The sequence below is a fragment of the Yersinia sp. Marseille-Q3913 genome (genome assembly GCF_963892745.1).
Taxonomy (GTDB): domain Bacteria; phylum Pseudomonadota; class Gammaproteobacteria; order Enterobacterales; family Enterobacteriaceae; genus Yersinia; species Yersinia bercovieri.
In genome coordinates this window covers 1-47,741 of sequence record NZ_CAWQAF010000025.1, presented here as the reverse complement: position 1 = coordinate 47,741, position 47,741 = coordinate 1, and the positions used below count along the sequence as shown (strand labels likewise).

The window sequence follows — 47,741 nt, the reverse complement described above, 5'->3', positions numbered from 1 at the left end:
CCGATGGTAGTGTGGGGTCTCCCCATGCGAGAGTAGGACACTGCCAGGCATCAAATCAAGCCGAGACCCCATGCCAAAAGCGTGGGGTTTTTGCTGCGTGTAAAAGTAAAAATGACTATCCTAACGGCTAGCAGGTGACCTGCCCCCAGAATTAGATACAACCTTCAGTTAGTAATGTCGGTTGGTTTTTCTTCATATTTCCCGTTTCGCCAGCCAGCTGCAAATTCAGCTGGAGTCTGGTAATTCAGCGATGAATGAGGACGGCACTCGTTATAATCCTGCCGCCAGTTATTAATGATTTTCCTGGCGTGAAAAATATCGCTGAACCAGTGCTCATTCAGGCATTCATCGCGAAAGCGTCCGTTAAAACTCTCAATAAATCCGTTCTGGGTCGGCTTGCCCGGCTGGATAAGCCGCAGCTCCACGCCATGCTCAAAGGCCCATGATCCAGTGCGCGGCAGGTAAATTCCGGCCCCTGAACGGTTCTTATCGTCGCCGGATAGCCGCGAAACAGCGCAATGCTGTCCAGAATACGCGTGACCTGCACGCCTGAAATCCCGAAAACGGCGGTAATCGTCAGGCACTCCTTCATGAAATCATCCACGCAGGTCAGGCACTTGATCCTGCGACCGGTGGCCAGTGCGTCCATGACTAAATCCATCGACCAGGACAGGTTCGGCGTATCCGGGCGCAGAAGCGGAAACCGCTCGGTCGCCAGCCCTTTACGACGTCGTCTGCGTTTTACGCTCAGGCCGTTAAGGTGGTAAATGCGGTATACCCGCTTGTGATTGACGTGAAAGCCCTCCCGACGCAGTAACTGCCAGATGCGCCGGTAACCAAAACGCCTGCGTTCAAGCGCCAGTTCAGTGATGCGCCCTGATAAATAAGCATCAGCAGCCGGACGCTGAGACTCATAGCGGCAGGTCGAAAGGGATAAACCTGTGAGTCTGCAGGCACGACGTTGCGACAGACCGGTCGCACCACACATCAACTCCACGGCTTCCCGCTTCTGGTCTGTCGTCAGTACTTTCGTCCGAGAGCCACTTGAAGCGCCTTCTTATCGAGCATTGCTTCGGCGAGCAGCTTCTTGAGTCGGGCGTTCTCCTCTTCAAGTAACTTAAGCCGCTTAACTTCCGGCACTTCTATGCCGCCAAACTTCTTGCGCCAGGTGTAGAAGGTGGCGTCTGAAATAGCATGCTTGCGGCAGAGCTCACGGGCTGAAACCTCGGCTTCAGCCTCGCCAAGAATACTGATGATCTGTTGGTCGGAAAAACGCTTCTTCATGGAGATGTCCTCATGTGGCTTATGAAGACATTACTAACATCGGGGTGTACTAATCAACGGGGAGCAGGTCACAGGGAATGAATATCGCGTACGCGACCTGTGGTCGCTAAAAAGACAAAACCCCACGAAAGAGTGGGGTTCAGTTTGTACTTAGCGAGCTACACGTCCCACTTTGGTGCCAGACCATCGGGGCTAACCAGACGTTCCCCCTGGTCCAACGTTGCGATCAGTGCCATATCCTTTGCGCTTAAACGCAACTTCTGTGCCAGTAAATTACTGGCCAAATTAGCCTCTTTGGTTGATGACGGGATAACGCTGTAGCCCAATTGCATCGCCCAGCTTAAAATGACTTGTGCGGGGGTTGCGCCATGTTGTTCAGCAATCACTTTGATGACCGGCTCTTCCAATGCTTTACCATAGGCTAGAGTCATGTAAGAGGTAATTGCAATGCCATTTTCCTTTGTAAATTCAACCACTTTTCTATTCTGTAATAGAGGCGATAGCTCGATCTGATTGGTCGCAATGGCCTCTGCGCCCACCGCCGCAATTGCCTGTTTCATTAGATCAATGGTGAAATTAGAAATCCCAATCTGACGCGTTAACCCCATCTCTTTGGCCTTCATTAGCTCAGCCATAAATTCAGCAACAGTTATTTCATCATTTGGTGATGGCCAGTGAATTAATGTTAAGTCCACATAGTCGGTTTTCAGCTTCTGTAAGCTCTCTTGCAAACTAGGAATCAATTTTCCTTGCGCTAAATTAGCAATCCAGATTTTGGTGGTGATAAATAGCTCATCACGTTTGATGCCACTTTGTGCGATAGCTTGGCCAATGGCAGCTTCATTTTCATAGATTTGTGCTGTATCAATAGCACGATAGCCCAATTTCAACGCTTGGCTAACGGAATCAATAACAACTTGATCTTGAAGGCGGAAAGTTCCCAGGCCGAATGCAGGTACGCTCATTACAATTCCTTTTTTTGCTGATAATGGTTTTATCTTTAGCTGTCATTGAGAATTATCTATCGACCATAACGCTCTGCATGATCAGCTCGATGAAAACTGAATGAATTATGGCAAGAGTGCTATCAACAAAAAATACGGTATTAGGCATAAAACTCTTGATTATAAATCAAGTATTGCTGTCGCCGAGGAGGTGAGGAGCTTTTGCCGTTTAGTTTGTGGGTTTTTTATCAATTCAAGGCTTATTAGTGCATTATGAATTACATAAATTGAATCTCTCCTTGTGCATCCTAATATCAAGTGATGTCGTGGGCAAAAGAGATTACTGAGTGGAACATCTGGGCGTATAATCAGTGGAGCATCGGCGGCAGTAACCTCAAAAGCCAACGTGATTTCGAATAAGGAATAGGCTATCAAAGTGCCGAAACGAACATATGCAATGCGGTATGTTGCAGGTCAACCGGTTGAACAGATTTTCCCCGGTTCAGCAACGCAGTTAGGGCAGGGGTTACCGCCAGGTGCACCCTTGCCTACCTCTGAATTCCTGCGTGTGATGGTGTGGAATATCTTTAAACAACAGCGGGCCGAGTGGTTATCTGTTCTCAAAGAATTCGGGCGCGATGCTCAGTTGATGTTACTGCAAGAAGCACAAACAACACCCGAGCTGGTGAGGTTCGCTACATCCCATTATCAGGCCGCAGATCAGGTTCCTGCCTTTGCGTTGCCTCAGCATCCCTCTGGCGTCATGACGTTAGCAGCTACTCACCCAGTTTACTGTTGCCCATTGCGTGAGCGTGAACCACTACTGCGCTTGTCTAAGTCGGCATTAGTCACCGTTTACCCAATTCATGATGGCCGCTTATTGATGGTAGTGAACATTCATGCCGTGAATTTCAGTCTTGGCGTCGATGTCTACAGTAAACAACTCGAGCCCATTGGTGAACAAATTGCGATGCATCGCGGTCCGGTTATTCTGGCGGGAGATTTCAACGCCTGGAGCCGTCAGCGGGTTAATGCTTTGCAGCGTTTTGCCCAAGATGCGGGTCTGGATGAGGTGAAGTTCCGCACTGATCTTCGCAGTCGTGCTTTTGGTCGGCCCCTTGATTTTGTGTTTTATCGCGGGCTAACGCTGGCTGATGCATCGGTACTCGTGACTCGAGCCTCCGATCACAACCCACTGCTGGTTGAATTCGAACCATAAAAAAAGCACCCCGAAGGGTGCTTTTTAACAGCTTTAATAGCGATTCTAGCTCTACGTATCCGGGGTCGATTTGCCGTCAACGAACAACGTCAATTTTAAGCCTGGCTGTAAATTATTAGCTTTGCTGACTACCGAATTCCATCGCATCACATCGTTGGTGTCTACACCGTGACGCTTGGCAATACTGGCAAAGGAATCACCTTTACGAACTTGATAGGTGATACTGTTGCTGGTTGTATTGCTTGCCAGTTGCAGGGTTTGCCCAACTTTTAAGGTGCTCTTGGCACGTAAGTTGTTCCAACTCTGCAAATCGCTGGTCTTGATATTCAACCGCTTGGCAATCGTAGATAAGGTATCGCCGGGGCGAACTTTATACTGCGAACTTGATGCTGATTTTGTGCTGTTCTGCGCCAGTTTGGTGGGTTGAACTGCGGCAATATCAGTATCTGCCAATGAATCTTTAAGCTGCTCAGCATGGGCTTTCGGCAACATTATATAACGAGGACCGTGTCCATCAGGTGCCGTTACATTGCGCTTATACCCAGAATTAAAGGATTTCAACTTTGTGAGTGACATCCCCGCCATCTCAGCCGCCTGAGTTAGCTGTATCTGCTGACCAACATCAACACGCGCCAATGCACGGTCTTTGTCGGGTTCAGGTAAGGTTATACCGTACTTTTTGCTGTTCTTGATTAAGTCACCCAAGGCCAGCATTTTTGGAACATAAATTGACGTTTCACGTGGAAGCGACAATGCCCAAAAGTTCGTCGGTTTACCCTTTGCCTTATTGGCCTTCACCGCTTGCATGACTCTGCCTTCACCGCTGTTATAAGCAGCAACTGTTAATAACCAGTCACCGTCAAACATCTTGTTCAGGCGCTCCATCATATCAAGCGCTGCTTTGGTAGAAGCAACCACATCTCTGCGGCCGTCATACCATTGGTTCTGTTTTAAGCCATAATTTCGACCTGTACTCGGCACTATCTGCCATAGCCCTGCGGCGTTGGCGGATGATGTCGCGTGAGGGTCAAAAGCGCTCTCCACTATGGGTAGCAGTACCAACTCCATCGGCATCTTACGTTTCTTAATCTGCTCGACTATCAGGTACATGTACGGCTCTGCCCGTAATGTTACATCGTGGAGATAGCTCTTATTTTTTAAGTATTTTTGCTTCTGTTCACGGATCCGGGAATTTTCCGGAACCTTCATCTTCAGCTCGTCGCTAATGAAGTTCCACAAATCTTGCTGCGCGAGACCACTTTCACTATCCAGCCATCGCGCGCTGCCCACTCGGGCGCTATTTGTGTACTCTCCTGCTTCACTCTCTTGACCTGCCGAAGACAAACTCTGTGCATGCTGTACGGGGGCCTTCACATCCGTCTTGGACGTCTGGCACCCAACAAGCAAGACTGAGGCGAGTAATATCGCTTTGGTCTTCATGTGTGTGTCAATGTAGTTGCTTAAAAGACGAGCAATCATACTTTGCTTCGACAAAAAACACAACTAAAAGCTCAGAAGCGGTCTTTCCGGGCACGTAATTCGGAAAAAACTGAGACAAGTGTGTCTGGTGGCGAGATTACGCCTATTTCTCTTTGTAAATCAACGTCATCACAGCGTAAAAAAACATTAATTTTACGCTCAAATTGCAATTTTACCGGTAGGCTGGGTAGGTTTTTTGCCCGTAATTGCATGATTTGTTGTTGATATGTAGCTATATCTTGATCTAACGGTAACAGTGAACGGGCAAACTTAAGATTTGCGAGAGTATATTCATGCGCGCTGCAAATTAAGGTTTCATCAGGGAGTTGCGCGAGCTGTTGAATTGACGTGTACATTTGCTCTGGCGTACCTTCGAATAACCTGCCGCAGCCAGCGGAGAATAGGGTGTCGCCACAGAAAAGATAAGGTTTGCTGTAGTATGCAATATGTCCGATGGTATGGCCGGGTACGGCAATTACGCGGTAGTTTTGCTCACCGATTGTCAGGTTATCACCCCCATTTACAATAATTGTTGCGCCTTTGTTCGCCGTTTCCTGTGGTCCATAGACCGGAATATCCGGGAAATGACGACGTAAATCAGCAACACCGCCGACGTGATCGTGATGGTGGTGGGTGAGTAAGATGGCCTGAGGTGTGAATCGGCCTTGGCTCAGGGCTGCCAGTACCGGGGCTGATTCACCGGGATCAACAATGACGCACTGTTTTTGTGGGTCTACCAATAGCCAAATGTAATTGTCTTGAAATGCCGGAATGCTGATAAGATTCATTGAGTACCTCTTTTGTCGATAACTGTTTGAAAGAAGATGATATCCCCGTTATCTTTCAAATTGCAGGTGTGTTGGCGACTCTGGTTCACCCGAGTTATTTGCTTGCCGCCTTCTCGCACCTTGAAATCTATTGGGTAGAAACATGAAACCAGCACAAACGCGCCGAAAGATTGATGCCCCCACATCCTGGGCTGAGTTACCTTGGGGGGAGTATTATCGCGCGGTAATTGAGCAGCAGTTGCAGCCTTGGTGGCCCAAATTCTTTGGTTTTCACTTACTGAAAATAGGCCATTTAAGTGCCGAAATTGCCAGCGATAAATGCGTTATCTCCCATCAGGTTAATGTGGGGGAAAGAGGCAAAAACATGCAGGTGTTCGCCAGCCCGTACCAGTTACCTTTCGCTGAAAAATCAGTGGATGCCTGTTTGCTATCCCACACTTTAGCTTATGCCGCTGATCCACACCGCATTTTACGTGAGGTGGATAGGGTGCTTATCGACGACGGCTGGCTGGTTATCAGTAACTTTAATCCAATGAGTATGCTGGGTGCAGGGAAGTTGATCCCCATATTACGCCAGCGGCAGCCCTATGTTAGCCGGATGTTTACCCAGATGCGTTTGCTGGATTGGCTGAGTCTGCTAAATTATGAAGTTATGCATTTGTCGCGCTGTCACGTTTTACCCTGGCATAAAGAAGGTGGGCGCTTTATTAGCACCCACTTGCCGGCATTAGGTTGCGTTAGCCTGATTGTCGCCCGTAAACGCACCATTCCACTGACGTTCAATCCGATGAAGTTCGGTGCGCGTAAACCTTGGTTCAGCCGCGCCGTTGGTGCGACCAAAAGCTATCGCGATCAGCCCTGATTTGGCGGCAACGTATTAATTAGGAATATAGCCGGTATCCTCTAACGTCGGTGAATTCGCGCCCTGGCGGGCCAGTTCATCGCAACGTTCGTTTTCCGGGTGGCCAGCATGGCCTTTTACCCACTCCCATTGCACGATATGGGTTTGGATCGCCAAATCCAGACGTTGCCATAAATCCACATTACGTACCGGTTTGCGATCGGTGGTTTTCCAGCCGCGCTTTTTCCAGTTGTGGATCCACTGAGTGATGCCCTGGCGCACATACTGGCTATCAGTGCTGAGTGTCACTTCACAAGGTGAGGTCAGAGCCTCAAGCGCGACGATGGCAGCCATCAGTTCCATGCGGTTGTTGGTCGTCAAATAGTAGCCAGCACTAAAGGTTCTTTCATGCTGCTTGTAACGCAAAATTGCGCCGTAACCACCGGGTCCCGGATTGCCAAGGCAAGATCCGTCGGTGAAAATCTCTACCTGCTTAGTCATCTCTGGTAGACTCTTCCTATCTGTTTAAACGTTAAGTCTGACATAAACGAGCGCTATGAGCACTGGCAATATGATCGTTACACCGACCAGACAGATTGTTCTGGATACTGAAACCACCGGTATGAATAAGCTGGGCGTTCATTATGAAGGCCATCGGATTATTGAGATCGGCGCAGTTGAAGTGATCAACCGCCGTCTGACCGGCAGAAACTTCCATGTGTATGTGAAACCCGATCGTCTGGTCGATCCAGAGGCATATGGTGTTCACGGTATTAGCGATGAGTTTTTGGCGGATAAGCCGACGTTTGCTGATATTTCGCCTGAATTTCTTGAGTTTATTCGTGGTGCAGAATTAATCATCCATAATGCGGCGTTTGATATCGGCTTTATGGATCATGAGTTCCGCATGTTGCAGCAGGATATTCCGAAAACGGAGACCTTCTGTACCATCACCGATAGCCTGTTAATGGCGCGCCGCCTGTTCCCCGGCAAGCGTAATAACCTCGATGCGCTGTGCGATCGCTACCTGATCGATAATACCAAGCGAACACTGCACGGCGCGCTACTTGATGCCGAAATTCTGTCAGAAGTCTATCTGGCGATGACTGGCGGTCAGACGTCGCTCACTTTCTCAATGGAAGGTGATCAGTCACAGAATGACTCTTCCGACGATATTCAGCGCATTACCCGCCCAGCATCTGGGCTGAAAATTATTTATGCCGCAGAGGATGAATTGGCGGCCCATGAGTCGCGCCTCGATTTAGTGATGAAAAAGGGGGGTAGCTGTCTGTGGCGGATGCCGCTTGAATCGGAAGGTAGCGCAAACGCAGAATAGAGCGACACCCGATGAAAAACTGCGCAACCAGCTTATTTTGCTAGAAAAAGTGTTGACGCCAGTACCTTCGATACGTAGTATTCGTCTCGTTCTTAACCGGAACAGCAGCGTGGTGCGGTAGTTCAGTCGGTTAGAATACCGGCCTGTCACGCCGGGGGTCGCGGGTTCGAGTCCCGTCCGCACCGCCAACATTCAGAAGCCCTGAGTTAGCAATAACTCAGGGCTTCGTTGTTTTTATCTCCTTAGTACTTGAAGCCGCGGGGCACTAAGCTTGTTAGTTGGCCTATCCATGGACCTCGCCTCTGTTTGCTGCCTACCTGCAACTCCAAGTTCTTCGGGAGAGATATCAATTTTTATTGGGTTATTTTTGCATTTCCTGCTTGTGCGGCGGTATTCACCCAGCCATCAAAGGTGGCCTGATGAGCCTGGATCCAGCCGTTCACATGGCGTTCGATATCGGCATCTGATGATTCACCGGCATGCATCCGCATGTTCTGAGCATTCACATCATTAATCGATAATTTCATAACAGAGAACAGCTTAGCGGCAGCAGGGTTGGCTTCAGCCCATTTTTTGTTGGCGACGATATGCATCACACTCGGTGGGTAACCATAGTTCGCACCGTTAGAAAGTTGGGTGTCGATAGTTTTATCTGGCAGGGAAGAGAACGGCACCTGCAACCACACCACATCGCGCCCCGGTACTAAGACATCACTGACCCAATAGGGTGTCCAGGTGTAATAAAGAATCGGTTTACCCTCTTTGTAGCGGGTGATGGTATCGGCAATCATGGCGGCATAGTTGCCCTGATTATGGGTCACAGTGTCGCTCATGCCGTAAGCTTTGATTTGATGATTAATCGGTGCTTCACAGCCCCAGCCTGGGTTGCAGCCGGTGAGATCGGCTTTGCCATCATTATTGGCATCAAACAACTTGGCGATTTTCGGATCTTTTAACTGCTCCATATTGGTGATGTGGTACTTATCGGCGGTTTTTTTGTCGATCAGGTAGCCCTGCGCCAACCCTTCAATGTAGTTACCCTGACGATAAAACTTGGCATCGCCACCGGCTGCGGCGTATTGGTCGTTATGTAGCGGCTCCCAGTTTACCGCCAGATAGGTAGCATCACCTGCGGCAATGGAAGCATAGGCGACATTGTAGTCAACCTCTTTGGTTGGCTGGACGTCATAACCGAGCTTCTCTAGCGCTTTATTGACCAACGAGGTCTGGAAGGTCTCTTCCGAAATGGTACTTTGCAGCGGTTGGACGCTAACGCCTTTACCCGGCAATTCTGCGGCGGATAACTGAGTGCTGATCAGAGTGGTGAGGGCTAACACCCAAATTCCTGTCTTACGCATAATATTCCCCTTATTCCCTTCGTCCTTGACGCTGCTGCTGTGTTAGCGGCGCTCGCGCACCCGAATCACTTACTTATGTAAGCTCATCGGGATTTACTCGCTTGCTGCCTTGCCGCAACGCCAATGACTTTGGGTATAATATTGAGTGTGATTATTTAAAGTTATTTGCTGTTACGAAATGGTTTGGTGAGTAGTCCAATCGGGCCGATGGCATACCAGCGACCAACACCTTTACTGCGGCGATCTCGGCCTAATGATTGGGTTAGGCGGTCAAGAATAATCGCCAGAATCACGATGCCCACTCCGCCGACAGCTGCCAGCCCCATATCCAGACGACCAATACCGCGCAGTACCATTTGACCTAAACCGCCGACGGCAATCATTGAGGCGATAACCACCATCGACAGCGCCAGCATCAGGGTCTGGTTCACACCCGCCATGATGGTTGGCATCGCCAGGGGTAACTGTACTTTGAACAGTAACTGGCGTGGGTTGGCACCAAAGGACTCTGCGGCTTCGATAAGATCTTCTGGCACCTGTTTGATGCCCAAAATGGTCAAGCGAACAATCGGCGGCAGCGCAAAGATAATGGTGACCACGACGCCCGGAACATTACCGATACCAAATAGCATGACGATGGGCACCAGATAGACGAAGGCTGGCGTGGTCTGCATGGCATCCAGCAGTGGCCGAATAATACGTGCGGCATTATTGCTACGCGCCAGCCATATCCCGAGTGGTAGCCCGATAAGGATGCAGAAGAATAGCGAGGTCAGAACCAGCGCCAGTGTCACCATGGCTTGTGACCACGCGCCGATAGCGCCGATGGCGATCAGTGAGACCAGTGTCGCCACGCCCATCCCTAAGGTGGAGAACTGCCAGGCGATCAGAGCGAAAACCAAAATCGCCACCGGTGCCGGCATACCCAATAGCAAGTGCTGGAAGCCGCTGAGAATAAAGTCGACCGGTACACGAATGCCCTGGAACAGTGGGCGGAAGTGCAGCACCACCCAGTCAATGCCGTGAGTGACCCATGAATCCAGTGGCAACCAGGTGGCGTGGAACGGGTCCATCAGACTGAAATGTTCAGGTGCCGCCGCCGGTGCGCTGTTCAACCAGTCGGTATTGGCCACTTGGCTCTGTGCCGCCTGAGCAGCAGCCTCGTGGCCGGCACTCCCTGCGGCATGGCTACCCTCGGCCATACTGGCTCCCCAAGGGTCAGCCGCGGCTGACAGGCTCTGAGGGGCGGTGTCAGTGACGGCAGGGGCAGTCGATGCCGCCGCATCCGTGGCCCACGGGTTACTGACGGTTTGATCGTTGATCTGGATTTGATCACTCATTTGGCGTCTCCTTATCTAGGGCCTGTAACAGCATGGCCTTGGAAATAATACCGATATAGCTGTTGTCTTCACCGACCACCGGCACCGCGCAGGGGGCTTGTGCAACCAGTGAAATCAGCTCACTGAGGGGCATGTCTGCGGGAACCGGTGCGGGATCAGCCAGCAAGGCACTATCCAACGACTGGTTTTCAGCCAACGCTTTTTTCAGTGAATCTATCGATACCACGCCAATAAACTTCTGCCCGCGCTCCAGCACATAGCCGTAATCGCGGTCTTCATCCTGAAGCAGTTTTAATGCTGAACGAGGGCCGAAACCCGGTGTTTTGCGGATCAAAGAGACTGGACGTCGGCGCGCAATATCTTTGGCGCTGAAGACGTGGCTAATATCAACGCCACGGAAGAAGGTGCGCACATAGTCATTGGCCGGATTGTTCAGTATCTCATCTGGGGTGCCGACCTGTACGACCACGCCGCCTTGCATAATGGCAATACGATCGCCAATGCGCATGGCCTCATCTAGATCATGGGAGATAAAGACGATGGTTCTTTGCTGTTTCGCCTGTAACTTGACCAACTCATCTTGCATCTCGGTGCGGATTAATGGGTCGAGGGCGGAAAAAGCCTCATCCATCAATAAGATGTCGGGGTTGTTGGCCATCGCGCGGGCTAAGCCGACACGTTGCCGCATCCCGCCGGAAAGCTCATCGGGATAAGAGTAGGCGTAGCTGTCTAGACTCACCTGACGCAAAGCTTCCATGGCTTTTTCGTGGCGCTCCTGTTGAGGGACGCCAGCCAACTCCATGCCGAATGCGGTATTATCAAGGACATTCAAGTGGGGCATTAATGCAAAGGATTGGAAGACCATACTGATCTTATTACGGCGAACAGTGCGCAGGGCGCTATCCGATATTTTGGCAATATCTTCGCCGTCGATCAGTACTTCACCACGAGTAGGTTCTATCAGACGATTGAGAAGGCGTACCAGGGTGGATTTACCGGAGCCGGATAATCCCATGATGACGAATATCTCGCCTTCTTCAATGGCCAGATTGGCATCTTTAACGCCAACGGACAAACCTGTTTTGGCAAATATCTGCTCTTTATTCTTGCCTGATTCAAGCAGTTTAAAAGCCCGTTCGGGATGCTCACCAAATATTTTATATAGATTCTTTACTTCGAGTTTAATTGCCATGCAGCTGGTATATCCCTCTGTCAATTTTGAATTATGTTTATTCGATCGATGTCATCCTGATGAAAAAATAGAGCGCCATATACCCTAACACAGTGAGAATCTGAGACAACCCTCAATATCCTTATAATCAAATGCGCAACGGTCACTGTTTCAATATATATCTTTTAGAATGATTGATTTACATGCGTTAATATTGTGCCTTTTTGGCTCTGATAAGCTGTCTAATATTGTCGGTGAGAGTAATGGCTAATTAGCCGATTATTGGTATAAATATTACGCATATATAGCTAATATTATTTAGTATCATTATTGATTATATCTTTCCTGAAAATTGACTCTCATTCAGCTCTGTAGATGTGTGGCTAGCAGGGCTAATAGGGTATTTTTGTTGGCCATGCGAGATGGGCTGATCCCCCCTAATGCTCTGGTCTGTCGCCAAATGTATCGCGAGATAATAATTTCAAATTCTGCTACTTATCCTGGCCGTTGAACAGGCAAAAATAGGGTGGGGTCGATGGGGGGTATTTAGGGTGAAATTGGAGGGTAATAGCAGAAAAAAAACAGGCAACCTCAACACGGCTGCCTGTTAGTCTTGATCCCCCTTTTTTTATGCTCTGACAAAGGGAGGAAGATAAAGAGTGAGAAAGCTTAAAAATCCCAATCTTCGTCTTCGGTATTGACCGCTTTGCCGATCACATAAGAGGAGCCAGAACCAGAGAAAAAATCGTGATTTTCATCTGCATTTGGCGATAATGCCGCCAAAATAGCCGGGTTGACCGCAGCCTGACTGGCGGGGAATAATGCTTCATAACCCAAATTCATTAATGCTTTATTGGCATTATAGTGTAGGAATTTTTTGACATCTTCTGTCCAGCCGACCTTATCATAAAGGTCTTCGGTGTAGCGCACTTCATTATCATATAAGTCTTGCAGCAAATCGAAGGCAAAATTCTTTATTTCCTGACGGCGACTATTATCGACTCTCTCTAGGCCTTTCTGGAATTTATAGCCGATGTAATAGCCATGCACTGCTTCATCACGAATAATCAACCGAATAAGATCAGCGGTGTTGGTTAATTTAGCTCTGCTAGACCAATACATCGGTAAATAGAATCCGGAATAGAATAGGAATGATTCCAATAATACACTGGCAATCTTCTTCTTCAGCGGGTCATCATTATGATAATGCTGAAGGATAATATCGGCTTTCTTTTGTAGCGGGCCATTTTCCTCACTCCAGCGATAGGCATCATCCACATCAGATGTCATGCAAAGTGTCGAAAAAATGGAGCTATAGGAGCGGGCATGTACCGCTTCCATAAAACTAATATTCGAAAATACCGCCTCCTCATGGGGGGTAATGGCGTCTTTAATGAGCGCTGGTGCTCCCAGCGTATTTTGAATGGTATCCAGCAGAGTCAACCCGGTGAAAACACGAATTGTCAGTTGCTGCTCATTGGGGGTCAGTGTTGCCCAAGAGGGAATATCATTGGACAGCGGGACTTTTTCCGGCAGCCAGAAATTAGCCGTCAAGCGGTTCCAGACTTCCAGATCTTTATCGTCTTCAATTTTATTCCAATTAATGGCGCTGATGCGTGTTATCGGTTTTACTGCGTTCATATAGTGACTTCCTTATTAACCCGATTTTATTCATTTACAGCGAGCAGGAAACACAACCTTCGACTTCCGTGCCTTCGAGCGCCATCTGACGCAGCCGAATGTAATAAATAGTTTTAATCCCTCTCTTCCAGGCATATATCTGTGCTCTGTTAATATCGCGGGTGGTGGCGGTATCGCGGAAGAAGAGTGTCAGTGATAGCCCCTGATCGACATGCTGAGTCGCCTCGGCGTAGGTATCGATGATTTTCTCCGGCCCTATCTGATAAGCATCTTGATAATACTCAAGGTTGTCGTTGGTCATATAAGGTGCGGGATAGTAGACGCGGCCAATCTTGCCCTCTTTGCGGATCTCAATCGGAGAGACAATTGGGTGAATGCTTGATGTTGAATGATTGATATATGAAATTGAGCCGGTAGGCGGCACGGCCTGTAAGTTCTGATTATAGATGCCGTGCTCCATCACGGATTGGCGCAGTGCGGCCCAATCTTGTTGGTCGGGAATTGTAATGCCCGCGTCGGCAAACAGCGCCTCTACCTTGGCGGTTTTAGGCTGCCAGCGCTGTTCGATATATTTAGTGAAATAGCGACCCGAAGCATAAGCTGACTCATCAAAGCCCTTAAAGTGGCAACCGCGCTCTATTGCCAGCAGGTTAGATGCCCGGATTGCATGGTACACCACGGTATAGAAGTAGATATTGGTGAAATCCAGCGCCTCTTCTGAGCCGTAAAAAATGCGCTCGCGCGCCAGATAACCGTGCAGATTCATCTGCCCGAGGCCAATAGCGTGGGACTCCTGATTGCCTTTTTCAATCGAGGGTACTGAGCGAATATTGCTCATGTCAGAGACTGCGGTTAATCCACGAATGGCGGTTTCAATGGATTTACCAAAGTCTGGTGAATCCATGGTGTGGGCGATATTCAGCGAACCCAAATTACAGGAGATATCTTTGCCAATATGACGATAGCTGAGGTCGTCGTTATATTCGGTAGGTGAATTAACCTGCAAGATCTCTGAGCACAGATTACTCATATTGATCCGGCCTTTGATTGGGTTGGCGCGATTCACCGTATCTTCAAACATCATATAGGGGTAGCCGGACTCAAATTGAATCTCTGCCAGGATCTGGAAGAACTCGCGTGCCTTGATCTTGCTTTTACGGATGCGTTTGTTATCAACCATTTCGCGGTATTTTTCGCTGATGCTGATCTCTGACATCGGCACACCGTAAACCTGCTCTACGTCATAAGGCGAAAATAGGTACATCTCCTCATTATTCTTCGCCAGCTCAAAGGTGATATCTGGGATAACCACCCCCAATGACAGGGTTTTAATGCGCACTTTTTCATCAGCATTTTCCCGTTTGGTATCGAGAAAACGCAAAATATCGGGATGATGGGCATGGAGATAGACGGCCCCCGCACCTTGTCGCGCCCCCAGTTGATTGGCGTAAGAGAAAGCATCTTCCAGCATTTTCATGATGGGAATGACACCGGAGGACTGATTTTCAATCCGCTTGATAGGCGCACCGACTTCACGAATATTGCTCAGCAGGAAAGCCACACCGCCGCCACGTTTAGATAATTGCAGCGCCGAATTTATCGAGCGACCAATGGACTCCATATTGTCTTCAATGCGCAACAAGAAGCAGGAGACCAGTTCACCGCGCTGCTTTTTGCCGCAATTGAGGAAGGTTGGGGTGGCGGGTTGGAAGCGGCCAGAGATTATCTCCTCGACCAACTCCCGCGCCAGTTGTGGGTTACCGGCCGCCAGTGTCAGCGCAACTATGCAAACGCGATCTTCATAGCGCTCCAGATAGCGCTTGCCATCAAAGGTTTTCAGGGTATAGCTGGTGTAATACTTAAACGCGCCAAGGAAAGTCGGGAAGCGGAATTTTTTGCTATAAGCTTGCTGGAATAGGCTCTTGATAAAGCTGAAGTCATACTGATCCAGTACCTCTTTCTCGTAATACTCTTCCTCAATCAGGTAGTTGAGTTTCTCCTGCAAATTATGGAAGAACACGGTGTTTTGATTGACGTGTTGCAAGAAATATTGCCGCGCTGCCAGTCGGTCTTTATCAAACTGGATATGCCCGTCAGCATCATAGAGGTTCAGCATCGCATTCAGTGAGTGATAATCGAGCTCACTGTTGGATGGATCAGTGATTTTCAGTTCTGTCGTTGCCAAAATTCAGTTACTCCCTTGCGCACGTTTGCTACATCTTCAGCTGTACCCAGTAGTTCAAAACGATACAGATAAGGCACCTGACATTTTTGGGAGATGATTTTCCCCGCCAGGCAGTAGGCGTCGCCAAAATTAGTGTTACCCGCGGCAATGACACCGCGAATCAGTGAACGGTTATGGGGATCATTGAGAAAACGAATGACCTGAATCGGCACTGTGCCTACCGGGCTGCCGCCGCCATAACTGGGTACTAACAAAATATAGGGTTGCTCAAGCCGTAATTTTTCCCGCGTTCCCGCAATGGGGATGCGTATCGCAGGGAGCTCGAGCTTCCCGATAAAACGGTGGGTGTTCTGTGAAGAACTGGAAAAATAGACCAGCGGGTTCATGCCATTGCCCTCATCAGGCACCGACAGCTTGAGCCAGTGCGCTTATTTTGTCGGGGCGAAAGCCAGACCAATGGTCATCACCGACAATAATCACCGGGACTTGCTGATAACCAAGGGATTTAACGTGATTTAATGCCTGCATATCTTCTGTTAAATCAATTACCTGATAAGCGATTCCCTGTTTATCCAAGGCACGGTAGGTCGCATTGCACTGGACACAATCGGGTTTACTGTAAATAATAATGCTCATGATTCGCATTTACCTTTTATCTTGAGGAAAGGCGGAATTAGCCAGGTTGTTCGTGTGTCGTGACGACCTGCCCCTGATTATCAACCACAGTTTCATTCCCGTAGATGATAGATAAATACTATATCTAGTGTTTATTTAATTCAACCACACCATATGTAGTTATTTCTGTCTATTCTATGAGCCACACAGAGACAAGGCCGTCAGCACGGGGCTGGCAGCAGAGTTTGGTAATAATGAGCAGGGTAAAAATATTTTTAACGCAGAAGGGGGGGAGATGGATCTGTTACTGGCGCAGGCTGACGGCTAACCGGTTAAATGCATTCATGATACTGATGGCAAAAGTTAAGTCAGAAATTTCGGCATCGGTAAAATGGGCCTTCAAGGCGTCGAAAATATGATCAGGTGTGCCGCTGGTGGTGATGTTAGTGACCGCTTCTGCCCAATCCAGTGCCGCCCGTTCAGCTTCACTGAAAGCATGACTCAACCGCCACCCAGCGATCGTATCCATTTTGGCGTTATCAAAGCCATTGGCCCGCAAAAATTTACCGTGCATATCCAGACAGAACGCACAGCCGTTAATTTGTGATACTCGCATAAAAATCAATTCGATCATTGCTTTTGGTAACGAACTTTTATCTAGGGTGAGGGAGGTGTTTACCAGTGCTTTGTAGGTGGCTGGAGAGAGTTCGGAAAAATAGAGGCGCTGCTTAACCATGATAGTTACCTGTGATGTTGATTGTAAAATATGGCGCTACTCTAGCAACACCATGGCCTATACTATAGGGCCATAAATTACTTATTTTAATGGGTCATGATGAAGGTGTTTTCGCGCCTGTTGAATTTGGATCGTCAACAAAACGAGCCGGTTTATCGCCAGATTTATCAACGTATTAAAGATGCGATTGTTCAGGGCGCACTGCTACCTGATACTCGGGTGCCCTCGGTTCGGGCGCTGGCCAGTGAAGTGGGGGTCGCGCGCGGGACCGTGGAAAACGCCTATGCCCAATTGATTGCCGAGGGCTTTTTACAAAGCCGTGGGCAGGGGGGAACTTACGTTTCAGCCCAGTTGCTTGATGCCCTTTTGCTGCCATTGAACAGTGTAGCCGAAGGTAGTCAACCCATTGCCGTCAACCCTGCATTATCGGCTAATCGTATGATGGCGCTGCCGTTTCAGTTGGGGCTACCAGCACTGGATGCCTTCCCGCGTGCGCAATGGGGGCGAATTATGGCTAAACAGCTGCATAGCCTGACCGCCGCATCACTTGGGCACCCTCCCGCCACCGGATTACCCGCCTTACGTGCATCAATTGCCCACTATTTGCAGCTCTCACGGGGATTTAGTTGCCAACCGGAACAAGTATTTATCTGTGCCGGTTATCAATCGCTACTGGATCTGGTGGTCAGTAGCTTACTGAAACCCGGCGATCGTGGCTGGCTGGAAGATCCCGGCTACCCAGCCACTCAACAGTTGATCCGCGATGCGGGATTGATTCCGCATCCAGTGAGGGTGGATGACGAAGGCATGGATGTGAGTGCCGCCACTCAGTGTTGCCCACAGGCGCGTTTTGCCATTATCACACCGGCACATCAAAGCCCATTAGGTGTGGCGCTCAGCTTAGTGCGGCGCATGGCGCTACTGGATTGGGCTGAGCAGCAGCAATCCTGGATCATTGAGGATGATTATGACAGTGAGTTCCGCTATCAGGGCCGACCACTGCCTCCGCTGAAAAGTATGGATAGGCAAGGGCGGGTACTCTATGCCGGAACATTTAGCAAAGTGATGTTTCCAGCACTGCGGCTGGCCTATTTGGTGGTGCCTCCCGCGCTGGTGGCGGTATTTAATCACCGTTGCCAATTGCGCACCTGCGCCTGCCCGCCATTGATACAGGCCAGTGTGGCGGAGTTTATGAATCAGGGGCATTTTTATCGCCACCTTAAACGGATGCGCCACCTCTATGCAGAGCGTCGCGAAATGTTATCCGTCAGTCTGATGCGGCAACTTGCGGGTATCGTTGAGGTTGAACGGCAGTCGGGCGGTATTCAATTACTGGCGCGGCTGGATAGCCGTTTTGTTGATCGGGTTGTTGCCGCAGAAGCTCAGCGTCAAGGGCTGGCGATTCAGGCACTATCAGATTGGGCGCTGGCAGAGAGAGTGGGAGGCAACCAAGAGAATGGCCTGCTGATGGGCTTTACTAATTTGACGTCAGTGACAGAAACCGATCAACTGGTAGCCCGGCTGGCAAAAATAGTGAGCGCTTTATCTGAGGGATAAAAGGTGTTGGCCCGAGGTGAGGGGCACCTGGGCCGCCGATAAACAAACGCAACTCAAACACAGTAGACACAGCAATGAGGGTGATGAGTTATCGGCATCAGCTTGATTTTAGCGGCGTGCCAGCAGCACACCCAGTACGATACCGACGGCGGCACCAATACCGACACCTTGCCATGGCTTATCGCGGATATAGCTATCTGCATTGTCGGCAACATCGCGGGCATGTTGCTTAAGGCTGGTCGAGCCACTGAACCGCGCTCGAGCATCACGTAAAACCCCCTCGGCATTTTGCCGCACCTTGGTCAGCTCCTCTTTGGTTTTCTCACCTGATGAGCGCAAGACATCGTCGAGAGTATCTGCCAGAAGGGTCACATCTTGATCGAGATTTCTTTCGATTTTTTCTGATTTCTTGAACATTTTGCTCTCCATTTGCCTGATGAACATTAAGCATAGACCATCAATCAGCCGATAAATGGGCTTCAGGAGTAATCCGAAGGTGGGTAGCATTTATGGCACAAATAATCATTACGATGACTTTGTACATTTGGTTACTTAGCGAAACCAATGACTCACGGAAAGAGAAAATTCATTCCTCTATGATTCTTCCCAACGGCCCCATCGGGGGCTTAGCGAAAAAAACTCTGAGGATTTGAAAATGAAAAAAATATTAGCGCTGATCGTTGCTGCAACTATGGGTCTGTCTTCTGTTGCTTTCGCTGCTGAAACGACCACAGCCGCTCCAGCTGCAACTGCAACCAGCACTACGGCGGCACCCGCTGTAGAGAAAGCGGCACCTGCTAAAGCAACTCAACATAAAAAACATAAAGCCACCAAACAAACAACAGAGCAGAAAGCACAAGCAGCTAAAGCTAAGAAACACGAGAAAAAAGCCGCAGTGCAAAAAGCACAGGCAGCTAAAAAACACGTGAAAAAAGCACCAGCTCAAAAAGCACAGGCAGCTAAAAAACACGTGAAAAAAGCGCCAGCTCAAAAAGCACAAGCCGCTAAAAAACATCACAAAACCGCTAAAAAATCAGTAACAGCGCCAGCTGCATAATTACGCCGGAATGCGGGTCTTGTACCGCACCGTCTAGCCAATTCCAGACACCCGGTTAATGCCGGGTGTCTTTTTTTATAGGCTAATCATCATGATCAATCGCTATCTGTTTGAACTGATTTTCAGTGTCGTGACGTTGTGTGGTCTATTACTTGCCTGCGTATTATTTCTGACTGATTCTGTTATTTAACCTGCGCCTGGTACTTGGTGTTGTACTGAAATATCAGCGCAGAATATGTTGCTGATGAAGAAAATCTACTATTTTCTGAGCCACTTGTTGATGGAGTTTCTCGCGTTCAATGGCGGGTGTGGCACAGATAAAATCCTCGTCCTCTTCAGCCAAAATAGTGCGGGCGGCGCTCTTGCAAGTGGGCAGGAAATCAAAATGCCCACTATTGGCCAAGGTCATTGCTGTCATATTGGGTTGATTAAGCTGTTTTACCCATTCAGCCCCTCCTAGATCCAGCGCCACATCCGGCGAGATAAAATAGCGGGCATTAATAAGTAGCAGTGGGGCACTCAAATGATGCAGGCTACTATTTTGATAAAAAGGCACCATGGCCGGGTCCAGTGCTATCGCAAAACGCAGACGCTTATCGACATAATTCCCTTCAAATTTTTCCATCGAAAGTGTACTTAATTTTACGCCCGCTTGAGTATAAAACTGGCAATTAGGCTGTTCAGGCTGCTGCTGACAACCCGCGATAAAATGCGGCAGTGAAAGCGTTGCCCCTAGCGCGGCAATAGCACTGTAGCCCCCTTTCGAGTGACCAATAACCCCAATAGGCTGATTTTCAAATACTGATTTCCAGCGGTTATCTGACTGTAATGCACTGATGACAAAAGAGAGATCTTCAGTTTGCAACCAGAGCTGCGCCGATTGTGCCGGTATTGAGTTGCCGGTAGTACTGCCCGGATGATTCGCCGCCACCACCACCATACCTTGTTGCACCAGTTTATCAGCCAGCCATGCGAGGCTGGTATTGTTCCCCCCACTGCCGTGACTAAGAACAATTAAGGGGAACTGCCCCTTGGCAAGGGTGGCATCAGGTAAGATAGAAGTGCCATGGAAAACGGCGTTGTCACCCAACAGTACCGATTTACCCTGTTCCACTGTGGGATAATAAATCACACTCTCAAGTTGACGATGGCGCTGGAGATCATTGAAGGTGGCGTGGGTAACCGCTGTTTGCCAGCCATAGCTGGTCAGTGGGAAAAACAGTAAAAAGCATAAGCAAAGAACCACATTTTTCATCATTTAATATCCTGGCTGAGTGAGTTTCCAGCCACCTTAGGATGCAATCTATTTAGCCGCGACCTCGATCACGATCCAGTCCCTGAACTTGCTTGTTTTCAATCATCTGGCTCTCTACACTGCAAAACAGTTATTCACTATATTTATCTGTTAAGGCAAGGGTATGCCGCTTATCCCAGTCTCTTTTCTGTTATCTATTTTATGTATTGGTTTGTTTTATCATTTGATCAAAACCAGTAAGCAAGGGGGCGTGCTACTGCTGCTATTGCTGGTTTGTGCGCTGCAAAGCGGGCTGGTAGGTTTGCGCTATGGTTACCACCTTGCGCTATTTAATGGCCTACAACCCATAATTGCCATGACTATCCCACCACTGACCTATTTAGCTTTATTAAGCTCAGCGGGGACGAGTATTCGTCGGTGGTGGAAACACAGTTTAGCCCCTATCGGGACGGCGATTTGTGTGGGCGTGGCACCACAATGGCTCGATGCTATCGTCATCATTAGCTATTTGTTATATGGCGTGGCGATACTGCTTTACCTACGCCCCGGCGAAGATCGCTTGCAGCAAGTCTCGCTGGAAAAGAGTTGGCTCAGTTACCGCTTGTGGCTTCTAATGGCTATCTTGCTTATTGCTTCAGGCGTGGGCGATATGATTATCAGCATCGATTATGTTTTCTTTGCCGGGAATCAAGCGGCTTTGATTGTTAGTTTAAGTAACCTAATGATTACATTGGGGATATGCTACACATTAGCCAACAGTGCCCACAGTGATACATTCAGTGCCCAAATACAGCCCGAGTCGGAGACTGTCAATGACGATGCGGGGAGTGAATCACTGGATGGGCTATTTTCGGCTATCTTGTTGACCTTAAAGCACCATAATCTCTATCTGGATAGCCAACTCAACTTAGCAAAACTGGCGCGTAAAGCGGGGATACCCGCTCGCAAAGTCTCGCAGGCGATTAATCAGCAAACTGGGCAAAATGTCTCGCAATACGTCAATCAGCTGCGGGTCGAACACGCCGCGTTGCTGCTGACAACCACCGAGCAGCCAGTGGTCGATATCATGCTAGAGTCGGGGTTCCAAACCAAATCCAATTTCAATCGTGAATTTATGCGGGTTAAGGGCATGACCCCCTCGCAGTGGCGTGTGGACTATTCCTAAATAGCCGTTTTGAGCCAATAAAGAGGTGGTTTCCCTTATTTATTGCGGTAAGGTCGCTCAATAGCAGTTAAAAAGAGGGAAAGTAAATGTATTTACGGCCAGATGAAGTGGCTAGAGTCTTGGAGAGTGCCGGCTTTGAGCGGGATTATACGGTTGATCAGGCTTACGGTTATCGGAAAGCGGGTCACTATGTTTATGTAAATCGTGAAGCCCGTATGGGTAGGACCGCTTTGGTTATCCACCCCGCGCAAAAAGATAAAAGTTTGCTGTTTGCCACACCGACAGCCACTATTCGTATCAGTGATAAGTATGTTGAGTTTCCACTCTATCTGGCGGGGGAAGCTGAAGATCGCTACGGTATTGCTCACGGTTTTAGCTCAAGGGAAATATTATTGCGCTACCTGAACAGTATGTTTCAGACCATTTAGCGCGCTACCCTACCGCAATAAATATCATCGCGCCGTAGTGCCATTATCAATGCAATACGGCGTCAGCTTCCTGATTAAAATGCAGATTATAGTGGCGACGGAATTGCGCTAACTCAAAGGCATCTAAATCCAGTTCAGCAAAATAGAACAATGCCGCTTCGGTGTGTTCGGCCGTCAGCATTGGGGATATATGTGCGCGGAGCAGGGTGTTTCGCCATTGCATCACATTTTCGTCGGAGGGATCTTTAATAAAGGTCTGATAGATGAAAACCAGATATGCCGCCTTTCTAACATCCTCGGCGTAACCATTGCTGGTGGAGCGAATAAACATTTGAGTTTGACGTTGCCCCATCTCTTGCAACATCGACTCAATATAGATGGGTTTTATCTTCAGTAAATTCGCCAGTGTATCCACAGCTTTACGGGTATCTGATGTCAATACACGGTAGCCCACAATAAAAACCACGATCAGAACAGCAATAATTATCCACGTCATTGAGTGTTTCTTTGCGCCCTACAAGGTGAAATTGGTAACGTAAAATTATCTGGCTGTTAAATCGCCTGAGCCGATAAATTCAACGAAGTGTTTAAGGGGTATTGCCACTGAAGTTATCACTATTTCTCTGCTGATTATTCAGATGATGGTTGAACGCGGCGGCATCTTTCGCCAGCGCATCAAGATGGGCACCCAGCATTTTTATCTGTCTGACCAGCGAATGTTGCTCTGGCAAGGTATTTGCAGTATTGAGCTTTCTAAGCAACATATCATTTTTAGCACGCAATGCTGTCTCTCGTGCTTTTGACTGCTCCAGCTCATATTGCAGCGCGGTATAACTTGCCTGCCATGTCTGATGCTGCTTCTCAAAAGTTGACTGCAACTCACTCATTGCATTAAGAAACTGGACTTCAAGCTCTCGCATTGTCATTGCTTTTCCTTTATGACGGCTTCCGATTTTGAGTGGCAGTATAACGAAATTTGAGCATAACCTCATCCGCTAGAATCTCTGCTTCGCTCTCGGTGTAGAGCCCCATCGGGCGATGCATTACCTTGGGTTTTACCATAACTTATGAGTGATTTGTGTTTATCTTTCATTAAGGAGTAAAATAAATAAGCCTTGCTATTAATATCTTAGCATGCGTTAATAGCTCCATCGGTTTGTAGCACAGACCTATTTATGTAAGCCATTTAAGTAAAGCAGTTCCTAGTTAAAGCGATATTTTTAGACATCACTTCTCCGACGAATTTCCTTCTTTAGTGCCCCCATAAGTAACTCTTGATAAGCAGACCTCAATAGCCAAATATTGGCACTAATAATGAAGGAAATATCTTATGTCTAATAAAATGACTGGTTTAGTAAAATGGTTTGATGCTGGTAAAGGTTTTGGTTTTATCTCTCCTGCTGACGGTAGCAAAGATGTATTCGTACATTTCTCTGCAATCCAAGGCACTGATTACAAAACTCTTGATGAAGGCCAGAACGTAGAGTTCAGCATCGAACAGGGTCAGAAAGGCCCTTCAGCTGTAAACGTAGTAGCGCTGTAATTTATACTGCTGCAATAAGCGTTTAGCTGTAAAAAAACCCTCGCCATGGCGAGGGTTTTTTATTTCTGCGATCGTAGAAGTATATGTATTCAAAGTTTGGTTTTTTGGCCGGTGGCATCAATGAATGCCAACTAAGAATGCTTCCTGCTATTATTATGATATGTTTAAATCAGTGGATAATAACCTCCGGTTGGAGTCTTCCTTGTTATTTCGGCACTGTTTTGATTATTCGAAACGCAAAATAACAGCTTAAGTGATCAGTCGACAATTAATCACCTTGATAAAACAATAGCAAATAATAAGTGGGCTAATTCATAGGTTAAGCCTCTCGGTGATCAGATTACGATAGTTAAATCTTGTGGTTAGGTTGAGTGGTAAGGATTATATCTGTTATTCAAGCTCGATGTTTTTTACTGCTTTATCGATGTAGATCAATTTCATCTATAATTTATTTTATTTCCGACTTGGTTTTTTTTGATTTACCTCATCTAAATCCGATGTTTGTCACATAAATACTTTAAAGTTCTAACGGATGAATAGAAAATTAGTCATTACTGCTGAAGAGGGGCAATATTACCCATATTAATGTTTAGTGCTACGCTTAATTGCTTGTTGAATCTGTCTCTGACAGGCAATGACCTATATTCGCTAGCTAATTTATCCAAGGATGATACATGTCTAAACGTCTATGGCTCCGCAATACCTTACTGACCGCCACTTTATTGAGTGCATTATCTATTTCGGTCAGCGCTGCAACCCCCCACACACTGCAACTGGCCATCGGTGATGAACCAACCGAAGGTTTTGATCCCATGTTGGGGTGGAGTCATGGCAGCTATTTGTTACTGCACAGCCCATTGCTGAAACAAAATGAAGATCTTAGCTGGAATAGTTTTTTGCTGAGTCAGTATAAAACCAGTGACGATGGTAAAACCTGGTTATTGACACTCAAACCCGACCTCAAATTCTCTGATGGTTCACCGCTGACAGCTAAAGATGTGGCCTTTACTTACAACAATGCCGCCGCCAGTGGCGGTAAAGTTGATATGGGTAACTTCCTCAGTGCCGAAGAGATCGACCCGCTCAATGTGCGTATCCAACTGAAAGCCCCGCAAAGTACCTTTGTGAATGTATTGGGTTCACTGGGGATTGTTTCAGCCGATAAATACAATGCTAAAACATATTCGCAAAAACCTATTGGTGCCGGCCCCTACCGCTTAGTCAGTTTCCAACCCGGTCAGCAGATGATTGTGGAGGCGAACCCTTACTATGCGGGGAGTAAAAACGATTTTGATAAGTTGATTTTTGTCTTCCTTGATGAAGACAGCGCCTTCGCAGCAGCGCAAAGTGGGCAATTAGGTGTGGTACGTATTCCTCCATCAATGACGGCAGGCCCGGTTAATAACATGAAGTTATGGGTCAGACCAAGTGTCGAAAACCGTGGCATAGTGTTCCCGACCACGCCATCGGGTAAAAAAGATGCTCATGGTGACCCGATTGGCAATGATGTTACGGCTGATATCGCGATCCGCCGTGCGATTAACTACGCCATCAACCGCCAGTTGCTGGCGGAGCAAATCATGGAGGGCCATGCTATCCCGGCCTATACCGGTGTGCAGGGGCTACCATGGAATAGCCCAGACTCGGCCATCAAGGATGGTGATATCGAAAAAGCCAAACAGATTTTGGAGCAAGCTGGCTGGAAGCTGAACAAAGAGGGCATTCGGGAAAAGAGTGGTGTGCCAGCCAAAATAACACTTTGGTATGCCAGTGGTGATACCACGCGCCGTGATTTAGCGCAGGCCGTTCGCTCAATGCTAAAACCTATCGGCATTGATGTTGATTTAAAATCAGGCAGTTGGGAAACCGTAGAGCGAAATATGCATGCCAATCCCACCCTGTTTGGTTGGGGCAGTTTGGACCCAATGGAGCTGTACCATCACTACAGCAGCAAAGCGGCGGGCGTGGAGTATTACAATCCGGGCTATTACCAGAATCCGGTGGTAGATAAACATCTGCAACAGGCACTGGATGCCCCCACCTGGGAACAAGCTGTGCCATTCTGGCAGCAGGTGGATTGGGATGGAACCACCGGGGCTGGTATTCGTGGTGATGCAGCATGGGCATGGTTGCTGAATATTCAGCATACTTATCTGGCTAATAATTGCGTTGATTTAGGCAAGGGGGCGCCAGAGATCCACGGCTCCTGGTCACTGCTCAATAGCCTCGATAGCTGGAAATGGACTTGCCAGTAATGAAGGGCGTCTCGTTTTTTGTTCTGCGCTTAATTTGCCTACTGCTGATCACCGCGGTGGGCACCTTTACGCTACTGAGCTTCTCCCCAGTCGATCCCATTCGTGCCTATATTGGCAGTGAACTGCTACATGTTCCACCGGAGCAATATCCATTGATTGCCGCGCGCTGGGGGCTGGATTTGCCGCTATGGCAGCGATTCCTGCACTGGTTTAGCCAGGTTTTACAAGGGGATTTGGGGTATTCGATGCTGTACAACGCGCCGGTTTCGCAAGTTATCGGCGAGCGTTTTGCAACCTCGTTCGCGTTACTGATTTCGGCGTGGTTGTTCTCAGGTATTGTTGGGCTACTGCTGGGGCTAACGGCGGGGCGCTATCTCAATCGCTGGCCAGATCGTGCTATCTCATCGCTCTCTTATTTGCTGGCCTCGCTGCCCACCTTCTGGATTGGCCTATTGCTGCTGTCACTGTTCGCGGTGAAACTGAATTGGGCGCCGATTTGCTGTGCATGGACACCGGGCAGTAATGCTGAGACCGCCAGTTGGGGCGACAAGCTGCACCATCTTATTTTGCCGATGTTAGCTCTGGGGCTATTGGGGGTCGGCAACATCGCTCTACATACCCGCGCCAGAGTAGCCGAGGTGATGAACAGTGAATTTATTCGTTATGCGCAAGCGCAGGGGGATAAAGGCTGGTCGCTGGTGAATTTTCATATTTTACGCCATGCGATAACCCCGGCACTTTGTCTGCAATTTGCTTCAGTGGGAGAGTTGTTGGGGGGATCGTTACTCGCTGAAAAAGTCTTCGCCTATCCCGGCCTGGGGCAGGCGACCATTGATGCCGGATTACATGGTGATATTCCGCTATTGATGGGGATCGTGATGTTTTGCGCCATCCTGGTTTTCTGCGGTAACAGCATGGCCAATGCCCTGTTACACCGCCTGAACAGGGGGGCTGCACGACAATGCTGACTTATAATCCGAACCGGGCGTTGTTCCGGCTGTTTGTCTCAATAGCGCTATTATCCATTCTGATCATTTATGGTTGGGCCATCTATCCCGTTGAAGTTCCGATGGATTTGATGGCTCGCCGTCAACCGCCATCCATGATCTATTGGTTCGGCACTGACAGTCTGGGGCGTGATCTGTGGCTGCGCTGTTTTCAGGGCATGACCACCAGCTTGCAGATTGGCCTGATTGCCGCTTTTGCCAGTGGCTTGTTGGCGATGCTCACCGCCAGTCTGTGTGCGGTGAATAAAACGCTGGATTATCTCATTCGTGGGCTGATTGATAGTATGTTGGCCCTGCCGCATTTGCTGCTATTAGTGCTGATTTGCTTCACCTTGGGTGGCGGAAAACAGGGGGTTATTCTGGCGGTGGCATTCACTCATTGGCCCAAACTGGCCTTGATCCTACGGGCGGAAATTTTACGCATTCGTGAAACTGATTATGTGATGCTTTCTCATCGGCTGGGTAACAGTAATTTTTACCGCTGGCGTCATCATCTGCTACCGTTATTACTGCCGCAGTGGATTGTTGGCACACTGTTGATGTTCCCCCATGCGGTGTTACACAGCGCAGCACTCAGTTTTCTGGGCTTTGGGTTGTCGCCGCATGAGCCGTCATTGGGGATATTATTAGCCGACGCGTTGCGCTATCTGAGTAGTGGGGCATGGTGGCTGGCATTTTTCCCCGGATTGATTTTGGTGGGATTAGTGCTGATATTTGACCAGTTTGCCCGGGCGCTACAACAGCTCTGGGTGAGGATAACCTGATGTTGAAATTTGAAAGGTTTGCCATTGATGTTGCCCATTACCGCTGGTTAGGGCGCAAAACCTGGCACCCTCTGCTGAGTCACATTTCACTGGAGATTAATCCGGGGGAGTTGGTCGCGTTAGTGGGTGGCAGTGGTGAAGGTAAAAGTCTGTTGCTGCAAAGTGCGCTGGGTTTACTGCCGGATAATATGCGCTGCCATGGCGAGATTATCCTTGATGGCGAGGTGTTGTGTGCTCGCGATAAAATTGAGCAGCGTGGCAAAACCCTGTGCTATGTCCCCCAAGGGGTCAGCGCCCTAAATCCCTTGATTAAAGTGGGATCGCAAATGACCCGCGCTGCGCAACTCAGTGGCGTAAAACTGCGGCTGGAAGATGTCGCCATGCAGCTACAAACCTACAATTTGGCACCGGGGCTGGTTCATAATTTCCCACGCCAACTCTCTGGCGGGATGGCAAAACGTGTCCTGACCAGCTGCGCAACACTGACCCATGCCCGCTATATTTTGGCCGATGAAGTGACCTCCTGGCTGGATGATGAACATGCCTGCCAGTTACTCACCCACTTACGGGCTTTCTGTCAGCAGGGGCGCGGCATTTTGTGGGTCACTCATGATTTGGCACTGGCGGCGCGTTTTGCCGATAAAATTGCGGTATTACATAAAGGTAAATTGCACGAAACGCTCAGTGCGGATGAGCTGAAAAATAACGGCGGTAGCCCTTGGTTACAATCGCTATGGGCGGCACTGCCGGAGCAGCAATTTGTCAGTCAGAAGCTATCGTCGACGGAGGTGGCAGAGTATGTTTAGTGTCGACAATCTGACCATTGACCAGGGAGGGAGACGGCTGTGGGATTCTATCTCCTTCTCCCTCAAAGCGGGGGAGCGATTGGGGATCTCCGCCCCCAGTGGCTTTGGTAAAACCACCCTTGGTCGGGTGCTGGCACAGTGGCAATCAGCCACCTCAGGGCAAATTTTGCTCGGGGGAGCACCACTGGCGAAAAAAGGGTATTGTCCGGTCCAACTGGTGCCTCAGCACCCGGAACAGAGCTTCAATCCTTACCGAACCACGGGGGATAGCCTGCATGATGCCTGGCGACCAGATACCTATTGGCTTGAGCGGATGGCGGTGAGCCCCGATTGGTTGAAACGTCGGCCCGATGAGCTATCTGGTGGGGAGTTGGCCCGTATTGCGCTGCTGCGAGCACTGGATCCACGCACTCGTTATTTGATTGCTGATGAAGTCACTGCGCAACTGGATGCACATATTCAGGCGCAAGTCTGGCAAGTATTATTGGCTGAAGCGGCTTATCGCCCGCTCGGATTAATTGTTTTTAGCCACAATAGGGCCTTATTAGAAAAGGTGTGCTCGCGGATATGGATACCTGCACAAGAAAATGAAACCTCTCTTTATCCAGTGAGTAAGATTAAGCCGCATCTTGGTTTGGCGATGGTAAAAACAGGGTAGGGTTATCTATCGAGAAATAAGAGGAGATCAAGATAAGCCTAACGAGAAAATAATAATTTTTCGTGATAATAAGCTGAGGTGAGCTATGCTTTCTGGCGTATTATTTTAAATACATTGATTAAGATCATATCCTTACCTTTCTGAATAAATTCTTGCCAGTGGTAGGTCGGTTTAACTTTATTTGTAACAAATATAAACCAACTGATATTAATTATCATTATATTGATTTCAATCGATATTTTCATTCTCCATAGCGAATTTTTTATTAAATTTCTAATTAATGATGTATTTTCAGTGTTTTGGTCTATATTGGTTAAAGGCTGGTTTTTATAGCAACTCATTGATTTATCGTTATCTGTTACAGAAGTGTTATACCGAAATCCAGATTTAAATAAAGGGATTGATTAGCTATGACATTCGCTATTGAAGGCAAACGATTAATTGATTTTCTCATTTGTGGATCACTGTGGGTAAATGCAGTGACATATTTTTGTTTTAGTAAAAAAATATTAATGAGCACTAATTTTTTATTGATTGGAATAACTAAAAGCGGTAAAAAAAACCCACCCAAACAAATCATCATACAAATTAATCTGACGGGATGACCTTGATTAAACACGACTGTCGTTATTATAAACAACAGTGTGATCGGTGGCTATTCGTCTTTTTCAGTAAATTGTTTTTCTCACTTTCACTTTCTTAACACGATACAGGAGGGCTTATGCAGCTCACCCCAAGAGAAGTTGAAAAGCTTATGATTTACACGCTGTCTGATGTGGCGTTCAAACGCAAAGCGCGTGGCTTGAAACTCAATTATCCGGAAGCCGTTTCTATTATTACAGTGACTGCAATGGAAGGGGCCAGAGATGGCAAATCCGTAGAAGATGTGATGAAAGAAGCCAGTAAAGTTCTCACCAAAGATGACGTGATGGACGGGGTAGCTGATCTGATCCCAAATGTTCAGGTTGAAGCGATTTTTACTGACGGTAGCCGTTTGGTCACGGTGCACGATCCTATTAAATAACTGACGGCAACATGCGAGTAAAACCTGAACTGATTATTGCAGAGGATTAAAGCATGAGCGCAAAGAAAGGCACTAAAGAGTCAACAGAACGAAATACCCCACTGGGCGGCTGCATTTTAGCCGATACCCCAATCACTTTTAATGAAAACAAGCCAGTAACCAAAGTGAAAGTGCGAAATACCGGTGACCGGCCCATTCAGGTGGGTTCACATTTCCACTTCTTCGAAGCTAACCGCGCACTTGAGTTTGACCGTGCTGCGGCTTATGGCAAACGGCTGAATATCTCCTCAACCACCGCCATCCGTTTTGAGCCCGGTGATGAAACCGAAGTTCAACTGATTCCCTTCGGTGGCAAGCAAACACTATATGGCTTTAACAACCTGGTGGATGGCTGGACTGGCGAAGGCGTGGTGCCGAACAGTGAGCGCCCGGATAAGCTCGAAGCTATCCGTCGTGCGGCGGCGCGTGGTTTCAAATCACCTAAATAACACGTTATTTATTGAGTAAATCATCGAAATTCGCATACGTGTGATGAAGAAATCCGTTACACGCACCGGAAAAAGAAAGGAGCGACAGATGCCTCAAATTTCTCGGCAAGAATACGCGGGTCTATTTGGCCCTACGACTGGCGATAAAATCCGCTTGGGTGACACCAATCTATTTATCGAAATCGAAAAAGATCTGCGTGGATATGGTGAAGAGTCGGTTTACGGTGGTGGCAAGTCATTGCGTGACGGGATGGGGGCCAATAACCACCTGACCCGTGATAATGGCGTGCTGGATTTGGTGATTACCAACGTCACTATTGTTGATGCCCGCCTTGGGGTGATTAAAGCAGACGTCGGTATTCGCGATGGTAAAATTGCCGGTATCGGCAAAAGTGGTAACCCTGGAGTGATGGATGGGGTGACACCTGGAATGGTGGTGGGGGTCAGTACCGATGCTATTTCAGGTGAGCATTTAATTCTCACTGCGGCCGGTATCGATAGCCACATTCATTTGATCTCACCGCAACAGGCATACCATGCATTATCCAATGGGGTCGCCACCTTCTTCGGCGGCGGGATTGGCCCAACCGACGGTACTAACGGCACCACAGTGACACCTGGCCCATGGAATATCCGCCAGATGCTGCGTTCAGTTGAAGGGCTGCCGGTTAACGTAGGGATTTTGGGCAAAGGTAACTCTTATGGCCGTGGCCCTTTGCTGGAGCAAGCCATTGCCGGTGTTGTGGGCTATAAAGTCCACGAAGACTGGGGCGCGACCGCTAATGCTCTGCGCCATGCTTTGCGGATGGCGGATGAGATGGATATTCAGGTCTCCGTGCATACCGATAGCTTGAACGAATGTGGTTATGTAGAGGACACCATTGATGCCTTCGAAGGCCGCACTATCCATACCTTCCATACCGAAGGGGCGGGTGGGGGTCATGCGCCGGACATTATCCGCGTCGCCAGCCAGATGAACGTGCTACCCAGCTCCACTAACCCAACCCTGCCCTATGGTGTCAACAGTCAGGCCGAGTTGTTCGACATGATCATGGTGTGTCATAACCTCAACCCGAATGTGCCCGCTGACGTCTCCTTTGCTGAAAGTCGCGTGCGCCCGGAAACCATTGCGGCAGAAAACGTCCTGCACGATATGGGGGTTATCTCCATGTTCTCCAGTGACTCACAGGCGATGGGCCGGGTCGGGGAGAACTGGCTGCGCATTATGCAAACCGCCAATGCGATGAAAGCCTCGCGCGGCAAACTGCCAGAAGATGACGCCAACAACGATAACTTCCGCGTGCTGCGTTATGTGGCGAAAATCACCATTAACCCGGCTATCGCGCAGGGCGTCAGCCATGTTATCGGCTCGGTTGAAGTGGGCAAAATGGCCGATCTGGTGCTGTGGGACCCGCGCTTCTTTGGTGCCAAACCTAAACTGGTTATCAAAGGCGGCATGATCAACTGGGCGGCAATGGGTGATCCAAACGCGTCACTGCCGACCCCTCAACCGGTGTTCTACCGCCCAATGTTTGGGGCCTACGGTAAAACCCTGCAAGACACCTGCGTTACTTTTGTTTCTCAGGCGGCACTCGACGATGGGGTGAAAGAGAAAGCTGGGTTGGATCGTCAGGTTATTGCGGTTAAAAACTGCCGAACTATCTCTAAACGGGATCTGGTGCGTAATGATCAAACGCCACACATCGAAGTGGACCCAGAAACCTTTGCGGTAAAAGTGGATGGTGTACACGCCACCTGTGAGCCTATCGAAACGGCATCAATGAACCAGCGCTATTTCTTTGGTTGATTGATTAATAAGTCGGGGCTGATTGATAAATCAGGTGAGTCTGGACGCTAATCCCACGGATATCAGGGTCCAGTCGATTACAGAATTCAGCTTGCCCACGGTAAGTGTCATCTAGCCTTTGGATGGGGCGACCAACAATGGCTGGGATGAGTGGCACAGAAACGGATTTCATTACTGTGGGCAACTGACCACTCGCAATGGATAAATGCAAGGAGCCGCAACATGATTTTGATAGAGCACATTATGGGTAATGTGAAAAAAGATCCGGTTTGGCGAGAGAAGCTCAAAGGGGCTACTTTTGACTTCCTGGTCTTGGATCAGCGGGAGGCGCAAAAAAGTCGCTGCCGTAAATCCAGCACTCAAGGTCTGGATTTGGGGATTTCGCTCGATAGAAACGTGGTACTTGCTGATGGCGATGTGCTGGCATGGGATGAAAAAACCAATGTTGCCGTCGTCGTGCAGATCAATTTACGCGATGTCATGGTGATTGATCTGAGGGAGTTAAAAAACCGCTCACCGGATGAACTGATCAAAACCTGCTTTGAGTTGGGACACGCGCTGGGTAATCAGCACTGGAAAGCCGTCACCAAAAATAATGAGGTGTATGTCCCGCTGACTGTTGCCACCACCATGATGGATTCGGTCATGAGAACCCATGGTTTCCAGCATCTTCCTTTCCGCTTTGTTAAGGGGGCGGAGATCTTACCTCTGCTGACTAACTCTGAAGCCCGGCTGCTGTTTGGCGGCGCGGAGGAGAGCGACACTCATGTTCATGTTGCCAGCCCGTTAGATGAACCCCATGGCTCCGGCTTACATGTACACGCCATTCATTCTCATGGCGATGGTCATAGTCACAGTCATGACCATGATCACAACCATGGTGACCACGACCACGACCACGACCATAAACAGTGATTTCGGCAGAGGAGGGGCAGCGCAATGAATGCATCAGATCTCATTCGTATCATGCAATTTGGTGATTCGGTACTGCCGGTCGGGGCCTTTACGTTTTCTAATGGTGTGGAGTCAGCCATTCAGACTGGCGTCGTGCATGATGTGGCGACCCTAAAAGGCTTTGTGTTGACAGCACTGAAGCAGGCTGCCAGCTGTGATGGCATGGGGGTTGTCGCGGCCCATCGCGCCGTGATGGCCGATGATCGGGACGGCATTATCCGCGCCGACTGGGCGGTGAATAACCGCAAGTTAAATGAAGAGAGCCGCCTGATGGCGACCCGCATGGGGAAAAAATTGGCAGAAATGTCTATCCATGTGGTGGAGCACCCGCTAATTAGCTGGTGGCTGGAACAGATAAAAAATGGCAATACCGCCGGGACCTACCCGGTGACTCAGGCCGTGGTCATGGCAGCACAGGGGATCGGACAGCGGGAAGTGGTGGTGATGCATCAATATGGCGTGGCAATGACGATATTAAGTGCGGCCATGCGCTTAATGCGCGTGACCCATTTTGACACTCAGCACATCCTGTTTGAGTTGAACCATGACATTGAGAAGTTCTGCGATATTGCCGAAATTGGCGATATCGACCAGATGTCTTCCTATGTGCCGATTGTGGATGTTTTGGCGGCGGTACATGTGAAAGCCCATGTTCGCCTATTCAGTAATTAGTCGGTTAGCAACCCACTGATTAATAAAATGTATGCTGAGTACTGGGTTTGCTGTGAACCAAACCGAGTACCGACCCAAATCAGATTAAAATGAAGAGGATTATCCCGTGAACAGCCATTCAACCGATAAACGCAAAAAGATCACCCGCATTGGTATTGGTGGCCCGGTAGGTTCAGGCAAAACCGCCATCATTGAAGTGATCACCCCCATTCTGATTAAACGGGGTGTTAAGCCACTGATTATTACCAATGATATTGTCACCACCGAAGATGCCAAACAGGTAAAACGCACCCTGAAAGGCATTTTGGATGAGGAGAAGATCCTCGGGGTAGAAACCGGCGCTTGCCCGCATACTGCGGTGCGCGAAGACCCGAGTATGAACATTGCTGCGGTGGAAGAGATGGAAGAGCGCTTCCCTGATAGCGACCTGATTATGATTGAAAGTGGCGGTGACAACCTGACGCTGACCTTCAGCCCGGCGCTGGCTGACTTCTATATCTATGTCATTGATGTGGCTGAAGGGGAGAAAATCCCACGTAAGAACGGCCCCGGTCTGGTGCAGGCAGATATTCTGGTTATCAATAAAATTGACCTTGCCCCCTATGTGGGAGCCAGCCTGGACGTGATGGAGAGTGACACCAAAGTGGTCCGTGGTGAGCGCCCTTATATTCTAACCAACTGTAAAACCGGGCAGGGTATTGAAGAGCTGGTGGACATGATTATGCGCGACTTCCTGTTTACCCACGTACAGCCTGAAGGAGCAAACGCATGACATCCCAGAGCCAGAATATCGTGGAAACACCTTCACGGGTTCGCGCTCACGCATTAGGTATTAACGCGCCGGAATTAGCGAAATATCAGGACGAGCCGGCGCAAATGCGTAGCGGAGCCGTAGGGAAAAGTGGCTATCTCAAACTGAGATTTGCCAAACGTGGGCAGCGCAGTGTTTTGGCAGAAATGGAAAGACGGGTGCCATCTTTGGTGCAAAAGGCGTTGTACTGGGACGAAGAGATGCCCGAGCTACCTTGTGTCACCATGATCTCGACGGCAGGGTGCATTTTACAAGGGGATCGGCTGGCAACCGACGTGCATGTGGAGGCCGGAGCCTGCGCCCATGTCACCACCCAGTCGGCGACCAAAGTTCATATGATGAATGCGAACTACGCGTCACAAATACAGAATTTCACGGTAGAAGAGGGCGGTTATCTGGAATTTATGCCGGACCCGCTTATTCCGCACCGCAACTCGCGCTTTATTACGGATACCACTATTAATATTCATCCGACGGCGACCGCGATTTATTCAGAAGTGCTGATGTCTGGGCGTAAATATCACCATGCGGAAGAGCGCTTTGGCTTTGATGTCTATTCATCCAAAGTAGTCGCCCATAATTTGGCAGGGAAAGAGCTGTTTGTTGAGAAATATGTGTTGGAACCCAAAGTTGAGAGCCTTGATGCCATTGGGGTCATGCAAACATTTGATGCGTTCGGCAACGTTATTTTATTAACGCCGAAGGAGCATCATGACCGTATTTTGGCGCGGGTTCCGGCGCGTTTTGATATTAAAGGCGGCATTGCCAGTGGGGCAACACGTTTACCCAATGATTGCGGCTTGGTATTTAAAGCACTGGGTATTGATAGTGCCGGTGTTAAAGCCGAAATTCGCCAATTCTGGAAGATAGCGCGCGAAGAAATTCTCGGTATTACATTGCCGGAAAAATTTTTGTGGCGCTAGGTGTGAGCCTCAAATACTGCTGTTACCGCTGATAGGCTGCAACTTCATGTCAGAAGGATAAACATAATGAATGCAAAAACCGGCAATTTATCTGGCTGGGCGCAACTGAGTCGTTCGAATGTTTTCATTGAATTTATCGATACCACACTGCGCGGCTGCGCTCAGGTTATGTTCCAAAATAACCCACTCACCGGGCTACTCTTTTTTATCGCAATATTTGTTGGCGCTTATGGTGAGGGGGATCCGGCGGTCGCTTATGGCTGTGTGTTGGGTACAATTATTGCCACCTTAACGGGGCTAACCATGCGCGATCGTAAATCATGGCGGGCCGGACTATATGGTTATAACGGTTGTTTAGTCGGCGCGGCATTGCCGACTTTTTTGGTTGCCACGCCGGTACTTTGGGCCTGTATTATCCTGGGCAGCATCGTGTCGGTTATTGTCACTGTCTGTATCGCCGATATTTTAAAAACCTGGAAAGTCGCGGCACTGACAGCGCCTTTTGTCTTAACCACCTGGATGATACTGCTAGGCAGTTATGCATTTGCCGGTTTGCACAGCAGCGGATTACCCACACCAGCTCTACCGCATCAATTTGTTTTGAATAGCAGCAATTTTTTTGCGCAAAGTAATGTTTTTGTCAGCATGTTTAACGGCATTTCACAGGTATTTTTATTCAGTAGTTTGATTGGCGGTATTTTATTTGTTATTGGCTTGGCTGTTGAATCGCTATGGGCAGCTATTTTTGGGGTCTGTGGCGCGTTATTAGCGATCCTGACAGCGGCTTTCCTTGATGCAGATCACCACAGTATTAATGCCGGACTCTATGCTTTCAGTGCCGTATTAACCGCTATTGCATTGGGCTCTACGTTTAATAAGCCTAGTTGGCGAGTTCTGGCTTACACCATTGTCGGGGTTATTTTCACTGTCATCGTCCAAGGGGCGCTAAATACTTTACTGTCGCCGATTGGCATTCCGACGTTAACCATGCCGTTTGTTTTGGCCTCGTGGTTATTCCTGGTACCGAATAAAGATGTGATGCCTGCGCATCGACAATAACGATTTTATTCTGGAGTACAAACATGACGACAGGAATAGAGAGAAGTAGCGCCTTTGGCAATCGGGAAACTAAGCTTCGTGCTATCTACTTGCTGATTGGTTTATTGATTGTTAATGGGCTGGCGTGGGTTTGGGCTTTTACGGAATTTAATGACAATGCAGTATTGATGGGGATGGCGTTTTTGGCTTATAGCTTTGGCCTTCGTCACGCCGTTGATGCGGATCATATTGCTGCCATTGATAACGTCACTCGCAAATTGATGCAACAAGGTAAAACCCCGATTGCCGTCGGAACATTCTTCTCTCTTGGCCATTCAACCATCGTGATATTAGCATCACTGGCCATTGCTGCGACCGCCATGGCATTTAAGAATAATATGACTTGGTTTCATGAAACCGGCGGTTTGATCGGCACACTGGTTTCATCTGTATTCTTGTTATTGTTTGCCTTTCTTAATTTAACTATCCTGATTTCAGTGTACAAAAAATTCAAGCAGGTCAAAGCGGGTCATGTGTACAAAGATGAAGAGCTTGATCTGCTGGTGACGAATAATGGTGGCCTACTCGCCAGAATTTTTAAGCGAGTATTTAATATGGTCAATAAAAGCTGGCATATGTATCCGGTGGGTTTTTTATTTGGTTTGGGTTTTGATACTGCCACGGAAATTGGAGTATTAGGGATCTCAGCTGCCAGCGCAACCCATGGTATGAATCTGTGGTCAATAATGGTGTTCCCGATATTATTTGCTGCAGGGATGGCATTGATCGATTCACTTGATAATTTTGTGATGATTGGCGCTTATGGTTGGGCTTTCTCTAAACCGGTACGCAAACTGTATTACAACATCACTATTACGGCAGCTTCAGTTATCATTGCTTTCTTTATTGGCGGTATTGAAGCATTGGGATTAATATCAGATAAACTTAACTTAACCGGTGGGATTTGGACGCCAATTAATAATATCAGCGAAAACTTGGGCGAGATAGGCTATTGGATTATTGGTATGTTTATACTGTGTTGGTTAATTTCGGCTATTAACTATTATGTCCGTGGCTACGATAAATTAAGTATTACTCGATAGGATTTTATTACCCCAAAATATAAGATGCCCATTAGTCGTTATGGCTAATGGGCATCTTACTTACTGTGCTACATTCTATAATTACATATGGTGTTTCTTAGCGAAATTCAAAATATCTTGTTTCATTTCAGATAATTTACTTTCAGGTGACTTTTTACACACTTCAACGACCTTCGGTGTCACGATAGTATCTGTTTCGTGAAAATCAACATAGTCGCCATGCTTATATTGAGTATCATCATTTAGCACCCAATAAACGACAGGAGTTAATGACTTAGGATTCAGATCCAGGAACTCTTTGCAAGTCATATCACTCGGGGTGGTGCCTGTTGCGCTAGTGGTTGTTGCTGCAAAGGTTGTGGCGGCAGCGGAAAGGAGTAAACCAGTCAATGCAATATTACGAAGTGATTTGTAGGACATGCTTATTTCCTTATTTATCTGTTAAATACGGTTAGATATTTGTAACATTAAATTAAGGGTGATGAGTATCACTCAAGGATAAGAACTCCAGTGGTATTATATACCGGAGAACAGCTATATTATTGCTTATGAGTAGCATTAATGCCAATGGATTAATTTATTTTTTTACAAAACGTTGAGTATGGATAACTTTACAGGGCGTAAAACTAGCTTTCAATAAAACCAATATATTAACTCCTAATGATTATATTGGTTTTTAAATCCGATTGCGCCACGTGAATATTAGATGGCTATCAATGTTCGCAGCTCTCTCCGTACTCAGTAAGTTATCTTTTGATTTTAGTCAAAAATAGTCTGGTTCTGCCATGAAATATCTCATTTTTTATCTATACTTAATCCACCTATAACAATTTTAGTCACTCTATTGATGAAAATATTACAGGAAATTAAGATTAAGGTATCAATACCACTTTTGTTGGCAATTTTGGTAGCCATTAATGGGTGTCTGGTGTTAAGCCCCGTGCTTCTCCGGACGATCTCTCATTCAACTGATGCGATAAACAATTTCAGTACTTGGAAGGAGGCGCTTAGTTTTCTTGATTTATTTGAAATTCCACAATTTATGATCGGTGTGCTATTGATATTGATGGCATTTGCGGTATCGATGAAAATCCGTACGGCATGGTTCCTTACGGTGTTATTACTGTTTACTCTCGTTGCTATCAATATATTTATTCTGAAAGATCAGAACAAGATGACGACTTATTCTCTTATCGTCATTGTCGCTCTGCTATTTTTTTGGCGTGAGTTTGATCATTACAGTCTCGGTAGTGCGGCATTCTTTGCGATCGCAAGTATTTGTTCATTAATCGTCTATAGCATGTTAGGCACACTTTACATGGGCGATGAATTTGCACCGGCAGTGACTGATTTACCGACTGCGTTCTATTTCGCGATTGTCTGTATGTCGACGGTGGGCTTCGGGGATATTATTCCGCATACCACTGTGGCGAGAATGTTCACTCTTACGGTGATTATTGCTGGTATTACTGTTTTTGCGACTTCGATTGCTTCGATTGCCGGCCCGATAATCAGTAATAATATTAAACGCATAGTTAAAGGTAGGATTACTCACGTGGAACGTAAAAATCATTTTATTATTGTTGGTTCCAGTTCTTTGGCGCTGAATGTCTATAACGGCCTGCGTGACCGAGGTGATGATGTCACTGTTGTCTGCGCCGTCGGCAGCCAACACAATTTCCCTCCTCATGCAGATGTTATCGAGGGTGATCCCTCTTCGGTAGAAACATTGAAACTGGCCGGTGCCGCCAAGGCAAAATATATTATTGCATTGTGCAACAGTGATGCCGACAACACCTTTACCATTCTGGCCGCCAAAGAAATTGCTGGTGAAGGCACGAAAACATTGGCATTAGTTAATGAAACGCAGAATATGAAGAAAGTTAAACGGGTTAATCCTGATATGGTGTTCTCACTCCCTTTACTCGGCAGTGAACTGCTGGTCAGAACCCTGAATGGCGATACCATCAATAATTCCCTTATTACGGAAATGTTCTTTGGTAAATGTCAAAAATTAGATTAATTGCAGCGAGTTTTTATCAGTAATAGCACATAAAACACCCTCGGTAGTGAGGGTGTTTGTTTTTCTTCTTGGAACGATAGTCAGTTTTTTATTTATTCAACGGCTGTTTGTGGATCTTTGGGTTTCTCTTTTGGACCGATCATTAAACCCAATTCAACCGCGATAAAACCAACGATTAGGCTAGCGACCAAATAACAGATTGAGACTAACACCCCTGTTGGATTTTTCATCATCTCGACTGCGCCAAATACAAAGCTGGAAAATGTCGACAGCCCGCCCATAATCCCAGTCCCTACCATGAGATGTACATATTGGTTAATTTTGTCTTTTTTAAACAAAGAGGTCGCCAGCCCTAATAAAAAGGCAGCAATGATATTAGCAACAAATATATCCATGGGGAATCCATCGGCCAGTCGCGGCACTGACAGCATAATGAACTCACGACACATGGCACCAAATGCGCCACCGACAAAGACGAGAATAATAAGATTCGGCATAATAGTGCTCTCCGATTAATAAGCCAGCCAAGCGCCAAATGCCGCTGCGGTTAGACCTACCAGAACAGAAATAATCAAATACCCAGCAGCAATGGCTCTACCACGTATAGTCGCCAATTTTGCCGCATCTAATTGCATGCTACTGAAGGTGGTATAGCCACCTAAAATACCGGTTAATACCGCAGCATTCATTAAGTCGCCATAGCGATCACGCCAGTCAACGTTAAAAAGAACACTCAGATAACCAATAATAAATGCACCGGAAATATTGATCAGAAAAGTGCCGAGCGGGAGATTGCCTTTATATACTCTGCCGACGCCCAGCCCTATCCACCATCGTAAAAGTGAACCGATGCCGCCACCCAGTCCTACCCACATTACATCTATTGCAGTCATAACAAAGCCCTCAATGGCTATTCGTTAGAGTCGGAATAATTGTAGTACAAATAAGTTGCGGCTATCAGCCCACTGTAATGCGTGCTTTCAGTAATTTACCGTCACTTTCATCGGTTAATTGATAAAGATAGCCGTCAGGTCTAACGCACAGATCGCAAATCTGTTCGCTGCGAGCACTTGAATAGCGGAAATGCACTTCGCACCACGAATAAAGCCGTGACACTGAATCACTGTCAATGTGGGATAAGTTAGAATAAGACGATTCTCAAACCGATAAGAATCCCTAATTTATCCAGTCATAAGTTTCAATGTGTTTTTATTGCTGCATCTTGTTCTGCTGTCATCCGTGAATAAAACTAACCATATGAAATGCAAATGAATTAAACTTAATTCGCCGAGCAAAAAAATAACCATTTTGCGATAACCATCACATTGTAATCGCTTAGAAATGTGAAGGGCATCAATGTCAAAAGTCAATTAGAGACGATTATAGTGATATGTGAATTACTGGCTTGGCTATCAACGCCGTATACTGCCGACAACCAGAAACAATGGGCTGGGCAGGGGGCACGATAAAGTACAGATAAAGGGAATTCACCATTGCACTGGCATATAAATAACGTGTTTCTTTTGAACATCAAAAGGTGTTGGGTATGGAAAAGAAAAAAATTTATCTATTTTGCTCTGCCGGTATGTCCACCTCGCTACTGGTTTCCAAAATGAAAGTACAGGCAGAGAAGTATGAGGTGCCAGTCATCATCAATGCTTACCCGGAAGCGCTGGCAGCAGAGCATGGTGCTCAAGCGGATGTGATCCTACTGGGGCCGCAAATAGCATACATGTTGCCCGAAGTTGCCAAAATGTTCCCCAATAAGCCAGTTGAAGTGATCGACGCGCTCCTTTACGGCAAAGTCGACGGCTTAGGGGTATTAAAAGCCGCTGTAGCCGCAATAAAAAAAGCAAAACAATAAGGGGAGCACTGTGAGCGCATTTATTAATTCTCTGGAAAAGGCTATTTTGCCTTTTGCGATTAAGATTGGCAGACAGCAACATATTAATGCCATCAAGAACGGATTTATCCGGCTGATGCCATTAACCTTGACGGGGGCCATGTTTGTCCTTATCAATAACGTGTTCTTAAGTTTTGGTGAGGGGTCATTCTTCTTCTCAATGGGGGTGCGGTTAGATGCTGATACCATTGCTACGCTCAATGGTTTGAAAGCGATAGGCGGCAATGTCTATAACGGTACTCTCGGCATCATGTCGTTAATGACGCCATTTTTTATCAGTATGGCCTTAGCTGAAGAGAAGCGAGTCGATCCTCTCGCCGCCGCTCTACTGGCTATTGCCGCTTTTATGACGGTAACCCCGTACAGTGTGGGTGACGCCTATGCGGTGGGGGCCAATTGGCTGGGGGGGGCGAATATTATCTCCGGTATTATTATCGGGTTAGTGGTCGCAGAAGTCTTTACCTTTATTACTCGGCGCAACTGGATCATCCGCTTGCCGGACAGCGTTCCAACCTCAGTTTCCCGCTCCTTCTCCGCCTTGATTCCGGGCTTCGTCATTCTTTCCATTATGGGCGTACTGGCCTATACCCTCGGGTTATACGGCACTAACTTCCATCAGATCATTATGGACAGCATTTCAGCACCGCTGTCAAAAATGGGCAGTGTGGTAGGTTGGGTATATGTCATGTGCTCCTCGCTGTTGTGGTTCTTCGGGATACATGGCGCGATGGCACTATCTGCACTGGAAAGTGGCATTATGATGCCGTTTGCCTTAGAAAACGTGGCAACTTATACCCAATATGGTTCAGTCGCGGCGGCATTGGCAGCGGGCAAAGAGTTCCATATGTGGGCCAAGCCTTTTGTTGATTCCTATATTTTCCTGGGCGGAACCGGGGCAACTCTTGGGCTGGTTATTGCTATCTTTATCGGCTCCCGCCGTGAAGATTATCGTCAGGTCGCAAAACTGGGGGCGCCGGCGAGTATTTTCCAAATTAACGAACCTATTCTGTTTGGCTTACCGGTCATTATGAACCCGCTGTTCTTCATTCCATTTATTCTGGTTCAGCCGGTCTTGGCAATTATCACTTCAATTGCGTATTACACTGGCTTTATTCCGCCAATCACCAATATTGCGCCGTGGACCATGCCAGTAGGCTTGGGAGCATTCTTTAATACCAACGGCAGTATTGCTGCGATGCTATTAAGCTTGTTCAACTTAGGTGTCGCCACACTGATGTATCTGCCGTTCGTTATTATTGCCAATAAGGCGCAGAACGAAATTGATCGTCAGGTTGAAAGTGAAGAAGATATTGCGGATAGCTTGAAGTTTTAATGAATATCCTGTTTTAGCGTACTGGTCTGGAGGCTGGAATGAAATATCAATTTCCCGATGATTTTTGGTGGGGTAGTGCCACCTCTGCAACCCAATCTGAAGGGGCGTCATTGCAGGATGGCAAGAGCAAGAATATCTTCGATTATTGGTATGAGATTGCACCAGAACGTTTTCATGGTCAGATTGGCCCAGAAAACACCTCCACCTTTTACGATAATTATCAGCAGGATATCTTGCTGTTAAAACAACTAGGGCATAATACGTTCAGGACGTCGATTTCATGGTCGAGACTGATCCCAAGTGGTGACGGTGAGCTTAACCCCAACGCCGTCACCTTTTATAACGCAGTGATCGACAGCTTATTGGCGAATGGCATTACGCCATTTATCAATCTCTATCATTTTGATATGCCACTGTGTATGCAGGAAAAAAGGGGCTGGGAAAGTCGCGCCGTTGTTGATTCCTATGCTCGTTATGCCAAAATCTGTTTTGCCTTGTTTGGTGACCGGGTAAAACATTGGTTCACCTTTAACGAACCGATTGTCCCGGTTGAAGCTGGCTACTTAGGCCATCAACATTACCCTTGCGTGGTTGATTTCAAACGCGCGGTGACCGTGGCCTATCATAGTGTATTGGCACATGCCAAAGCGGTAGAAAACTACCGAGGACTCAAGCAGGGCGGTGATATTGGGATTATTTTGAACCTCACACCGACCTATCCTCGTTCCGACAGTTCATTAGACCAGGTTGCCGCCAACCATGCAGATCTGCTGCTTAATCGCAGTTTTCTCGATCCGGTCACGAAAGGGGCTTACCCAGAAGAACTGATCCGGTTATTGCGCGATCACGATCTATTGCCATCGATCGAATCGGGTGATTGTGAACTAATTGCGAGTGGCGTCATCGATTTATTGGGGGTTAACTATTACCAGCCGAGAAGGGTTCAGGCCAAAGATATCCCAACCCCTAAAGGGCAGGTGAGGACGCCGGAAGACTTATTTAGTTTCTATTCGATGCCGGGGCGGAAAATTAACCCACATCGCGGTTGGGAAATCTATGAAAAAGGGCTGTATGACATCCTGACAAATTTGAGAGTAAATTATGGCAATATTCCGTGCTATATCTCAGAAAATGGCATGGGGGTTGAGGGCGAAGAGCAGTTTATTAATTCATCCGGTCAGGTCGATGATGAATATCGGATTGAGTTTATCCGTGACCATTTGAAATGGCTGCATCAAGCATTACAAGAGGGTAGCAACTGCAAAGGTTATCATTTATGGACCTTTATTGATTGCTGGTCTTGGCTTAATGCTTACAAAAATCGTTATGGATTTGTTCGGTTGGATCTGGCGAGTCAAACGCGGGTCATCAAGAAAAGTGGCTATTGGTTTGCGGATGTCGCAAGGCAGAATGGCTTTAATTAACGGAGCAACAGTATGTTTGATTTAGATAAAATCGTTGAAGATGTACAACCCACTGATGAAATGGAAGATGTGATCATGGGGTTGATTATCAACGCAGGGCAAGCCCGGAGCCTGGCTTATAAGGCGCTGAAGCAGGCAAAAAGTGGTGATTTTGCCCAAGCAGATGAGTTGATGGCGCAATCACGCCAGGCTCTGAATGAGGCGCATCTGGTGCAAACTAAGCTCATTGAATCCGATCAAGGTGAAGGGAAAACCAGAGTAACATTAGTCTTAGTACATGCTCAGGATCATTTAATGAACGCGATGCTGGCCAGAGAGTTAATTACTGAGCTGATTGAGTTACACCAAAAGTTACGATAAAACGAGTAAAACTGGTTGGCTATTTCGAACGAAAGAGTGAAGGTAAATAAGATGGAAGTCAGGTTAGTACGTCAAAAAGACTTTTTTAACGGAAAAGAGTTTCATCTGTTTATTTATAACAAAACGGAAAGCGCAACGGGTCTACACCAACATGACTATTATGAATATACCCTGATATTAACTGGGATGTGTTATCAGGAAATTAATGGTAAGCGGGTCTTCTTAGAACGCGGCGATGTTGTTTTTATTCCCATTGGTTCTCATCATAAAAGCGCCTATGAATTTGGTGCGACACGTATTTTAAACGTTGGCATCAGCAAAACCTTTTTCGAAGAGCACTATTTCCATCTATTATCGCGACCTATTGTGGCCTCGCAAGCCTATCGCCTAAAAGGTGATTTCCTTTCTTATATTGAATCAGCCATTTCTGCGCCGCACTTTAGGGAAGATGAACTGACTGAATTGGTCGAGCTATTGACATTTTATGTCACCAACCGCATCAGCCACTATAAAGAGAGTGAGGTTAACGACGATATCCCGCTATGGCTGAAAATCAGTATCGACAAAATGCACGATAAATCGATGTTTGGTGAGAAAGCCTTGGTGAATATGATTGAACTTTCCGGCAAAACTCAAGAGTACTTGACCCGTGCGACCCGACGTTATTACCAAAAAACGCCAATGCAGATTATCAATGAAATTAGAATCAATTTTGCTAAAACCCAGCTTGAAGTGACGAACTACTTAGTCTCAGACATTGCCTTTGAAGCGGGTTACAGCGACACCACATTATTTATCAAAAACTTCAAGAAACTGACCTCTTTTACGCCAGGAAACTACCGCAAGAAATTCAACTGCGTCAGAGAGGGGTTATCCGATTAGTTTCTGGCTAGATATTACCTGCCGGAACCGCTTACAAGGCATCCTCAATGGAAAAGTTACTTATTGTTAATGCTGATGATTTTGGTCTATGCAAAGGACAAAATTATGGAATCATTGAAGCATTTCGCCATGGTATTGTCTCATCGACCACGGCAATGATGAACTGCGAAGATATTCATCACGCGGCAGAGTTGAGTCAGCAAAATCCAGCGTTGCCAGTCGGGATGCATTTTGTGCTGACCTACGGGCGGCCGTTAACCACGATGCCTTCTTTGGTTGATACCAATGGATTACTGGGCAAAGGCTTGTGGCAACTAGCCGAAGCTGGCGCGCTAAATTTGGCTGAGATTGCGCAAGAGTTGGCCGCTCAGCTTAATAAATTTGTCGCTGTTTTTGGTCGTTCGCCAACACATATCGACAGTCACCATCACGTACATATGCTGCCGCAGATCTATCCGTTGGTTGAAGCTTTTGCTCACGAAAAATCACTCGCGTTACGAATTGACCGCCATGAAGCTCAGCAACAGGGTATCTCGCTCAATGAGCCACGTAGCACTGAATGGTTTGATGCTGGCTTTTATGGCGAGGCGCTAACGGAACAGACATTCTTACAGCTATTGGACCACGCTGACCAAGAAGGGGTTAGCTCGCTGGAAGTTATGTGTCATCCGGCTTTTATTGATAAAATTCTGATGACCAGCGGCTATTGTTATCCACGGCTGACCGAGCTGGAGGTACTGACTTCGCCGACATTAAAGCAGACGATTGAACAGCGCGGTTATCTATTGGGATCTTATTTAGAGTGCTGAGTATTAATTTCTCTTGTTACCCCTCCCTGGACAACAAGAGAAATTGTTCATCTGAGAAAAAAGAGAGCTTTACTCATTGCGAAATATTGTCAACATAGTATTTTATACGAAAAATAGAATAAATAGCCACTTCAACTTGATTAAGTAACCTGTGTAAACTATATATTTATTGCGGTTTCATTTAAGCATCATACTTGCAACTAGTTACAAGGAAATATCATATGAAAAAAGTCATGCTGGCTCTTTTTGTTAGTACACTCGCCTTTAATTCAACTGCAGCAGAATTGATGTCAAAAAATAGATTTTGAAAAAGTGAAAGATAATTATATAAAGGTAGGAAGTATTTCTACTGCAGGTGAAGTCTCTCAATTGGATGCAAAAGCTGAACTATCCAAAAAGGCTGACGAAAAAGGCGGTGATATCTATGTTCTGACTTCCGCTAATACTAATAATAAGATTCATGGCACAGCGGATGTTTATAAGAAAAAATAGCTTCCCAATAAATTAATTTCATCTCTGATTTTACCTGAAATTACCAGCTAACTATTTTGGTGGCAATTTTATTTCATTTTAAGTTTCCCTCCGCTTTTTGATGTCATTATTTGATGAGGCTCAGTGATATGATATAAGCGGTATTGATAAGTGTTTTATGAACAGGATTTATTACAGCTTTGTTGACGGAGAATGTTAAATATTGTGAAAAAGTAGACCAAGGGATCGGGGAATTATGGTGTAAAAGTGCACCACCCTGATTA

Annotated in this window: 49 protein-coding genes, 1 tRNA gene and 2 pseudogenes; 31 read left to right on the top strand and 21 right to left on the bottom strand. The window is 47.3% G+C overall.

What is annotated here, in order from left to right:
* Positions 1-164 precede the first annotated feature (164 nt).
* Together AACW11_RS12300 and dkgB are read right to left on the bottom strand one after the other, a co-directional pair.
* Positions 165-1,284 (bottom strand): annotated as a pseudogene (locus AACW11_RS12300) (IS3 family transposase).
* A gap of 158 nt (positions 1,285-1,442) precedes the next feature.
* Positions 1,443-2,249 carry a 2,5-didehydrogluconate reductase DkgB gene (dkgB, locus tag AACW11_RS12295; RefSeq protein ID WP_212586810.1) on the bottom strand — a complete coding sequence of 269 codons (807 nt, stop codon included), beginning with the start codon at positions 2,247-2,249 and terminating at the stop codon, positions 1,443-1,445.
* 415 nt (positions 2,250-2,664) lie between these two features.
* On the opposite strand from dkgB, the gene AACW11_RS12290 reads away from it, so the two are divergent.
* Positions 2,665-3,447: an endonuclease/exonuclease/phosphatase family protein gene (locus tag AACW11_RS12290; protein WP_071984916.1), complete on the top strand. Its 783-nt coding sequence runs from the start codon at positions 2,665-2,667 to the stop codon at positions 3,445-3,447.
* Between the two features lie 51 nt (positions 3,448-3,498).
* On the opposite strand, the gene mltD is transcribed toward AACW11_RS12290, so the two are convergent.
* Positions 3,499-4,887, bottom strand: a complete 1,389-nt coding sequence (gene mltD / locus AACW11_RS12285; protein WP_071840467.1) for a murein transglycosylase D — start codon at positions 4,885-4,887, stop codon at positions 3,499-3,501.
* A gap of 71 nt (positions 4,888-4,958) precedes the next feature.
* Positions 4,959-5,714 (bottom strand): hydroxyacylglutathione hydrolase, encoded by a 756-nt coding sequence (gloB, locus tag AACW11_RS12280; protein WP_212586809.1) that lies wholly within the window; start codon positions 5,712-5,714, stop codon positions 4,959-4,961.
* A 142-nt stretch (positions 5,715-5,856) separates the two neighbouring features.
* On the opposite strand from gloB, the gene AACW11_RS12275 reads away from it, so the two are divergent.
* The gene (locus tag AACW11_RS12275) at positions 5,857-6,576 is read left to right on the top strand and encodes a class I SAM-dependent methyltransferase (protein ID WP_212586808.1); all 720 of its coding nucleotides are present in this window, start codon (positions 5,857-5,859) and stop codon (positions 6,574-6,576) included.
* 15 nt (positions 6,577-6,591) lie between these two features.
* Here AACW11_RS12275 and rnhA read toward each other — a convergent pair whose 3' ends face one another.
* Positions 6,592-7,056: a ribonuclease HI gene (gene rnhA, locus AACW11_RS12270; protein WP_212586807.1), complete on the bottom strand. Its 465-nt coding sequence runs from the start codon at positions 7,054-7,056 to the stop codon at positions 6,592-6,594.
* 70 nt (positions 7,057-7,126) lie between these two features.
* Here rnhA and dnaQ point away from each other — a divergent pair, with 70 nt between their 5' ends.
* Together dnaQ and AACW11_RS12260 are read left to right on the top strand one after the other, a co-directional pair.
* Entirely contained in the window at positions 7,127-7,891 is a 765-nt protein-coding gene (gene dnaQ / locus AACW11_RS12265) for a DNA polymerase III subunit epsilon (RefSeq protein WP_212586814.1), read from the top strand.
* Between the two features lie 111 nt (positions 7,892-8,002).
* A tRNA-Asp gene (locus AACW11_RS12260) sits at positions 8,003-8,079 on the top strand.
* A 165-nt stretch (positions 8,080-8,244) separates the two neighbouring features.
* Here the strand turns inward: AACW11_RS12260 and proX are convergent.
* From proX to AACW11_RS12220, 8 genes are all read right to left on the bottom strand, one after another.
* A complete protein-coding gene (gene proX, locus AACW11_RS12255; protein ID WP_212586806.1) occupies positions 8,245-9,249 on the bottom strand; it encodes a glycine betaine/L-proline ABC transporter substrate-binding protein ProX in 1,005 nt (334 codons plus the stop codon).
* Between the two features lie 161 nt (positions 9,250-9,410).
* Positions 9,411-10,589: a glycine betaine/L-proline ABC transporter permease ProW gene (gene proW / locus AACW11_RS12250; protein WP_212586805.1), complete on the bottom strand. Its 1,179-nt coding sequence runs from the start codon at positions 10,587-10,589 to the stop codon at positions 9,411-9,413.
* Complete coding sequence (gene proV, locus AACW11_RS12245; protein WP_005275920.1) at positions 10,582-11,781, bottom strand: glycine betaine/L-proline ABC transporter ATP-binding protein ProV; 1,200 nt, start codon at positions 11,779-11,781, stop codon at positions 10,582-10,584. The genes proW and proV overlap by 8 nt, the downstream gene beginning before the upstream one ends.
* Positions 11,782-12,429: 648 nt before the next feature.
* Positions 12,430-13,401, bottom strand: coding sequence for a class 1b ribonucleoside-diphosphate reductase subunit beta (nrdF, locus tag AACW11_RS12240; RefSeq protein ID WP_212586804.1), 972 nt, complete (start codon positions 13,399-13,401; stop codon positions 12,430-12,432).
* 34 nt (positions 13,402-13,435) lie between these two features.
* Positions 13,436-15,586: a class 1b ribonucleoside-diphosphate reductase subunit alpha gene (nrdE, locus tag AACW11_RS12235; RefSeq protein ID WP_212586803.1), complete on the bottom strand. Its 2,151-nt coding sequence runs from the start codon at positions 15,584-15,586 to the stop codon at positions 13,436-13,438.
* A complete protein-coding gene (gene nrdI, locus AACW11_RS12230) occupies positions 15,568-15,972 on the bottom strand; it encodes a class Ib ribonucleoside-diphosphate reductase assembly flavoprotein NrdI (RefSeq protein WP_212586802.1) in 405 nt (134 codons plus the stop codon). Before nrdI ends, nrdE begins: the two co-directional genes overlap by 19 nt.
* A gap of 13 nt (positions 15,973-15,985) precedes the next feature.
* Complete coding sequence (gene nrdH, locus AACW11_RS12225; RefSeq protein WP_212586801.1) at positions 15,986-16,222, bottom strand: glutaredoxin-like protein NrdH; 237 nt, start codon at positions 16,220-16,222, stop codon at positions 15,986-15,988.
* Between the two features lie 283 nt (positions 16,223-16,505).
* Complete coding sequence (locus tag AACW11_RS12220; protein WP_005275937.1) at positions 16,506-16,937, bottom strand: carboxymuconolactone decarboxylase family protein; 432 nt, start codon at positions 16,935-16,937, stop codon at positions 16,506-16,508.
* Positions 16,938-17,033: 96 nt separating this feature from the next.
* Between AACW11_RS12220 and pdxR the strand changes: the two genes are divergently transcribed.
* The gene (gene pdxR, locus AACW11_RS12215) at positions 17,034-18,494 is read left to right on the top strand and encodes a MocR-like pyridoxine biosynthesis transcription factor PdxR (protein ID WP_212586800.1); all 1,461 of its coding nucleotides are present in this window, start codon (positions 17,034-17,036) and stop codon (positions 18,492-18,494) included.
* Between the two features lie 108 nt (positions 18,495-18,602).
* Here the strand turns inward: pdxR and AACW11_RS12210 are convergent, their stop codons facing one another.
* Positions 18,603-18,911, bottom strand: a complete 309-nt coding sequence (locus AACW11_RS12210; RefSeq protein ID WP_212586799.1) for a DUF883 family protein — start codon at positions 18,909-18,911, stop codon at positions 18,603-18,605.
* Between the two features lie 238 nt (positions 18,912-19,149).
* Between AACW11_RS12210 and asr the strand changes: the two genes are divergently transcribed.
* Complete coding sequence (gene asr / locus AACW11_RS12205) at positions 19,150-19,551, top strand: acid resistance repetitive basic protein Asr (protein ID WP_212586798.1); 402 nt, start codon at positions 19,150-19,152, stop codon at positions 19,549-19,551.
* Positions 19,552-19,774: 223 nt separating this feature from the next.
* On the opposite strand, the gene AACW11_RS12200 is transcribed toward asr, so the two are convergent.
* Positions 19,775-20,806 (bottom strand): serine aminopeptidase domain-containing protein, encoded by a 1,032-nt coding sequence (locus AACW11_RS12200; RefSeq protein WP_212586813.1) that lies wholly within the window; start codon positions 20,804-20,806, stop codon positions 19,775-19,777.
* Positions 20,807-20,969: 163 nt separating this feature from the next.
* Here AACW11_RS12200 and AACW11_RS12195 point away from each other — a divergent pair, with 163 nt between their 5' ends.
* Together AACW11_RS12195 and AACW11_RS12190 are read left to right on the top strand one after the other, a co-directional pair.
* Positions 20,970-21,971 carry a helix-turn-helix domain-containing protein gene (locus AACW11_RS12195; RefSeq protein ID WP_212586797.1) on the top strand — a complete coding sequence of 334 codons (1,002 nt, stop codon included), beginning with the start codon at positions 20,970-20,972 and terminating at the stop codon, positions 21,969-21,971.
* An 86-nt stretch (positions 21,972-22,057) separates the two neighbouring features.
* The gene (locus AACW11_RS12190) at positions 22,058-22,399 is read left to right on the top strand and encodes a DUF2002 family protein (protein WP_212586796.1); all 342 of its coding nucleotides are present in this window, start codon (positions 22,058-22,060) and stop codon (positions 22,397-22,399) included.
* Positions 22,400-22,445: 46 nt separating this feature from the next.
* On the opposite strand, the gene AACW11_RS12185 is transcribed toward AACW11_RS12190, so the two are convergent.
* On the bottom strand, positions 22,446-22,895 hold the full coding sequence (locus AACW11_RS12185; RefSeq protein ID WP_212586795.1) for a DUF1198 domain-containing protein: 450 nt from the start codon (positions 22,893-22,895) through the stop codon (positions 22,446-22,448).
* A 91-nt stretch (positions 22,896-22,986) separates the two neighbouring features.
* Positions 22,987-23,325, bottom strand: coding sequence for an MbeD/MobD family mobilization/exclusion protein (locus AACW11_RS12180; RefSeq protein ID WP_032898212.1), 339 nt, complete (start codon positions 23,323-23,325; stop codon positions 22,987-22,989).
* Between the two features lie 404 nt (positions 23,326-23,729).
* On the opposite strand from AACW11_RS12180, the gene cspE reads away from it, so the two are divergent.
* The 9 genes from cspE (at position 23,730) to AACW11_RS12135 (ending at position 32,751) form a co-directional block, all read left to right on the top strand.
* Complete coding sequence (cspE, locus tag AACW11_RS12175) at positions 23,730-23,942, top strand: transcription antiterminator/RNA stability regulator CspE (RefSeq protein ID WP_005275958.1); 213 nt, start codon at positions 23,730-23,732, stop codon at positions 23,940-23,942.
* A 674-nt stretch (positions 23,943-24,616) separates the two neighbouring features.
* On the top strand, positions 24,617-26,197 hold the full coding sequence (locus AACW11_RS12170) for an ABC transporter substrate-binding protein (protein ID WP_212586794.1): 1,581 nt from the start codon (positions 24,617-24,619) through the stop codon (positions 26,195-26,197).
* The gene (locus tag AACW11_RS12165) at positions 26,197-27,165 is read left to right on the top strand and encodes an ABC transporter permease (protein WP_212586793.1); all 969 of its coding nucleotides are present in this window, start codon (positions 26,197-26,199) and stop codon (positions 27,163-27,165) included. Before AACW11_RS12170 ends, AACW11_RS12165 begins: the two co-directional genes overlap by 1 nt.
* Positions 27,162-27,968: an ABC transporter permease gene (locus AACW11_RS12160; RefSeq protein ID WP_212586812.1), complete on the top strand. Its 807-nt coding sequence runs from the start codon at positions 27,162-27,164 to the stop codon at positions 27,966-27,968. Before AACW11_RS12165 ends, AACW11_RS12160 begins: the two co-directional genes overlap by 4 nt.
* Positions 27,968-28,774: an ATP-binding cassette domain-containing protein gene (locus AACW11_RS12155; protein WP_212586792.1), complete on the top strand. Its 807-nt coding sequence runs from the start codon at positions 27,968-27,970 to the stop codon at positions 28,772-28,774. The genes AACW11_RS12160 and AACW11_RS12155 overlap by 1 nt, the downstream gene beginning before the upstream one ends.
* Entirely contained in the window at positions 28,767-29,432 is a 666-nt protein-coding gene (locus AACW11_RS12150; RefSeq protein ID WP_212586791.1) for an ATP-binding cassette domain-containing protein, read from the top strand. Before AACW11_RS12155 ends, AACW11_RS12150 begins: the two co-directional genes overlap by 8 nt.
* A gap of 721 nt (positions 29,433-30,153) precedes the next feature.
* Positions 30,154-30,456, top strand: a complete 303-nt coding sequence (locus AACW11_RS12145) for an urease subunit gamma (protein ID WP_002215288.1) — start codon at positions 30,154-30,156, stop codon at positions 30,454-30,456.
* Positions 30,457-30,509: 53 nt separating this feature from the next.
* On the top strand, positions 30,510-30,944 hold the full coding sequence (locus AACW11_RS12140; RefSeq protein WP_212586790.1) for an urease subunit beta: 435 nt from the start codon (positions 30,510-30,512) through the stop codon (positions 30,942-30,944).
* A gap of 88 nt (positions 30,945-31,032) precedes the next feature.
* On the top strand, positions 31,033-32,751 hold the full coding sequence (locus AACW11_RS12135) for an urease subunit alpha (protein ID WP_212586789.1): 1,719 nt from the start codon (positions 31,033-31,035) through the stop codon (positions 32,749-32,751).
* A gap of 4 nt (positions 32,752-32,755) precedes the next feature.
* Here AACW11_RS12135 and AACW11_RS12130 read toward each other — a convergent pair whose 3' ends face one another.
* Entirely contained in the window at positions 32,756-32,923 is a 168-nt protein-coding gene (locus AACW11_RS12130; protein WP_212586788.1) for a hypothetical protein, read from the bottom strand.
* Positions 32,924-32,973: 50 nt separating this feature from the next.
* Between AACW11_RS12130 and ureE the strand changes: the two genes are divergently transcribed.
* From ureE to AACW11_RS12100, 6 genes are all read left to right on the top strand, one after another.
* Positions 32,974-33,666, top strand: a complete 693-nt coding sequence (gene ureE, locus AACW11_RS12125) for an urease accessory protein UreE (protein WP_212586787.1) — start codon at positions 32,974-32,976, stop codon at positions 33,664-33,666.
* Between the two features lie 24 nt (positions 33,667-33,690).
* Positions 33,691-34,377, top strand: coding sequence for an urease accessory protein UreF (locus AACW11_RS12120; protein ID WP_048617133.1), 687 nt, complete (start codon positions 33,691-33,693; stop codon positions 34,375-34,377).
* Between the two features lie 106 nt (positions 34,378-34,483).
* The gene (gene ureG / locus AACW11_RS12115) at positions 34,484-35,149 is read left to right on the top strand and encodes an urease accessory protein UreG (RefSeq protein ID WP_005275992.1); all 666 of its coding nucleotides are present in this window, start codon (positions 34,484-34,486) and stop codon (positions 35,147-35,149) included.
* Positions 35,146-36,111, top strand: coding sequence for an urease accessory protein UreD (locus AACW11_RS12110; protein ID WP_212586786.1), 966 nt, complete (start codon positions 35,146-35,148; stop codon positions 36,109-36,111). Before ureG ends, AACW11_RS12110 begins: the two co-directional genes overlap by 4 nt.
* A gap of 66 nt (positions 36,112-36,177) precedes the next feature.
* Positions 36,178-37,170: an urea transporter gene (yut, locus tag AACW11_RS12105; protein ID WP_212586785.1), complete on the top strand. Its 993-nt coding sequence runs from the start codon at positions 36,178-36,180 to the stop codon at positions 37,168-37,170.
* 23 nt (positions 37,171-37,193) lie between these two features.
* Positions 37,194-38,252, top strand: a complete 1,059-nt coding sequence (locus tag AACW11_RS12100) for a HoxN/HupN/NixA family nickel/cobalt transporter (RefSeq protein ID WP_005276000.1) — start codon at positions 37,194-37,196, stop codon at positions 38,250-38,252.
* Positions 38,253-38,333: 81 nt separating this feature from the next.
* Here the strand turns inward: AACW11_RS12100 and hdeB are convergent, their stop codons facing one another.
* Entirely contained in the window at positions 38,334-38,672 is a 339-nt protein-coding gene (hdeB, locus tag AACW11_RS12095; protein ID WP_212586784.1) for an acid-activated periplasmic chaperone HdeB, read from the bottom strand.
* Between the two features lie 427 nt (positions 38,673-39,099).
* On the opposite strand from hdeB, the gene kch reads away from it, so the two are divergent.
* Positions 39,100-40,275, top strand: coding sequence for a voltage-gated potassium channel protein (kch, locus tag AACW11_RS12090; protein ID WP_212586783.1), 1,176 nt, complete (start codon positions 39,100-39,102; stop codon positions 40,273-40,275).
* 92 nt (positions 40,276-40,367) lie between these two features.
* Here kch and crcB read toward each other — a convergent pair whose 3' ends face one another.
* Complete coding sequence (gene crcB / locus AACW11_RS12085) at positions 40,368-40,772, bottom strand: fluoride efflux transporter CrcB (protein ID WP_212586782.1); 405 nt, start codon at positions 40,770-40,772, stop codon at positions 40,368-40,370.
* Between the two features lie 15 nt (positions 40,773-40,787).
* Entirely contained in the window at positions 40,788-41,168 is a 381-nt protein-coding gene (locus AACW11_RS12080; RefSeq protein ID WP_212586781.1) for a fluoride efflux transporter FluC, read from the bottom strand.
* A 653-nt stretch (positions 41,169-41,821) separates the two neighbouring features.
* On the opposite strand from AACW11_RS12080, the gene AACW11_RS12075 reads away from it, so the two are divergent.
* The 7 genes and pseudogenes from AACW11_RS12075 to yahO all read left to right on the top strand — a co-directional run bounded on the left by AACW11_RS12075 (position 41,822) and on the right by yahO (position 47,478).
* The gene (locus AACW11_RS12075; protein WP_005276021.1) at positions 41,822-42,139 is read left to right on the top strand and encodes a PTS sugar transporter subunit IIB; all 318 of its coding nucleotides are present in this window, start codon (positions 41,822-41,824) and stop codon (positions 42,137-42,139) included.
* A gap of 10 nt (positions 42,140-42,149) precedes the next feature.
* Positions 42,150-43,511 (top strand): PTS N,N'-diacetylchitobiose transporter subunit IIC, encoded by a 1,362-nt coding sequence (gene chbC, locus AACW11_RS12070; RefSeq protein ID WP_212586780.1) that lies wholly within the window; start codon positions 42,150-42,152, stop codon positions 43,509-43,511.
* 38 nt (positions 43,512-43,549) lie between these two features.
* Positions 43,550-44,935, top strand: a complete 1,386-nt coding sequence (locus AACW11_RS12065; RefSeq protein WP_212586779.1) for a glycoside hydrolase family 1 protein — start codon at positions 43,550-43,552, stop codon at positions 44,933-44,935.
* A gap of 12 nt (positions 44,936-44,947) precedes the next feature.
* Positions 44,948-45,295, top strand: coding sequence for a PTS N,N'-diacetylchitobiose transporter subunit IIA (chbA, locus tag AACW11_RS12060; protein ID WP_005276029.1), 348 nt, complete (start codon positions 44,948-44,950; stop codon positions 45,293-45,295).
* A 36-nt stretch (positions 45,296-45,331) separates the two neighbouring features.
* The gene (chbR, locus tag AACW11_RS12055; RefSeq protein WP_339379060.1) at positions 45,332-46,177 is read left to right on the top strand and encodes a transcriptional regulator ChbR; all 846 of its coding nucleotides are present in this window, start codon (positions 45,332-45,334) and stop codon (positions 46,175-46,177) included.
* 47 nt (positions 46,178-46,224) lie between these two features.
* Positions 46,225-46,986: a chitin disaccharide deacetylase gene (gene chbG, locus AACW11_RS12050; protein ID WP_212586778.1), complete on the top strand. Its 762-nt coding sequence runs from the start codon at positions 46,225-46,227 to the stop codon at positions 46,984-46,986.
* 221 nt (positions 46,987-47,207) lie between these two features.
* Positions 47,208-47,478 (top strand): annotated as a pseudogene (gene yahO, locus AACW11_RS12045) (DUF1471 family periplasmic protein YahO).
* The last annotated feature ends 263 nt before the right edge of the window (positions 47,479-47,741 follow it).

Bases quoted from the DNA above. Each gene is read 5' to 3' on its own strand.
- proV (WP_005275920.1), bottom strand. From the start codon at position 11,781: ATGGCAATTAAACTCGAAGTAAAGAATCTATATAAAATATTTGGTGAG.
- AACW11_RS12150 (WP_212586791.1), top strand. From the start codon at position 28,767: ATGTTTAGTGTCGACAATCTGACCATTGACCAGGGAGGGAGACGGCTG.
- cspE (WP_005275958.1), top strand. From the start codon at position 23,730: ATGTCTAATAAAATGACTGGTTTAGTAAAATGGTTTGATGCTGGTAAA.
- AACW11_RS12165 (WP_212586793.1), top strand. From the start codon at position 26,197: ATGAAGGGCGTCTCGTTTTTTGTTCTGCGCTTAATTTGCCTACTGCTG.
- AACW11_RS12210 (WP_212586799.1), bottom strand. From the start codon at position 18,911: ATGTTCAAGAAATCAGAAAAAATCGAAAGAAATCTCGATCAAGATGTG.
- AACW11_RS12100 (WP_005276000.1), top strand. From the start codon at position 37,194: ATGACGACAGGAATAGAGAGAAGTAGCGCCTTTGGCAATCGGGAAACT.
- AACW11_RS12120 (WP_048617133.1), top strand. From the start codon at position 33,691: ATGAATGCATCAGATCTCATTCGTATCATGCAATTTGGTGATTCGGTA.
- nrdH (WP_212586801.1), bottom strand. From the start codon at position 16,222: ATGAGCATTATTATTTACAGTAAACCCGATTGTGTCCAGTGCAATGCG.
- AACW11_RS12110 (WP_212586786.1), top strand. From the start codon at position 35,146: ATGACATCCCAGAGCCAGAATATCGTGGAAACACCTTCACGGGTTCGC.
- proW (WP_212586805.1), bottom strand. From the start codon at position 10,589: ATGAGTGATCAAATCCAGATCAACGATCAAACCGTCAGTAACCCGTGG.
- AACW11_RS12180 (WP_032898212.1), bottom strand. From the start codon at position 23,325: ATGACAATGCGAGAGCTTGAAGTCCAGTTTCTTAATGCAATGAGTGAG.
- pdxR (WP_212586800.1), top strand. From the start codon at position 17,034: ATGATGAAGGTGTTTTCGCGCCTGTTGAATTTGGATCGTCAACAAAAC.
- AACW11_RS12135 (WP_212586789.1), top strand. From the start codon at position 31,033: ATGCCTCAAATTTCTCGGCAAGAATACGCGGGTCTATTTGGCCCTACG.
- ureE (WP_212586787.1), top strand. From the start codon at position 32,974: ATGATTTTGATAGAGCACATTATGGGTAATGTGAAAAAAGATCCGGTT.
- AACW11_RS12155 (WP_212586792.1), top strand. From the start codon at position 27,968: ATGTTGAAATTTGAAAGGTTTGCCATTGATGTTGCCCATTACCGCTGG.
- kch (WP_212586783.1), top strand. From the start codon at position 39,100: ATGAAAATATTACAGGAAATTAAGATTAAGGTATCAATACCACTTTTG.
- AACW11_RS12195 (WP_212586797.1), top strand. From the start codon at position 20,970: ATGCCGCTTATCCCAGTCTCTTTTCTGTTATCTATTTTATGTATTGGT.
- AACW11_RS12080 (WP_212586781.1), bottom strand. From the start codon at position 41,168: ATGACTGCAATAGATGTAATGTGGGTAGGACTGGGTGGCGGCATCGGT.
- chbG (WP_212586778.1), top strand. From the start codon at position 46,225: ATGGAAAAGTTACTTATTGTTAATGCTGATGATTTTGGTCTATGCAAA.
- yut (WP_212586785.1), top strand. From the start codon at position 36,178: ATGAATGCAAAAACCGGCAATTTATCTGGCTGGGCGCAACTGAGTCGT.
- crcB (WP_212586782.1), bottom strand. From the start codon at position 40,772: ATGCCGAATCTTATTATTCTCGTCTTTGTCGGTGGCGCATTTGGTGCC.
- chbA (WP_005276029.1), top strand. From the start codon at position 44,948: ATGTTTGATTTAGATAAAATCGTTGAAGATGTACAACCCACTGATGAA.
- AACW11_RS12140 (WP_212586790.1), top strand. From the start codon at position 30,510: ATGAGCGCAAAGAAAGGCACTAAAGAGTCAACAGAACGAAATACCCCA.
- AACW11_RS12185 (WP_212586795.1), bottom strand. From the start codon at position 22,895: ATGACGTGGATAATTATTGCTGTTCTGATCGTGGTTTTTATTGTGGGC.
- AACW11_RS12275 (WP_212586808.1), top strand. From the start codon at position 5,857: ATGAAACCAGCACAAACGCGCCGAAAGATTGATGCCCCCACATCCTGG.
- mltD (WP_071840467.1), bottom strand. From the start codon at position 4,887: ATGAAGACCAAAGCGATATTACTCGCCTCAGTCTTGCTTGTTGGGTGC.
- proX (WP_212586806.1), bottom strand. From the start codon at position 9,249: ATGCGTAAGACAGGAATTTGGGTGTTAGCCCTCACCACTCTGATCAGC.
- AACW11_RS12130 (WP_212586788.1), bottom strand. From the start codon at position 32,923: ATGAAATCCGTTTCTGTGCCACTCATCCCAGCCATTGTTGGTCGCCCC.
- gloB (WP_212586809.1), bottom strand. From the start codon at position 5,714: ATGAATCTTATCAGCATTCCGGCATTTCAAGACAATTACATTTGGCTA.
- AACW11_RS12170 (WP_212586794.1), top strand. From the start codon at position 24,617: ATGTCTAAACGTCTATGGCTCCGCAATACCTTACTGACCGCCACTTTA.
- AACW11_RS12220 (WP_005275937.1), bottom strand. From the start codon at position 16,937: ATGGTTAAGCAGCGCCTCTATTTTTCCGAACTCTCTCCAGCCACCTAC.
- asr (WP_212586798.1), top strand. From the start codon at position 19,150: ATGAAAAAAATATTAGCGCTGATCGTTGCTGCAACTATGGGTCTGTCT.
- nrdI (WP_212586802.1), bottom strand. From the start codon at position 15,972: ATGAACCCGCTGGTCTATTTTTCCAGTTCTTCACAGAACACCCACCGT.
- AACW11_RS12145 (WP_002215288.1), top strand. From the start codon at position 30,154: ATGCAGCTCACCCCAAGAGAAGTTGAAAAGCTTATGATTTACACGCTG.
- dnaQ (WP_212586814.1), top strand. From the start codon at position 7,127: ATGATCGTTACACCGACCAGACAGATTGTTCTGGATACTGAAACCACC.
- dkgB (WP_212586810.1), bottom strand. From the start codon at position 2,249: ATGAGCGTACCTGCATTCGGCCTGGGAACTTTCCGCCTTCAAGATCAA.
- AACW11_RS12200 (WP_212586813.1), bottom strand. From the start codon at position 20,806: ATGAAAAATGTGGTTCTTTGCTTATGCTTTTTACTGTTTTTCCCACTG.
- AACW11_RS12065 (WP_212586779.1), top strand. From the start codon at position 43,550: ATGAAATATCAATTTCCCGATGATTTTTGGTGGGGTAGTGCCACCTCT.
- hdeB (WP_212586784.1), bottom strand. From the start codon at position 38,672: ATGTCCTACAAATCACTTCGTAATATTGCATTGACTGGTTTACTCCTT.
- AACW11_RS12075 (WP_005276021.1), top strand. From the start codon at position 41,822: ATGGAAAAGAAAAAAATTTATCTATTTTGCTCTGCCGGTATGTCCACC.
- rnhA (WP_212586807.1), bottom strand. From the start codon at position 7,056: ATGACTAAGCAGGTAGAGATTTTCACCGACGGATCTTGCCTTGGCAAT.
- nrdF (WP_212586804.1), bottom strand. From the start codon at position 13,401: ATGAACGCAGTAAAACCGATAACACGCATCAGCGCCATTAATTGGAAT.
- AACW11_RS12190 (WP_212586796.1), top strand. From the start codon at position 22,058: ATGTATTTACGGCCAGATGAAGTGGCTAGAGTCTTGGAGAGTGCCGGC.